This is a genomic window from Geomonas diazotrophica (assembly GCF_018919385.1).
Lineage (GTDB): Bacteria > Desulfobacterota > Desulfuromonadia > Geobacterales > Geobacteraceae > Geomonas > Geomonas diazotrophica.
Window position 1 is genome coordinate 227759 of record NZ_JAHLMF010000002.1, and the last position, 57671, is coordinate 285429.

General features: G+C 62.8%; 43 protein-coding genes, 4 tRNA genes and 1 riboswitch (1 of these 48 cut by a window edge). Of the genes, 37 read left to right on the top strand and 10 right to left on the bottom strand.

Going from position 1 to position 57671, the window contains the following annotated elements; all coding sequences use genetic code 11:
• The first annotated feature begins 434 nt into the window (after positions 1 to 434).
• From KOM00_RS03250 to KOM00_RS03270, 5 genes are all read left to right on the top strand, one after another.
• The gene (locus KOM00_RS03250; protein ID WP_216497400.1) at positions 435 to 1715 is read left to right on the top strand and encodes a nickel-dependent lactate racemase family protein; all 1281 of its coding nucleotides are present in this window, start codon (positions 435 to 437) and stop codon (positions 1713 to 1715) included.
• Positions 1716 to 1784: 69 nt separating this feature from the next.
• The gene (locus KOM00_RS03255; protein ID WP_216497401.1) at positions 1785 to 3161 is read left to right on the top strand and encodes an FAD-binding oxidoreductase; all 1377 of its coding nucleotides are present in this window, start codon (positions 1785 to 1787) and stop codon (positions 3159 to 3161) included.
• Positions 3162 to 3267: 106 nt separating this feature from the next.
• A complete protein-coding gene (locus tag KOM00_RS03260) occupies positions 3268 to 4548 on the top strand; it encodes a (Fe-S)-binding protein (RefSeq protein ID WP_216497402.1) in 1281 nt (426 codons plus the stop codon).
• A gap of 601 nt (positions 4549 to 5149) precedes the next feature.
• On the top strand, positions 5150 to 6874 hold the full coding sequence (locus tag KOM00_RS03265) for an acyl-CoA carboxylase subunit beta (protein ID WP_216497403.1): 1725 nt from the start codon (positions 5150 to 5152) through the stop codon (positions 6872 to 6874).
• Between the two features lie 140 nt (positions 6875 to 7014).
• Positions 7015 to 9915 carry an ATP-binding protein gene (locus KOM00_RS03270; RefSeq protein WP_216497404.1) on the top strand — a complete coding sequence of 967 codons (2901 nt, stop codon included), beginning with the start codon at positions 7015 to 7017 and terminating at the stop codon, positions 9913 to 9915.
• A gap of 99 nt (positions 9916 to 10014) precedes the next feature.
• On the opposite strand, the gene KOM00_RS03275 is transcribed toward KOM00_RS03270, so the two are convergent.
• Complete coding sequence (locus KOM00_RS03275; protein WP_216497405.1) at positions 10015 to 10218, bottom strand: hypothetical protein; 204 nt, start codon at positions 10216 to 10218, stop codon at positions 10015 to 10017.
• A 413-nt stretch (positions 10219 to 10631) separates the two neighbouring features.
• Here KOM00_RS03275 and KOM00_RS03280 point away from each other — a divergent pair, with 413 nt between their 5' ends.
• The 12 genes from KOM00_RS03280 (at position 10632) to KOM00_RS03335 (ending at position 20427) form a co-directional block, all read left to right on the top strand.
• Positions 10632 to 12284 carry an acyl-CoA mutase large subunit family protein gene (locus KOM00_RS03280; RefSeq protein WP_216497406.1) on the top strand — a complete coding sequence of 551 codons (1653 nt, stop codon included), beginning with the start codon at positions 10632 to 10634 and terminating at the stop codon, positions 12282 to 12284.
• Positions 12285 to 12559: 275 nt separating this feature from the next.
• Positions 12560 to 12973, top strand: coding sequence for a methylmalonyl-CoA epimerase (gene mce, locus KOM00_RS03285; RefSeq protein ID WP_216497407.1), 414 nt, complete (start codon positions 12560 to 12562; stop codon positions 12971 to 12973).
• A gap of 343 nt (positions 12974 to 13316) precedes the next feature.
• Positions 13317 to 14666, top strand: coding sequence for a porin (locus KOM00_RS03290; RefSeq protein ID WP_216497408.1), 1350 nt, complete (start codon positions 13317 to 13319; stop codon positions 14664 to 14666).
• Positions 14667 to 14940: 274 nt separating this feature from the next.
• A complete protein-coding gene (locus KOM00_RS03295) occupies positions 14941 to 15216 on the top strand; it encodes a hypothetical protein (protein WP_216497409.1) in 276 nt (91 codons plus the stop codon).
• Between the two features lie 61 nt (positions 15217 to 15277).
• Positions 15278 to 15553, top strand: a complete 276-nt coding sequence (locus KOM00_RS03300) for a hypothetical protein (protein ID WP_216497410.1) — start codon at positions 15278 to 15280, stop codon at positions 15551 to 15553.
• A gap of 181 nt (positions 15554 to 15734) precedes the next feature.
• Positions 15735 to 17213, top strand: a complete 1479-nt coding sequence (locus KOM00_RS03305) for a hypothetical protein (protein ID WP_216497411.1) — start codon at positions 15735 to 15737, stop codon at positions 17211 to 17213.
• 109 nt (positions 17214 to 17322) lie between these two features.
• Positions 17323 to 18645 carry an ATP phosphoribosyltransferase regulatory subunit gene (locus tag KOM00_RS03310; protein WP_216497412.1) on the top strand — a complete coding sequence of 441 codons (1323 nt, stop codon included), beginning with the start codon at positions 17323 to 17325 and terminating at the stop codon, positions 18643 to 18645.
• A complete protein-coding gene (locus KOM00_RS03315; RefSeq protein ID WP_216497413.1) occupies positions 18638 to 19936 on the top strand; it encodes an adenylosuccinate synthase in 1299 nt (432 codons plus the stop codon). The genes KOM00_RS03310 and KOM00_RS03315 overlap by 8 nt, the downstream gene beginning before the upstream one ends.
• A 72-nt stretch (positions 19937 to 20008) precedes the next feature.
• Positions 20009 to 20084: transfer RNA gene (locus KOM00_RS03320), tRNA-Lys, on the top strand.
• A gap of 1 nt (position 20085) precedes the next feature.
• Positions 20086 to 20163 (top strand) — tRNA-Glu (locus KOM00_RS03325).
• A 41-nt stretch (positions 20164 to 20204) separates the two neighbouring features.
• Positions 20205 to 20280, top strand: a tRNA-Lys gene (locus tag KOM00_RS03330).
• A gap of 72 nt (positions 20281 to 20352) precedes the next feature.
• Positions 20353 to 20427, top strand: a tRNA-Glu gene (locus tag KOM00_RS03335).
• Between the two features lie 83 nt (positions 20428 to 20510).
• On the opposite strand, the gene KOM00_RS03340 is transcribed toward KOM00_RS03335, so the two are convergent.
• Complete coding sequence (locus tag KOM00_RS03340; protein WP_216497414.1) at positions 20511 to 20669, bottom strand: hypothetical protein; 159 nt, start codon at positions 20667 to 20669, stop codon at positions 20511 to 20513.
• Positions 20670 to 20838: 169 nt separating this feature from the next.
• On the opposite strand from KOM00_RS03340, the gene KOM00_RS03345 reads away from it, so the two are divergent.
• A complete protein-coding gene (locus KOM00_RS03345) occupies positions 20839 to 22071 on the top strand; it encodes an MFS transporter (protein ID WP_216497415.1) in 1233 nt (410 codons plus the stop codon).
• Positions 22072 to 22078: 7 nt separating this feature from the next.
• On the opposite strand, the gene KOM00_RS03350 is transcribed toward KOM00_RS03345, so the two are convergent.
• On the bottom strand, positions 22079 to 22342 hold the full coding sequence (locus KOM00_RS03350; RefSeq protein WP_268898974.1) for an ATP-binding protein: 264 nt from the start codon (positions 22340 to 22342) through the stop codon (positions 22079 to 22081).
• A gap of 116 nt (positions 22343 to 22458) precedes the next feature.
• Here KOM00_RS03350 and elbB point away from each other — a divergent pair, with 116 nt between their 5' ends.
• Positions 22459 to 23115 carry an isoprenoid biosynthesis glyoxalase ElbB gene (gene elbB, locus KOM00_RS03355; RefSeq protein WP_216497417.1) on the top strand — a complete coding sequence of 219 codons (657 nt, stop codon included), beginning with the start codon at positions 22459 to 22461 and terminating at the stop codon, positions 23113 to 23115.
• Between the two features lie 98 nt (positions 23116 to 23213).
• Positions 23214 to 23801 (top strand): outer membrane beta-barrel protein, encoded by a 588-nt coding sequence (locus tag KOM00_RS03360; protein ID WP_216497418.1) that lies wholly within the window; start codon positions 23214 to 23216, stop codon positions 23799 to 23801.
• 151 nt (positions 23802 to 23952) lie between these two features.
• Here the strand turns inward: KOM00_RS03360 and KOM00_RS03365 are convergent, their stop codons facing one another.
• Positions 23953 to 25632: a radical SAM protein gene (locus KOM00_RS03365; RefSeq protein WP_216497419.1), complete on the bottom strand. Its 1680-nt coding sequence runs from the start codon at positions 25630 to 25632 to the stop codon at positions 23953 to 23955.
• A gap of 237 nt (positions 25633 to 25869) precedes the next feature.
• Between KOM00_RS03365 and KOM00_RS03370 the strand changes: the two genes are divergently transcribed.
• The 13 genes from KOM00_RS03370 (at position 25870) to KOM00_RS03430 (ending at position 40366) form a co-directional block, all read left to right on the top strand.
• Positions 25870 to 26127, top strand: coding sequence for an acyl carrier protein (locus tag KOM00_RS03370; protein ID WP_216497420.1), 258 nt, complete (start codon positions 25870 to 25872; stop codon positions 26125 to 26127).
• Between the two features lie 16 nt (positions 26128 to 26143).
• Positions 26144 to 26794, top strand: a complete 651-nt coding sequence (locus tag KOM00_RS03375) for a GNAT family N-acetyltransferase (RefSeq protein WP_216497421.1) — start codon at positions 26144 to 26146, stop codon at positions 26792 to 26794.
• 26 nt (positions 26795 to 26820) lie between these two features.
• On the top strand, positions 26821 to 27807 hold the full coding sequence (locus tag KOM00_RS03380; protein WP_216497422.1) for an agmatinase family protein: 987 nt from the start codon (positions 26821 to 26823) through the stop codon (positions 27805 to 27807).
• Positions 27808 to 27827: 20 nt separating this feature from the next.
• Entirely contained in the window at positions 27828 to 28484 is a 657-nt protein-coding gene (locus KOM00_RS03385) for a hypothetical protein (protein ID WP_216497423.1), read from the top strand.
• Positions 28485 to 28511: 27 nt separating this feature from the next.
• Positions 28512 to 29660, top strand: a complete 1149-nt coding sequence (locus KOM00_RS03390; RefSeq protein ID WP_216497424.1) for an acyl-CoA dehydrogenase family protein — start codon at positions 28512 to 28514, stop codon at positions 29658 to 29660.
• 20 nt (positions 29661 to 29680) lie between these two features.
• A complete protein-coding gene (locus tag KOM00_RS03395; protein WP_216497425.1) occupies positions 29681 to 31252 on the top strand; it encodes an amino acid adenylation domain-containing protein in 1572 nt (523 codons plus the stop codon).
• A 128-nt stretch (positions 31253 to 31380) separates the two neighbouring features.
• Positions 31381 to 31932 (top strand): hypoxanthine-guanine phosphoribosyltransferase, encoded by a 552-nt coding sequence (locus KOM00_RS03400; protein WP_216497426.1) that lies wholly within the window; start codon positions 31381 to 31383, stop codon positions 31930 to 31932.
• 2 nt (positions 31933 to 31934) lie between these two features.
• Entirely contained in the window at positions 31935 to 33245 is a 1311-nt protein-coding gene (locus KOM00_RS03405) for an NCS2 family permease (protein WP_216497427.1), read from the top strand.
• Between the two features lie 258 nt (positions 33246 to 33503).
• Positions 33504 to 35492, top strand: coding sequence for a methyl-accepting chemotaxis protein (locus KOM00_RS03410; protein ID WP_216497428.1), 1989 nt, complete (start codon positions 33504 to 33506; stop codon positions 35490 to 35492).
• Between the two features lie 302 nt (positions 35493 to 35794).
• Complete coding sequence (locus KOM00_RS03415; RefSeq protein WP_216497429.1) at positions 35795 to 36265, top strand: DUF3015 family protein; 471 nt, start codon at positions 35795 to 35797, stop codon at positions 36263 to 36265.
• Between the two features lie 98 nt (positions 36266 to 36363).
• Positions 36364 to 38271 (top strand): Lnb N-terminal periplasmic domain-containing protein, encoded by a 1908-nt coding sequence (locus KOM00_RS03420; RefSeq protein WP_236026715.1) that lies wholly within the window; start codon positions 36364 to 36366, stop codon positions 38269 to 38271.
• 118 nt (positions 38272 to 38389) lie between these two features.
• Positions 38390 to 38466, top strand: a riboswitch (cyclic di-GMP riboswitch).
• Between the two features lie 77 nt (positions 38467 to 38543).
• On the top strand, positions 38544 to 38750 hold the full coding sequence (locus KOM00_RS03425) for a hypothetical protein (protein ID WP_216497430.1): 207 nt from the start codon (positions 38544 to 38546) through the stop codon (positions 38748 to 38750).
• Positions 38744 to 40366: a hybrid sensor histidine kinase/response regulator gene (locus KOM00_RS03430; RefSeq protein ID WP_216497431.1), complete on the top strand. Its 1623-nt coding sequence runs from the start codon at positions 38744 to 38746 to the stop codon at positions 40364 to 40366. Before KOM00_RS03425 ends, KOM00_RS03430 begins: the two co-directional genes overlap by 7 nt.
• Here KOM00_RS03430 and KOM00_RS03435 read toward each other — a convergent pair.
• A complete protein-coding gene (locus KOM00_RS03435; RefSeq protein ID WP_216497432.1) occupies positions 40363 to 43299 on the bottom strand; it encodes a patatin-like phospholipase family protein in 2937 nt (978 codons plus the stop codon). The two genes, KOM00_RS03430 and KOM00_RS03435, sit on opposite strands and share 4 nt — an antisense overlap.
• 622 nt (positions 43300 to 43921) lie before the next feature.
• Between KOM00_RS03435 and KOM00_RS03440 the strand changes: the two genes are divergently transcribed.
• Positions 43922 to 44536: a hypothetical protein gene (locus KOM00_RS03440; protein WP_236026716.1), complete on the top strand. Its 615-nt coding sequence runs from the start codon at positions 43922 to 43924 to the stop codon at positions 44534 to 44536.
• A 66-nt stretch (positions 44537 to 44602) separates the two neighbouring features.
• Here the strand turns inward: KOM00_RS03440 and KOM00_RS03445 are convergent, their stop codons facing one another.
• The 3 genes from KOM00_RS03445 to KOM00_RS03455 all read right to left on the bottom strand — a co-directional run bounded on the left by KOM00_RS03445 (position 44603) and on the right by KOM00_RS03455 (position 48462).
• Positions 44603 to 45211, bottom strand: coding sequence for a DUF922 domain-containing protein (locus KOM00_RS03445; RefSeq protein ID WP_216497434.1), 609 nt, complete (start codon positions 45209 to 45211; stop codon positions 44603 to 44605).
• Positions 45212 to 45291: 80 nt separating this feature from the next.
• On the bottom strand, positions 45292 to 46593 hold the full coding sequence (locus tag KOM00_RS03450) for an MFS transporter (RefSeq protein ID WP_216497435.1): 1302 nt from the start codon (positions 46591 to 46593) through the stop codon (positions 45292 to 45294).
• A 111-nt stretch (positions 46594 to 46704) separates the two neighbouring features.
• Positions 46705 to 48462, bottom strand: a complete 1758-nt coding sequence (locus KOM00_RS03455; RefSeq protein ID WP_216497436.1) for a flavocytochrome c — start codon at positions 48460 to 48462, stop codon at positions 46705 to 46707.
• Positions 48463 to 48977: 515 nt separating this feature from the next.
• Here KOM00_RS03455 and KOM00_RS03460 point away from each other — a divergent pair.
• Together KOM00_RS03460 and ygiD are read left to right on the top strand one after the other, a co-directional pair.
• Positions 48978 to 49352 (top strand): cupin domain-containing protein, encoded by a 375-nt coding sequence (locus tag KOM00_RS03460; RefSeq protein WP_216497437.1) that lies wholly within the window; start codon positions 48978 to 48980, stop codon positions 49350 to 49352.
• Between the two features lie 121 nt (positions 49353 to 49473).
• Complete coding sequence (gene ygiD, locus KOM00_RS03465; RefSeq protein ID WP_216497438.1) at positions 49474 to 50253, top strand: 4,5-DOPA-extradiol-dioxygenase; 780 nt, start codon at positions 49474 to 49476, stop codon at positions 50251 to 50253.
• Positions 50254 to 50260: 7 nt separating this feature from the next.
• Here ygiD and KOM00_RS03470 read toward each other — a convergent pair whose 3' ends face one another.
• Positions 50261 to 50998, bottom strand: a complete 738-nt coding sequence (locus tag KOM00_RS03470; protein ID WP_216497439.1) for a sulfite exporter TauE/SafE family protein — start codon at positions 50996 to 50998, stop codon at positions 50261 to 50263.
• Positions 50999 to 51154: 156 nt separating this feature from the next.
• Positions 51155 to 53893: a PAS domain S-box protein gene (locus tag KOM00_RS03475; protein WP_216497440.1), complete on the bottom strand. Its 2739-nt coding sequence runs from the start codon at positions 53891 to 53893 to the stop codon at positions 51155 to 51157.
• Positions 53894 to 54179: 286 nt separating this feature from the next.
• Here KOM00_RS03475 and KOM00_RS03480 point away from each other — a divergent pair, with 286 nt between their 5' ends.
• Positions 54180 to 57671, top strand: the 5' portion of a protein-coding gene (locus tag KOM00_RS03480; RefSeq protein WP_216497441.1) for a DUF748 domain-containing protein. Its footprint extends 153 nt past the window's final position; only the first 3492 of its 3645 coding nucleotides appear in the window; the start codon lies at positions 54180 to 54182; its stop codon lies off the right edge, out of view.

The window sequence follows — 57671 nt, forward strand, 5'->3', positions numbered from 1 at the left end:
GGCGTGCCTTCCGAACACAGTCATAAAAACGGGTGATTGTTATCGAAAATACCCCATTTTGTCAATCTAATTCATACCCCAAGCAGGCGTTTCTTAAAATATTTTTATCAAACCGCCGTATACTTCGCTGCGGCCACCCATCCGCCTGCTCCAGCAGCACCTCAAATGTGTCACTGCCAGGCATATTCGTCTCCCTCCAGTTGCGGGAGGGGGTTAGGGGGCCGTTGATGTGCCATGTGGCTATCTCATTGCCGTGCCGCCTTTCCTCGCGTCAAGGGAGCGGGGAGATCAGACAGTCCACCGATGGGGGCGAATAAGCATCGGTCAGCTCCTATCCTTTACCTCTCATCCTTCATGTGAGCATCTAATCCAGTCACATCAATTCCTTAACCGCCGGCTCGATCTGGTAAACAGTTGCGTATCGGAGGTCGAATATGTATCATAACCCGATGCTTGATCTTAAATGTGGCGATCACAGCTATAATGTCCAGCTTGCTCCGGAACGTCTCCTCTCCGTGCTGCGCCCCCGCCCTTTGCAGCGGCAGGGAACGCCGTTCGAGTTGGTCGAGCGCGCACTCGACGGCTGCGGCGCATCCCTGGCGAGCTTTGCCCCCGGCGACCGCGTGGTAATCGTCACCTCCGACGTGACCCGCCCCACCGGGAGCGATGTCTACCTCCCCTTGCTGGTCTCACGGCTCAACTCCATCGGCATCAAGGACCGAAACATCGAGATCGTCATCGCGCTGGGGATCCACCGCAAGCAGACCCCGGCCGAGCACAAGAAAATCGTGGGAGAACTGTACGGCAGGATCAAGGTGACCGACCACGACTGCGACGACCCCGGCGAGCTGGTCTACCTCGGCGACACCCTGCGGGGCGTGCCGGTTGAGGTGAACCGCAGGGTGGCCGATGCGGACCGGGTCATCCTGACCGGCGCAGTCACCTTCCATTACTTCGCTGGCTTTGGCGGCGGCCGCAAGAGCATCCTCCCCGGCGTCTCAAGCCGCCAGAGCTGCATGGCGAGCCATTTCTCCCTGTTGAACCCGGAGGAGGGAAGCGGCAGGCACCCGAAGGCGGTGACCGGGAGCCTGGAGGGGAACCCGGTGCACGAGGCGATGCTGGAGGCGTGCGGCATGGTGGGACCCGACTTCATCCTTAATACGGTCCTCGGTCCGGACAAGCAGATCATCGCCGCCTTTGCCGGCGACTGGCAGACCGCGCACCTGGCGGGGTGCCGCTTCTACAACGACACGTTTTCCGCTCCCATCGCCGAGAAGGGAGACCTGGTCGTGGTGTCCTGCGGGGGCTTCCCCAAGGACATCAACCTGATCCAGGCCCACAAGTCGATGGAGTACGCCAGTCGCGCCCTCAAGCCGGGGGGAGTCATGATCCTCCTCGCCGAGTGCCGCGACGGCTACGGCAACGCCACCTTCTTCAACTGGTTCGGCTATGAAAGCTGCGCGGAGCTCGAATCCGCCCTCAGGAAGCACTACGAGATCAACGGCCAGACGGCCTGGTCCGTAAAGGAGAAAGCGGAGCGCTTCAGGATCATCCTGGTGTCGAAGCTCCCTGCCGAAGAGGTGCGCACCATGGGGATGATTCCGGCGGGCGCGCTCGACGAGGCGCTGGAGCTGGCAGCCCCCATGCTTTCGCAACAGTACCGGGCGTACCTGATCCCCGAAGGGGGGACGGTGCTGCCGGTTATGCAGACCTGATCAAGAAAGCCGCGCCCAACGTCCCCGCCCAGCCTGGGGGAAGAGCAATTGACGAAAGGAAATTATTAGATGCTAGACGCACGCACACTTCAGCAACTCACCGACATCGTCGGAGCCGAAAACATCGCCACCGGAGCGCAGGACCTCATCTGCTACGGCTACGATGCCACCCAGATGGAGTTTCTCCCGGACGCCGTGGTGCACCCGGACAGCCCCGAACAGGTGTCGAGGATCCTCAAGCTCGCCAACCAGGAAAACTTCCCGGTGTTCCCAAGAGGCGCCGGCAGCGGCTTCACCGGCGGGGCCCTCCCCAAGGGGGGAGGCGTGGTGCTGGTGACCACCAGGATGAACCGCATCCTCAGGATTGACACCGACAACCTGGTGGCCGAGGTGGAACCGGGAGTGGTGACCGAGGCCTTCCAGATGGCGGTCGAGAAACTTGGGCTCTTCTACCCCCCCGACCCGGCATCGCTCAAGTTCTCCACCCTGGGGGGGAACGTCGCAGAGTGCGCCGGCGGCCCGCGTGCCGTGAAGTACGGAGTAACCAAGGATTTCGTCATGGGGCTCGAGGTGGTGCTGCCGACCGGCGCCGTCATCCGCACCGGCGGCGAGACGGTGAAGGGTGTGGTCGGTTACGACCTCACCAAGCTTCTGTGCGGCTCCGAGGGAACCCTGGGGATCATCACCAAGATCATCTTCAAGCTCCTCCCCTACCCCGACTCGAAGAAGACCATGCTGACCGTGTTCGACTCCATCGACGGGGCGGCGCGCGCGGTCTCCACCATCATCAAGAACAAGATCATCCCGACCACGCTCGAGTTCATGGACCACGCCACGCTCACCTGCGTCGAACGCCGCTTCAACCTGGGCATGCCGGAAAGCGCCCGGGCGGTGCTGCTGATCGAGGTGGACGGCGACCGCGACCTGATCGAGAAGCAGGCCGGACAGATCCACAAGCTGATCGAGCCGCTGGGACTGGTGCAGTTCCGGGTGGCCAAGGACGCCGCCGAGAGCGAGGAGCTCTGGCGGGTGCGCCGGCTGGTGTCCCCGTCGCTGCGCGACGTGAACCCGGACAAGTTCAACGAGGACATCGTGGTGCCAAGAAGCAAGGTGCCCGACGTGATCAGGCGCATCGAGGTGATCCAGAAGCGCTACGACATCCCCATCGTCAACTTCGGGCATGCCGGCGACGGCAACATCCACGTCAACATCATGATCGACAAGTCGGTGCCGGGTCAGCTGGAGAAGGCGCACGAGGCGATCAAGGAAGTGTTCCAGGCGGCTCTTGACCTTGGCGGCACCATGTCGGGCGAACACGGCGTCGGGCTCGCCAAGCAGCCCTATATCCCCCTGGAGCTGAACGCGGACCAGATAACCGCCATGAAGGCGATCAAGGCCGCGCTGGACCCGAACAACATCCTGAACCCGGGCAAGATGCTGCCGTAAAGGCAATCGACAATTTACAATGGACCATTGACCATGGGGGTCCCATTATCCCCGGACCTCCCATGCGTCCCATAGTTCCCATTGTTCCTAGAAGCGAGAACAAAGCATGACCAAGAAGCAAACCGACCCGCTCGAGCGGGTAGCTCAAGAGATGAAGAAATGCGTGAAGTGCGGCGCCTGCCGCGCCAACTGCCCAGCCTTCGGCACCTTCCAGCGCGAGCCGGCAACGGCGCGCGGCAAGGTGGCCCTGGCCCAGCACCTGATGAAGGGGGACATCACCCTCGACGACGGTACCTACTCGGCCATGTCCAAATGCCTTCTGTGCGGCAGCTGCGTCGACAAGTGCCCGAACCAGGTCCCCACCGACGAGATCGTCATCGCCGCCCGCGAGGCGCTGGCGCAGCGCCGCGGCCTTACCACCTTCCACAAGGCGGTGGCGCAGGTGATCAAGAACCGCAAGCTGATGAACTTCGGGGCGCTGGCCGCAGCCGTACTGGGACCGGTCTTCTTCCGCAAGGTCCCCAGCACCTCGGGCCTCAGGCTCCGGTTCCCGATGCCGTTTCTGGGAGGCAGCCGTCACGTGCCCCAGATCGCCAAGAAGCCCTTTATGAAACGCCATCCCGAAATCATCAAGGGCGAGCCGGGCAAGCCGACCATCGTCTTCTTCGTCGGCTGCATGACCAATTTCGTCTACACCGAGATCGGCGAGGCCACCCTGGCGCTGTTCCGTCACCTGGGCTGCACGGTGATCATCCCGCAGGGACAGCAGTGCTGCGGCCTCCCCGGGATGTCCGGCGGCGACCTGGAGACCGTGCGCGAACTGGCCGAACAGAACCTCGCGGCGATCGAGAAGCACCAGGCGGACTACGTGATGACCGCCTGCGCCACCTGCGGCGGCGCGCTGCACAAGCTCTACCCGCTGGTGATCGGCAAGAGAAACCCGGAGCTCAAGGCCCGGCTCCAGGCGGTGGCGGATAAAACGGTGGATGCGGCGGTGCTTTTGCAGAAGCTTGGGCTCCATCCCGAGGATACCGGCACCGGCCAGCGGATGCGCATCACCTACCACGACCCCTGCCACCACCGGACCGCCGGGATCGCGAAACAGCCGCGCACCCTGCTCACGCAGACCCCGGGGTTGGAACTGGTGGAGATGGAGGGGGCCGACCGCTGCTGCGGGCTTGGGGGCACCTTCAACGTCTACCACTACGAGAGTTCCCTCGACATCAACGCCGGCAAGAGCAAGGCGATCATCGAGACCGGTGCCGACGCCGTCGTCACCGGCTGCCCCGGCTGCATCATGCAGCTCTCCGACGGCTTGAAACAGGCGGGGGATAAAACGAGGGTATTGCATACCGTCGAGCTCCTTGCCCGCAAAATAAGGCGCTGACAGCTAACCGCTGTCAGCCGCCTCCCCCCTCTTTTTTAGCCTCGCTATACAACCCTCCGTAGTTTCGACACTTTAGCCGTATACGCTCTTTTTCTTATTGACAAAAGCCAAGCAAAACCTTATGAAGGGTACGCGCTGAAAAAGTAAAACAATAGTTCGTTTTACTATGCCTCATTAGCCGTCGCGGCGCACCCAGGCCAGGTTAAATCAGCCCGAAACGGTATTTAGTCAAAATGAAATTTCGATACTACTCGATAGGCTAAGGACGATCCTCCTGCCCGGCCAAAAAGCACCTTTCTTTGCGCCACAACCCCTTCAGATTCACTAAATACCCGCAATAGAGCAACATCTCTCCTCCGGGCACCTGGGTCCTGCATCCCCACGGCAACCGGCGGCCGACGCCTCCCTGCCCTCCGCCTTCAGGGAGACTAAAAAAATTCTCCGACGGGGACGCCCCCTTTTGCCGTTCGGAGGTTGACGTTTTCGCTAACTGACCAAAGAGTGCAACACTTTTTTAATATCAACGCCAGGAGGAAGTAGATGAGCTTCACAGCCCCCCCTAAACAGATGCAAAATCCCAACGCCCGGAAGGATGCCAACAATGTCGAATAAAATGATCAAGCCCTCATTGAAGAACCCGTTTGACGTAGCGGAGAAGGTCGAGTTCAACATCCCCGGCGAGATTTCCCGCGCGACGGGCGGCTACGAAGAGGCGATGAAGGAAGGCTACGACCTCATCCAGCGCCCCGTCAAGTCGGTGAGCATCGACCAGATCGAGAAACAGCACTTTAAAAAGCGCATGACCGTATGGGAAAGGATCCGCGTCCTGACCGAGGCCGAGCCCAACATCCTGTTCCAGAACTGGGGCAAGAACCTGGACGGCGCCTCGCTGGTCACCGGCATCCTGAACATCCACGGCCGCGACGTCGCGGTCTACGGCCACGACTTCACCGTGCGCGCCGGCTCCATGGACGCCACCAACGGCAACAAGCTGGCCCGCCTCTTCTACATGGCGGGCGAGAAGGGGATCCCGGTCATCGGCATGAACGACTCCGCGGGCGCCTTCGTCCCGGCCGGCGTGGGTGGCCTTGACGGCTACGCCGAGGCCTTCACCGCGCTCAGGAAGATCTCCGGCGTGGTCCCCTCCATCATGTGCATGTTCGGCTTCAACGCCGGCGGCGGCTCCTACCTGCCGCGCCAGGGGAGCTTCGTGATCCAGCCCAAGGACACCTTCTTCGGCCTCACCGGTCCGGGCGTCGTGAAGAGCGTGCTCGGCGAGGACGTGACCCCCGAGGATCTGGGCGGACCGAAGGTGCACGGGCAGTCCGGCGTCGCCGACCTGACCGTCGAGGACGAGGTCGGGGCCCTTAGGACCGCGATCATGCTCCTCAACTACCTCCCCGACAACAACTCGGTGATGGCACCCTACCAGGAGACCAGCGATCCGCTGGACAGGAAGACCTGGGAGATCAACACCCTGCTCAAAAAGGCGTTCAACTCCCCGACCGGCTTCAACACGCCGTTCGACGTCTCCATCATCATCCAGCAGATCTGCGACCACGGCGACTACTTCGAGCTGCAGCGCGACCGCGCCCGCAACGTGGTCACCGCCTTCGGCCGCCTGGGCGGCAACGTGGTCGGCTTCGTCGCCAACAACTCCGCCGTCGATTCCGGCCAGATCGACTGCGACGCGGCCTACAAGATCGCTCGCTTCAACCGCTTCTGCAACATCTACAACATCCCGATGATCTTCATGGAAGACACCACCGGCTTCCTCCCGGGACGCGAGCAGGAGGCCCGCGGCATCGTCCAGGCAGGGCGCGCCATGCTCGACTCGATCGTCGACATCCGCACCCCGCGCATCCTGTTGATCCTGAGGAACGCCTACGGCGGCGCCTACGCCTCCTACAACAACTACCCGACCGGCGCCGACCTGGTGCTCGCCCTCCCCACCACCCGCCTCGCGGTCATGGGGCCGGCAGGCAAGGAGTTCGTGTACAAGGACGAACTGAGAAAGATCAGAAACGCCGTCATCGAGCGGGTCAAGCGCGGCACCCAGGAGAGGGTCGATGCAGGCGTCAAGCCCGAGCTCGCCAAAATCGATGCCGAGAAGGAAGCTGCCGACTGGCTCAAGGCAGAGGAGGCGCTCCTCAACTCCCGCTACGAGAAGGAACTGATGAACCCGAAAGAGGCGCTCTCCCTGGGCTCCATCTCCTCGCTGGTCATGCCGACCGACCTGAGGAAGGTGCTTGGCGAGAACATCAACTTCTTCCTGCGTCACTACAAACCGGGCCCGATGCAGTCCGTACAAAGGGAGTTCCACTAATGGCGACTACTGATATGGGAATTGGAATCGCGCAGGGGGGGAGCCTTGCTCCCGAGTCGGCAGGATTCGGGCAGGGTGCGCTGGCACGCCAGGGCGCCCGCCCCTCGTCCGCGCTTTATAACGTTACGGAGATGAAAACGATGGCACACACGTCCGAAAAATACACCAAGAACCCGCTGATCCACCGGGACCGCAGGCTTTCCGCGTCCCCGTCCGCATGGGTCCGCTCCTTTGCCTGCGAAGACCTGAAGCCGCTCGTCGTCTGCCGCGGCCCGATCCGTAAGGAAGCGATGGACGTCTACCAGGAGATGGGGATCACCCACTACGGCATCCTCCTCTCAGAGAAGGACTCCATCGTCTATCCGAACGCCCTGGCCCCGGAGCTGCGCACCCTGACCGACTCCACCCGCGTACACCGCGTGCCCGACTACACCGGCGCCAGCAAGGAGGAGCGCGTCGAGCGCATCCACCAGATCATCAGCATCGCGCTGGACAACGGCTACAACGCCATCTTCGCAGGCTACGGCTTCATGGCCGAGGACGACGAGTTCGTCGGCGCCATCGAGAAGGCGGGGCTCAACTTCATCGGCCCCTGCGCCGCCACCCAGACCGGCGCCGGGAAGAAGGACGAGGCGAAAAGGACCGCCCTCTCGGTCAACGTCTCGGTCACCCCCGGTATCGACAACGTCACCGCCCGCACCCTGGTGAAGAAGCACGGCAGCCGCGAGAAGCTCCTGGCGCTGGTCGCCTCCGACGGGCTCGAGTGCGACGCCAAGGTGCTCGCCGACGCGAAGCTCTCCCTGGAGGACCTGGCCGACCACATCCTGTACGCCTCCTACAACAAGGGGATCGACCTCTTCTCCATCGAGGAGCTCTGCGCCCAGGTGGAGGCCGAGTGCGCTGCCATGCTTAAGAAGCACCCGCAGTCCCGCGTCCGCCTGAAGGCCATCGGCGGCGGCGGCGGCAAGGGGCAGCGCCTTTTGGGGGCGGACCTTCTGACCAAGAAGAACGCAACCGACGCCGACATCGCCAAGGCGGCTTCCGAAGCCCCGGGCCTCGTGCGCGAGATCTTGAACGAGGTGAAGGCCAACGGCGTGGGCGACAACAAGAACGTCCTCGTCGAACTCAACATCGAGCAGACCAGGCACAACGAGATCCAGCTTCTGGGCAACGGCGACTGGTGCATCGCCCTGGGGGGCCGCGACTGCTCCCTGCAGATGCACGAGCAGAAGCTCCTCGAGGTGTCGGTGACCCAGGAAGGGCTGATGACCGCCATCGAGGAGGCCAAGATCGCCGGCAGGAAGGCCGAGGTGAAGGCGCTCGAGAGCGACCTGAAGGTCCTTAAGAGGATGGAAGAAGAGTCCGAGCGCTTCGGCAAGGCGGTAGGCCTTGACTCCGCCTCGACCTTCGAGTGCATCGTGGACCGCGACCGCCACTACTTCATGGAGGTCAACACCAGGATCCAGGTGGAGCACCGCGTCACCGAGCTTTGCTACGCGCTCAAGTTCGTGAACCCGGAAGATCCGAACGACTTCTTCGTGGTGGAGAGCCTGGTGGAAGCGATGGCGATCCTCGCCCGCCACAAGAAGCGGGTGCCCAAGCCGCAGCGCTTCGTCCGTTTCAACGCCGCCGTCGAGGCCCGCCTGAACGCAACCGACGCCTCTCTCTCCCCGCACGCGGGGGGGATGATCCGCTACTGGTCCAAGCCGATCGAAGGGGAGATCCGCGACGACCAGGGTATCAGCATGGTGAACCCGGACACCGGCATCTTCATGAAGTACAAGGTCGCCGGCGCCTACGACTCCAACATCGCCCTCCTGCTCACCACCGGTGAAGACAGAAAGACCAGCTACGACAAGATGTCCGAAGTGCTGCGCGCAACCACCCTGCGCGGCTCCGACCTCGCCACCAACCTGGAGTTCCACTACGGCCTGGTCAACTGGTTCCTGGGCAGAAACGTGATGGCCAAGCCGACCACCCGCTTCGTGGTCCCTTACCTCACCCTGGTGGGTACACTCAAGGAAGAGTCCAACAAGCTCGACCCGGTCTACGCCTTCCTGCAGATGAAGAAGCAGTACGCCAAGCGGGTCGCCGAGGCCTACGCAGACCAGCCCGAGGTCCAGGCCAAGGAGTCCAAGAACATGTCCTCGCTCTTGGACCGCAAGGGGACCCTCATCATCCGCCCCATCGAGAGGCTCTTGGGCGACCCGCACCTGCTCTCCGGCTGGCTCTCCATCAACACCAAGAACTTCCGGATCGACAACGGCAAGGTGGTCTGGCTGAGAAACCCGGTAGGCGTCCTGAACGAGACCTACGAGTACCTGCACATGAACCACAGGCCGCACAAGCCGGCCGCGGAGATCATCTGGAGCCACGACAACGAGCTCCTGCAGCAGGCGCTCCGTTTCTCGAGGACCCTGCGCGAGCACTTCGGCCTGGCCCGCGACGAGTACTTCACCCTGAACGAGATCGTCAACAAGGAGGAGCCGCAGGGCGGTTTCGACGCCCACACCTGGCAGGAGATCCGCTCCGCCCACTTCGGCTACGAGGCGGGCCTGGAACTGCTGGGCACGCTGTTCCTGGTCGGGCAGAACACCAAGTTCTGGGACCTGCGCGTCGAGGAGGACCTTGAGATCACCATCCCCGACTACCTCAACGATCCCGAGCTCCAGGCCCGCATGAAGAAGGTCCTGGTCCCGCCGCCGGCAACCAAGGCCGACGAGATCGTCGCCGCCTGCGGCGGCATGTACTACGGCCAGGAAGCCCCGGGCATGCCCCCCTTCGTCGCCGAGGGGATGCACTTCGAAAAAGGGCAGCCGCTGTACATCATCGAGGTCATGAAGATGTTCAACAAGGTGTACGCACCTTTCGCCGGAACCATCGACAAGATCCTGGTCACCTCGGGCGACGGCACCATCGTTTCCAAGGGGCAGCCGCTCTTCAAGGTCACCCCTGACGAGAAGTTCGTGGAAGTCGACGTGAACGCGCTGGAGAAGGAAAAGCGCAACGTGACCTCCGAGTACCTGAAGGCGGTACTCTAGACCAAGACGCAGAAAGGGCTCCGGATGGTGACATCCGGAGCCCTCTGATCATTCGCTGACCCCGCCCACGAGGCCGGGTCAGTTATTTTTTTCGAGCGCCTAGGCCGCAGCGAAGCAGATGTTGTCGGAGGAGAGGGCCTCCAGGAAGGAGTCGGCCAGCGGATCCTTCACGATGGCCATCATGCCGTGGTTGACGGACCAGGTGGTGCCGCAGGTGGGGCATTCCTTGAGGTCTTCGTTAAAGGCACCGGAGCGAAGGTCCATCGCGTTTTGTTCGTCGTTCTTACATACCGGGCATTGCATCTGGGTTCTCCTCTTGCCCCCTGCGGGGCGCTCATGTTTTTTTGTCGTCCTGAAATATATGGGCGCGGCAGTTGTTTTACAAGGGAAAAGTTCCAAAAACAGTTGATAAAACATTATGTTATATACGGTTTGCCTGTTTTGCATGACAAATCGTCATTTTACGTTTTTGACGAAAATAAAACACCGCAAAGCGGGCCGCCGCGGCAGCCCCGATGCAACCATTTGAATTTTAACGAGTCTCTGAATTTAGATCGCCATTATAAAAATAAAACACGCCGGGGCGCTGCCGGGCAGCAAAGACGCACTCGGCCGTTAAAAAAAAATAATTCCATTTACCGTAAAGATAGCGTAAACAAAAGACGTCTTTGAAACCCCAGCCGGATCACCATACTTTGTACCGCCAGGAGAGCAACATGAGCATTTCTGAAAAGAAACAGGCATGGCAGGCAACCGTTGAGAAGAGCATGGCCAAGGCCCCCGAGCGCAGGAGTTCGTTCAAAAACAGCTCCGACATGGAACTGGAGCGCTGCTACGCCCCGCAGTTCGACTACCCGGGCTACGAGGAGAACCTCGGCTTCCCCGGTCAGTTCCCCTTCACCCGAGGGGTGCAGCCGACCATGTACCGCGGCAGGTTCTGGACCATGCGCCAGTACGCGGGTTTCGGTAACGCCGCCGAATCCAACGAGCGCTACAAGTACCTGCTTTCCGCCGGGCAGACCGGCCTCTCCATCGCCTTCGACCTCCCCACCCAGATGGGGTACGACTCCGACGCGTCCATGAGCCGCGGCGAGGTGGGCAAGGTAGGGGTCGCCATCGACTCGCTCGCCGACATGGAAGTCCTCTTCGACGGCATCCCGCTGGACAAGGTCTCCACCTCGATGACCATCAACTCCACCGCCTCGATCCTGCTCGCCATGTACATCGCGGTGGCCGAGAAGCAGGGGGTGACCCCGGACAAGATCTCCGGCACCATCCAAAACGACATCCTCAAGGAGTACATGGCCCGCGGCACTTACATCTACCCTCCGAAGGAGTCGATGCGGATCATCACCGACATCTTCGCCTACTGCAAGGACAACGTCCCCAAGTGGAACACGATCTCCATCTCCGGCTACCACATCCGCGAGGCGGGCTCTTCGGCGGTGCAGGAAGTGGCCTTCACCCTGGCCGACGGCATCGCCTACGTCGAGGCGGCGGTGAAGGCGGGTCTTGACGTGGACGAGTTCGCGCCGCGCCTGGCCTTCTTCTTCAACGCCCACAACAACCTCCTGGAGGAGGTGGCGAAGTTCCGCGCCGCCCGCCGCATGTGGGCGCGCATCATGCGCGAGCGCTTCAAGGCGAAGGACCCGCGCTCCCAGATGCTCCGTTTCCACACCCAGACCGCCGGCTGCACCCTCACCGCCCAGCAGCCCGACAACAACATCATGCGCGTCACGCTCCAGGCGCTGGCCGCCGTTCTCGGTGGCACCCAGTCGCTGCACACCAACTCCAGGGACGAAGCGCTGGCGCTCCCCACCGAAGAGTCGGTGCGGATCGCGCTCCGCACCCAGCAGGTCATCGCCTACGAGTCCGGCGTCGCCGACTCCATCGACCCGCTGGCCGGCTCCTTCCTCGTCGAGTCCCTTACCGACCAGATCGAGCAGCAGGCCATGGCCTACATCGAAAAGATCGACTCGCTGGGTGGCGCGGTCGAGGCGATCTCCCGGGGCTTCCAGCAGAAGGAGATCCAGGATTCCGCCTACTCCTACCAGCGCTCCATCGAGAAGGACGAGACCATCATCGTCGGCGTGAACAAGTTCACGGTCGAGGAAGGTGCTCCGCAGGGGCTCCTGAAGGTGACCGACGAGGTCGAGGTGAAGCAGAAGCAAGCCCTCGCCGCGATGAAGGCGAAGCGCGACGGGGCCCAGGTGGAGAAGACCCTCAAGGCGCTGGAAGAGGCCGCCAAGGGGAGCGGCAACCTGATGCCGTACATCCTGGACGCGGTGAAGAGCTACGCGACCCTGGGCGAAATCGCTAACGTGATGCGCGGCGTCTTCGGCGTGCACAGGGAGACCGTGGTTCTTTAACATCGGCGTGGACAAGTTCCTGCCGGGACGGTGCAGATCGTTCCGGCAGGAACAACAACATTCAAAGGTTCTCCCGTTTCACCCGCAGCCTTGTTTCTGTCACAGCTCATCATCTTGCCGCAATACATCCTCTCCATGCAGTCACAAGTCTTTTTTTCGATCTGACACGGGCCTGTAACGAAACTTTTTCGTGCCTGTGACTTGCTTTTCCGAAATTATTCGATATCATCTACCACCGTCAGATACGCTCTGAGGAACATTCAAGGAAACAACACATGCTCACCAAGATAAATCATTTAGGCGTAGCCGTTACCTCAATAGAAGAAGCACTCCCCTTCTATCGCGACACACTCGGGATGAAATTCTCAGGGATCGAAGAGGTCCCCAGCCAGTTAGTCAAAGTGGCATTCTTGTCCATCGGGGAATCGAAAATAGAACTCCTGGAGCCGACCTCAACCGAAAGCCCCGTTGCGAAATTCCTGGAAAAGAACGGCCCGGGCGTGCACCACGTGGCTTACGGGGTGAAGGACATAGACGCCACCATCGCCAGGCTGATCGCCGGCGGCACCCGCATGATCGATACCAGTGCAAGGACCGGGGCGCACGGCGCGCGCATCGCCTTTTTGCACCCCAAGAGCAGCAACGGTGTCCTCACCGAACTGTGTGAAGCGCACGACGGCAGCCACTGAGATATAGAGCTTCTTATATCTAATGAGTGAAGTTTTTTTCTGTTGACATTTGTTTGAAAAATAATATAGTGGCCTCAGTTTTATATAACAGCGGTTTGCTCATTGGGATAGGCTGTACTGGCTGATCTGCGTGACCTTCTACGCAAATGTCGAGGAGATAATCATTGCTGACTCAAAACAGCCCGAGGACCACACACGAGAGCTCTTGACTCCACCCTGCTCATTAACAGCGGTTGACTTAAGAGCTCTTTCTTTATAACCGGACTGCACCTTCGCCGTAGGGCGAATTGACAGTAGAGCAGGAACTTCAATCACGTTGTAAAAACAAACCAGGAGGTAGACGATGAGCTTTCAAAAGAAACTGCTTGCATTTGCAGCCGTCAGCGCTCTGAGCGCAGCAACCGCCGTTCCGGCAATGGCGCTGGAGAACGAGTTCCACGGTATGTTCAAATTCATGGGCTACCAGACCAACGCCCTCGCCGGCGGCGACACCAAGGACATCCTCCGCAAAGACGCGCACTCCGGCTTCTTCGCTGAGCAGCGTGCCCGCATCATGTACATCGCCAAGGCCAACGACAACCTGAAGCTGGTCACCCACTTCGAACTCGACACCCGTTTCGGCGGCATCGCCTCCAACCACAACGGGACCGCAGGCTACAAAGGGACCACCGGCAACGACTCCGGTAACCTCGACGCCGACCAGCTGACCCTCGAGACGAAGAACATCTACCTTGACTTCAACGAGCCGGCCACCGGCGCGAACTTCAAGGTCGGTCTGCAGCCCTGGGCCGATGCCTACGGTAGCCTCTTCCTGCTGGCCGACATGACCGGCGCCATCGGCACCAAGAAGGTTGACGCGTTCACCGGCCAGCTCGGCTGGTTCCGCTTCGACGACAACACCCTGGCCAACGACATCACCGGCCCGGGGCAGTTCACCGCGGACCTGATCGTCGCCGACGGCAAGTTCGCCGTCAGCAAGGACATCACCGTAGGCGCCACCTACTACAACATCCAGAACGACACCGGCCTCGCAGCCACCGCTCCGTACGAGCTGCTGCACATGGTCGGCGTCAACGCCGACGTCAACGTCGGCCCGGCCAACATCAAGCCTTTCGCAGCCTACCAGTGGGGCGAGAAGAACTCGGCCACCGACATCAGCGCCTACCTGCTTGGTGCAGTCGGCAAGGTCAAGGCTGGCCCCGGCGCGGTTAACTTCTCCGGCTTCTACCTCTCCGGCGACAAAGGCGGCACCAACAACAACGCCTTCCAGGCCGTCACCGCGGGTACCACCTACTTCAACCCGGCTAACATGTGGCTGCTGATCCGTCCGAACCAGGCGGTCAACACCTCCACCTCCCTCACCGGCAACGACATCAGCGTCGGCGGCCGCGGCGCCATCGGCGTATTCGCCGGCTACGACGGGGCCATGGGCAAGACCTTCTACAACGCCAACGTTGGCTACATGAGGACTGCAGAAGCCCGCGGCGCCGAGAAGAAGTCCCTCGGTACCGAGGTCAACGCACAGATCGGCTACAAGATCTACGACAACCTGACCGCCAGCGCTGCTGCAGCCTACGTCTTCCTCGGCGACGCCATGAACGGCAAAGGCACCGACAGGATCGCAACCTACGCGCAGACTGCAGACGCAGACAATCCGTACCTGGTCAACCTTCAGCTGAGCTACGCATTCTAAGAAAACCTGTCGTTTGACGGCAGGAGCAGACACAGAAGGACCGGCAAGCCGGAGGGGCGACTCTCCGGCTTGTCTTTTTCTGCGTCATCCATGCCTTTGCCCCGCCTTTTGACCTCTTTGACAGCAATCCAGCCCCTGTTCCGCAACCGGTCTTTAGGCCGCTCAGCCAGTACCACGCCTCTTTGGCAGATATTTTCGGTGTCGTGTTGACAAGCAGACCTTCTATGGTTCAATCATTACGTTTCTCTAATAAATTCCCAAAAGGAGCTAACGTATGAGAAAGATGGCACTGATGCTGGCCGCAGGCCTTTTTATGCTGTCTTCGGTACCGGCGTACGCCCAGATGGCGGCAGACCAGAAGGACGAGTGCCTGCTGGCGTCGAAAAACTGCATGAACCAGGTCGACGACATCCAGCAACGCATCCGCAAGCTGAACAGGGAGATCGAAAAGGGAACCAGGGTCTACACCCCGCAGGAGCTGAAAAAGTTGCAGGACAAGCTGAAGGAAGCCGACGATATCCTGCGCAACCTGGAAAGGCCTGACAGCTAGAGGTCAATGCGTACCGGAGACAAACTCCCGAAAAGAGAGCTTTGCCAGAAAGGAGCACACCATGAAAAGGGCGATCATGTTGGTGACGGCGGCTTTACTGATGACGACGAGCACGGGCGTTTTTGCCGAGCAGACCCAGGCCGACAGGAACGAGTGCCTGCTCTTGTCCCGGAACTGCAAGGACCAGGTCGACGACATTTACACGCGGATGCAGCGTCTGGAAAGGGAGATCCAGAAGGGAACCAGGGTCTATACGCCCAAGGAGCTGCGGCAGCTGCAGGAGAAACTCGCCGAGACGCAGGAAATGCTGAAGGACATGGAAAAACCGGGGCGCTGACGATACATGACACCTCGAAGAGCCGGAGAAAGAGGCGGGCCACAGGCCCGCTTTTTTTATTGCCGCACGACTTGGGAAACTGCACTGAAAGCGCCTCCGCGGGGGCGTGAAACCGTTTGACTAATGAGTACTGCTCTGCGATAATTCGGCGTCTTAAATCCCCTCAAAAGCGGAGCAATCAATGAAAAGATCACTCGTTGCCATCCTGATTATCGTTGGCACGCTGCTGGCAGCCGCTGCAGCCTCAGCCTCCACCATCCGCGCCTATATCGCCGAATTCACCGTCTCCCCCACCGACAACGGCAACCTGAAAAACACGCTGCAGCGCCTTCTGGCGACGCGCCTAGCCGGCGACGGCATCGTGACCGTCGACACCCCCGCCGAGGCGGACGTCATCGTCTCCGGGAGCTATACCACGCTCGGCAAGATGTTCAGCCTGGACGCCATCGCCAAAAGCACCGGCGGCAAACAGCTCTCTACCGCCTTCGAGCAGGGCGAGAGCATGGACGCCCTCATCCCCGCCGTGGGCAAGATCTCCGGAAAACTCAAGGGTGACCTCGCGAAGCAGTTCCAGGCCACCGCACCGGCGCTCCCCGCAGCGCCCGTAGAGGTTCCCTCCAAGGCTCCGCGTGCCGAAATCGAGCGCCCGGCAGCCGCCCAGGAGATGGTCAAGGCCCCCTCTTCCGAGATCGTGCACAATGAGGCTACCCCCGGCTGGATCAGCCAGCGTCTTTCGGGCGTGTACAGCGGTGTCGCCACCTGGGGGACCAAGGAGTTCGTGGCCGCCGATGACAAGGGGATCCACCTGTACCGTCCCGGCGCCAAGCTCGACCTGGTCACCGAGGTCATCCTTCCCGACCGTATGAAGATACTGGCACTCGACGCCATGGGACCGGAAGCAAGCGGGCGGGTACTGGTGTTCGTCACCATCATGGACCGCGAAAACATCTCCTCCCGGATCTACGCCCTGCAAAACGACGTGTTCAAGCTGGTCGCAGAGGACGTCCCCTACATGTTCCGCACCATCGCCCCCTACGGCGGTTCGAAGAAGCTCTACGCCCAGCAGATGGGGCGCACCGACGACTTCTACGGCGACGTGTACGAGGCGAGCATCGTCGACAAGGGGGTGAAACTCAGCAACCCGATCAAAATGCCTCGCTTCGCCAACATCTTCAACTTCAACCAGTTCCGCGACCAGTCCGGCAAGAGCTACCTGACCACCTTCAGCGACAGCGGCTACCTCCTGGTCTACTCCGACACCGGCGAAGAACTCTGGAGAAGCTCCGACAAGTTCGGCGGCTCCGAGACCTACTTCCAGCGCAGGGACTGGGAGAACGAGAGGACCAACATGACCCCGTTCCGCACCCGGTTCCTCGACCAGCGCATCACCGTCACCGAAAAGGGGGAGATCCTGGTGCCGCAGAATTCCGGCTTCTTCGTGCTGGGCAACCTGCGCTCCTACTCCAAGTACTCCGTGGTCAACTTCGTGTGGAACGGCTCCTCTCTCGAGGAGAAGTGGCGCACCAAACAGAGCCAGAACTACCTTGCCGACTACTCCTATAACCCCGCCAGCAAGGAGCTGATCCTCCTCGAAGTAGCCCAGAAGGGAACCTTCGGCGGCAAGGGGGGGAGCGTGGTGCGGCTGCTCGGTATCGAATAGCCAAAAGGCGGGGGGAATGTCTTGACTTCCCCCCGCCATACTGTTACGATTCCTCGTTTTTTGCCACCTTTTGCCGGACTGCCGGTACTCCCGGACGTTAGGACGACCCGTGACCAACCCCGCATGCATTGAAGCGCCCCTCCCCAAAGGGGTAAGCGATTTTCTCCCGGAAACTGCCGATAAGATCACCTTCATCGCCGACAGCATCCACCGAGTCTTCGAGCTCTGGGGCTTCAGGCGCATGATCACCCCGCTGCTCGAGTTCGAGGACGTGCTGGCTCTGGGGATGGGTGACGAGCTGCGCAGCAAGACCTTCCGCTTCGACGACCGCCAGACCGGGAGGCTTTTGGCCATCCCGCCGGACATCACCCCGCAGGTGGCGCGCATCGTCGCCACGAGGATGCACTCGCTCCCCCTGCCCCACCGCATCTATTATTCGGGACGCGTGCTCAGGCAGGCCCAGATGCAATCCGGCAGAAGCCGCGAGATCTTCCAGTCCGGCGTCGAATTGATCGGCCTGAACTCTCCCGAGGCAGATGCCGAGATGGTCGCCATGGCGGTCGAGGTGCTCAAGAACCTCGGCTTCACTGGCTTCAAGATCGACCTCGGCCAGGTGGATTTCTACCGCGGCATCATGGACGCCTCCGGGCTCTCCCCCGCGGTGCAAAGACAGCTGCAGGAGGCGATCAGCAAGAAGGAAGTCACCGCAGTGCGCTCGATCCTGGAGGCTGCCGGCGCTCCCGACAGCGTCAAGGAAGAGATCGCGCTGCTCCCGAGGCTCTACGGCGGCCGCGAGGTGCTCAAGGAAGCGGCCCGCATCGCCGGCAACGAGCGCTCGCGCCGGGCGCTGGAGAACATCACCCAGGTGGTCGAGATCCTCGACATCTACGGCGTCGCCGACCACCTCACCATCGACCTGGGGGAGATCCGCGGGCTCGACTACCACACCGGCATCACCTTCGAGGGATTCGTTCCCGGCATCGGAGAGGCGGTCTGCAGCGGCGGACGCTACGACGACCTGACCGCCAAGTACGGCTACCCGGCGCACGCCACCGGGTTCGCCTTCAACATCCTGGCGCTTTTGGCCAGCATGGCCAAGCGGCCGGAGGTCGAGGCATCCAGCAGCCGCGACTTCCTGGTCTTCAACAGAAAAGACGAACGCCGCGAGGCGCTGGAAGTAGCCCAGAAACTGAGAAGCCTCGGTTTCACCTGCGCCAGGGACATCATCAAGCGCGACTTCGAGAGCTCGCTTGAGTACGCCAAGAAGATGGACATCCGGATGCTCTTGGTGATCGGCGCCGAGGAGTGCGCGGCCGACCAGCTCTACCTGGTCAGGGTCGCCGACCGTCGCGCCATCGCCGTCGGCAAACAGGAGTTGTTCGATAAAGGTCTCGATTTGAAATTCGATCTGCAAGGGGAAAATCATGGCTAACGTCGTTGTAATTGGTGCCCAGTGGGGCGATGAGGGCAAAGGCAAGGTCGTCGACATCTATACGGAATACGCCGACGACGTGGTACGTTACCAGGGGGGGAACAACGCCGGGCACACGCTGGTGGTCGGGGACGAAAAGGTCATCCTGCACCTGATCCCGTCCGGCATCCTGCACGAAGGGAAGCGCTGCGTGATCGGCAACGGCGTCGTGCTCGACCCGGAAGTCTTCATCATGGAGATCACCCGCCTCAAGAGCAACGGGTACTTGAAAGATGACGGCATGCTGCTCCTCTCCGAGGCGCTGCACATCATCATGCCGTACCACAAGCGGATCGACATCGCCCGCGAGAGGAACTCCGGCGCCAAGAAGATCGGCACCACCGGCCGCGGCATCGGACCCGCCTACGAGGACAAGATCGGCCGCCGCGGCATCCGCCTGATGGACCTTTTGGACGAGAAGGCCTTCACCCGCAAGGTGAAGGAGGTGCTCGACGAGAAGAACCTGATCCTCACCCAGCTGTTGGGCGACCAGCCCTTCACCTTCGAGGAGATCTACAACGAGTACATGGGGTACGCCGAAGTGCTGAGGAAGTACGCGGCGGACACCTCGCTCATCCTGCACAAGGACATCAAGGCGGGCAAGAGCCTCCTCTTCGAGGGCGCCCAGGGAACCCTCCTCGACGTCGACCACGGCACCTACCCGTACGTGACCTCCTCCTCCACCTGCTCCGGCGGCGCCTGCACCGGAAGCGGCGTCTCCCCGAGGGAGATCCACGAGGTGATCGGCATCTCCAAGGCCTACGCCACCCGCGTGGGGAGTGGCCCGTTCCCGACCGAGCTTTTGGACGAGACCGGCGAGGCGCTGCGCCAGGCCGGCCGCGAGTTCGGCTCCACCACCGGCCGTCCGCGCCGCTGCGGCTGGTTCGACGCGCTGGTGGCCCGCTACGCCGTGCGCGTGAACGGCCTCTCCGGCATCGCCATCACCAAGCTCGACGTCCTCACCGGCCTGGACACCATCAAGGTCTGCACCGGCTACAAGTACAACGACCAGATCCTGGACGAGATCCCGGCGAGCCTCGAGGTGATGGAGCAGTGCACCCCGGTGTACGAGGAACTCCCCGGCTGGACCGAGGACATCACCGGCGCGAAGAGCATGGCCGAGCTCCCGAAGAACGCCCAGGACTACGTGGCGCGCGTGGAAGCGCTCTCCGGCGCCCCGGTGGTGCTGGTCTCCGTGGGCCCGCGCCGCAGCGAAACCATCGTGCTCAGGAACCCGTTCGAGCGGGCCTGATTTTTTAATAAAAAGTGTTGACTGTCAGAAATCGATTTGCTATAAGGTTGTTCTTGCTTCGCTGCACTGTTTGAGCCGCTAGCTCAGTTGGTAGAGCACCTGACTTTTAATCAGGTGGTCGTTGGTTCGATCCCAACGCGGCTCACCACGTCCCCATCGTCTAGCCCGGCCCAGGACACCGCCCTTTCACGGCGGCGACGCCGGTTCAAATCCGGCTGGGGACGCCACTCAAACAAACAGCGCTTGTGCCTCGGCACAAAGCTTAAGCGAGCCGCTAGCTCAGTTGGTAGAGCACCTGACTTTTAATCAGGTGGTCGTTGGTTCGATCCCAACGCGGCTCACCACCCTATTTTTACTGTCGCATGACTGGGCCTTGCGACAGCCCCCAACCCTGATGGGACGGGATGCAACAATTCGGTCCCATCGTCTAGTGGTTAGGACACCGGCCTTTCACGTCGGTAACAGGGGTTCAAGTCCCCTTGGGATCACCATCACGGAAAAGGCCGCTTCCCCTCGGGGAGGCGGCCTTTTCTCGTTCCTGCCGGCCTTCTTCGCTATTTCGTTCTCGCCCACCTCAGTCGTTCTTTCTTCCCGGCCAGACCTTCATGCAGTAGGGACACTCCTGCACCTGGTACGGCACCGTGTCGCGCAGCTGCTCCTGCTCGTACGCAGCCTGGCACCCCTTGGCTACCGGATAGGTGTGGATGGTATTCTGCTTGATGAAGTAAAGCATGACCTTCCTCCTTTGTCTGCAACAGGATTTCCGGTGAATCCGCGCCACCACTTGAAGATTAGGGTAAAGAACCCTGTTGTCAACAGTGGCAAAGTCATTTACAAGAGTTGTGCTAACGAGATATTGTCACGCGCCCGGCGCATTGCCAGTAACAAACCGGATTCCTTCTATGACATCCACCGTTGAGACGGCAGACTTCCGGCAATCAGTGTTGAGGCACCAGCCGTTCCGGCTGTTCTGGCTGGCGCGGGTCTGCTCTTCGGTCGCGCTGCAGATGCAGGCGGTCGCCGTGGGATGGCAGATCTACGCGCTGACCGGCTCCGTCTTCTACCTGGGGCTGGTCGGTCTTGCCCAGTTCTTCCCCATGTTCCTGCTGACGCTGGCGGTCGGTCACGTCGCCGACCGCTACGACAGAAGGCGCATCGCCGGCACCTGCCAGGTCCTGGAAGGGATGGCGCTCGTACTGCTCGCCCTCGGCTCCTACGGCGGCTGGCTCGACAAGAACGGGATCCTGGCCGTCGTCTTCGCGGCCGGAGCCCTGCGCGCCTTCGAAGGCCCGACCATGCTGGCGCTGGTACCGTGGCTGGTGCCGCAGGAGCTGATACCGCGCGCCTCGGCCTGGTCCGCCTCGGCCAACCAGACCGCCAGCATCGCCGGCCCCGCCCTGGGAGGGCTTCTCTACGCCCTCGGCCCCACCACGGTCTACACCAGCGCCGCCGTCCTCTTTTTCGCGGCGAGCCTGCTCCTCTCCCGCATCCGCCTCGACCGCGCGCCCGCCAAGCGCGAGCCCGCCACGGTCCGCTCCCTCTTCGCCGGGATCGCCTTCATCAGGAGCCGCCAGGAGATCCTGGGCGCCATCTCGCTCGACCTCTTCGCCGTGCTCCTTGGCGGCGCCACAGCACTCCTGCCGGTCTTCGCGCGGGACATCCTGCACACCGGCCCCCTGGGCCTGGGGATGTTGCGGGCGGCTCCCGCCATGGGGGCGCTGGGGGTGTCGCTCTTGCTGGCCCGCCGACCGCTGCGGCAGCGGGTCGGGCGCACCATGTTCCTGAGCGTCTTCCTGTTCGGGGTCGCCACTGTTGTCTTCGGCATCTCCACTTCGTTCCCGATCTCGATGGCCGCCCTCATGGTCCTTGGCGCGGCCGACATCGTGAGCGTGGTGATTCGCGCCTCGCTGGTGCAGATCGAAACGCCCGACGAGATGCGTGGCAGGGTGAGCGCGGTGAACTCCATGTTCATCGGCACCTCCAACCAGCTGGGGGAATTCGAATCCGGGGTCACCGCGGCCCTCTTCGGCACCGTTCCGGCGGTCTTGATCGGCGGCGTCGGCACCATGGTCGTGGTGCTCTTGTGGATGCGGCTCTTCCCGAGGCTGCTGCAGGTGGACAAGCTGGGGGAATGAGGCGGGTTCAGGAAATGGCCCGTACCGGGCAGGCGGTGAGGCAGGCAAGGCAGCCGTCGCATTCCCGCGGCTTCACCAGGACGGCGTGCTTTCGATAAGCGACGACCTCGAGGGTAAGCAGGCGGCCCGGGCAGGCGGCAACACAGCGACCGCAGCCGGTGCATCGGGCGACTTCTATTTCCGGTTTTCTATTCTCTGTCATAGCATTGGGCGCTGCTGTCACTGCAGCGGGGTGAGTGGCAGTTGCTGGGGTCACGACTGGCCTGCTCATGGTGACGTTCTGACGCAGACGTTCTATTAACCTCCGCTAAAACCGCTTGCAGAGAGCGGACATCCCGCTTAGAATATCGCAATTGATCGGCAAACTACAAGACAGGAGGCATCTGCATGAAAAAGATAGGCGTTATACTTTCTGGCTGCGGCGTCCGTGACGGAAGCGAGATACACGAGGCGGTGCTGACCCTGCTTGCCATCGACAACAACGGCGCCAAGGCCGTCTGCCTTGCCCCCGACATCGAACTTGACGAGGTGAACCACCTGACCATGCAGGACACCGGGGCCAAGAGGAAGGTGCTGGTGGAGGCGGCCCGCATCGCGCGCGGCGAGATCGCCGACGTGAAGAGCGCAAGGGCGGAAGAGCTGGACGCCATCGTCCTCCCCGGCGGGTTCGGAGCGGCCAAGAACCTTTGCAGCTTCGCGTTCGAGGGGGCCAAGGGGAGCGTGCAGCCGGACGTGCTCAAGCTGATCCGCGACATGGCCGCTGCCAAGAAGCCGATCTGCGCGATCTGCATCGCACCGGCCGTGATCGCCCTCGCCCTGGGCAAGGACCTGGCCCCCAAGCTGACCATCGGCAACGACACGGGCACCGCCCAGGCCATCAACGCCACCGGCAGCAGCCACGTGGAGTGCCCGGCCACCGAATGCGTCGTGGACCGCGACAACCTGATCGTCTCGACCCCCGCCTACATGCTGGCAGGAGGCATCGCCGAGGCGGCCAAGGGGATCGAGAAGGCGATCAAGGCCACCCTGGAGCTGATCAGGTAGCGCGCCCCCTCCCACCCAAGCTTCATTAGGGCTTGAACAGCGGGACGTTTTAACTTAATATGCCGCTGTTTCATGAACGCTTTTTGGGAGGGAAATAAATGCGTAAAACCTTACTGCTCTGCGCGGCGGCGCTGCTCCTGGCAGCCCCCCTGGCAGGGAACGCCTCTGCGGAGGATCTCAGGGGCAGGATAGCACTCAGCGGCAAGATCGGGGTGAGCAACCCGGCGGAATCCGAGGTCGACACCGTTAACGGCAGGATGGTCGTTTCCACCGACGCCGGGCTTACCGGCAGCCTCGGCTTCCTGTTCGGCATCGACGACAACGTCGCCATGGAGATGGAGGTGAGCCGCACCACCTTCGACGCTTCCAGCTTCGGTGACGCCGTCGTGACCGACGTCTCCATCGGCGCCCAGTACCGCTTCCCGGGGAGGCAGCACGTGGTCCCCTACGTCGGGGCGGGCATCGACGTGCTGATCAACGACCTGGACAAGAAGTACACCAACACCACCGTCGGCGCCCACGTCAGCGGCGGTCTCGACTGTTTCATGAACCGCCAGGTGGCCCTGAACCTCGAGGTAAAAGGGGTAGAGGCCTTCAAGGCCGATGTCGACGGCCCCAACGGGACCGGCAAGTTCGATCCCTCCGCCCTCTCCTTCACGGTCGGCGCGAGGTTCTTCTTCAACTAACCCCATGCGAAAGCAGGATCGATTTCCCGCCCTTCCCCTCTCCCACAGGGAGAGGGGTCAGGGGTGAGGGCGTAGCCACGAAGTGAGTCCTCGCTCCACGGCCGTCTCCATCTCCCTCACCCCGCCCCTCCCCCAAAGGGAGAGGGAGGTATTACCCGCCAACGTTTTCGCCCAGCGCCTTCCGGTACTCCCGCCGCAACCTTTCGACATCCCCTCCGTCGATGAAGTCCCACGGGAGGAGCTCCTCCGGCGCGATCTCCCGGTTCACCAGCGCCTCGGCATCGAGCTCCCACCCTCGAAGCGCTTCCTTCCAGCTCCCCAGCCGATCCGCCAGCACCATAAGCTCTGCCAGCCTGCGGTCGCCGCGTGACAAGAGCGCCTGCTGGAACGCCTCGCGCGGGCTTTCCATCTGCAGCTTCAGGTTGGAAAGCCGCCCCAGCTCCTTCTGCAGGAACTTCCATTTCTTCTCCAGCGACTTGACCGGTTCCATGGCGCACCACTGGAATGGGGTGAACGGCTTTGGGATGAAAGGGTTCACCGAAAGCTGGATCTCTCCCAGGCGCCGGTTCTCCTTGGCCGCCGCCAGCACCCGCTCCCGGATCTTTTGCACCAGCGCCACCAGCTCCTCCAGGTCCTCCCCGGTCTCGGTCGGCAGGCCGATGATGAAGTACAGCTTCAGGTTCAGGATGTCGTGGCTCACCAGCATGTCGCAGGCGGCCAGTATCTGCTCCTCGTCGATCCCCTTCTTGACCAGGTCCCGCAGCCGCTGCGATCCCCCCTCGGGCGCGAGCGCCACCGATTTCTGGCCGCTCGCCTTCAGCGCCTCGATCATGCGCCCGTCCAGGTGGTCGATGCGGAAGGAGGAGACCGAAAACCTCCCTCCGGCCGCGACGATGTCGCAGCAGAGCTCGCCGATGCCGGCGTAGTCGGAAACAGCCGCCGCCACCAGCCCGACCTTCCTTCCCTGGGCCACCCCCTCGAGCACCTCCTGGCGCACCAGTTCAGGCGACCGGGTCCGGTAGGGAAGGTAGATGAACCCGGCGGCGCAGAAGCGGCAGGCACGGGGGCAGCCGCGGGAGATCTCGACCAGGTGCATCCCCGAGAACTCGGTGGCGTCCGTGTGAATCTCGGTGACGGTCGGGCGGCTGTCGGGATCGGGGTCCCAGACGCGGCGCACCCGGGGAGGAGCGCCGGGGGAGGGTCTGAAGGCGACCTGCCGCACCCCTTCATACTCCGGCTGGTAGAGCGAGGGGACGTAGATCCCGGGAAGCTGTGCCGCCTCGCGGAGCAGCTCCTCCCGCGACGGCGCCCCCCGCTTCAGCAACTCCAGCAAGGGAGGGAGGGTCGGCTCCGCCTCGCCGATGCAGACCAGGTCGAGAAACGGGGCGACCGGCTCGGGGTTCAGAAAGAGCGCGGCTCCGCCGGCCACAACCAGCGGCTGCAGCGGGGAGCGTTGCGCCGCATAGGGTTCGATGCCGGCCAACCGGAAGATGGTGGGAAGGTTAAGGTAATCGCTTTCAAAGGAGATGGAAAAGGCGATCAGGTCGAACGAGGAAAGCGGGCGCTGACTCTCCAGCGACAGGAGCGTCCCCCGTGTCCTCTGCAGTTCCTCGAGCTCGTCACGGTCCGGCAGGTAGGCGCGATCGCAGCTGACCTCCGGCTGCGCGTTCAGCATGCCGTAGACGGCCTGGAAGCCGAGGTTGCTCATGGCGGAGTGATAGCGGTTAGGGTAGACCAGGCAGCAGGAGAGTCTTCCGCCGCTTTTGCCGCGCCCGGGGCCGCTCTCGCCGGCCAGAAGGGTCCGTTTTCTTTCGATGATCTTCCACGACATTGCGCCAAAGTAGCATCTTTGGTCATCCCTTTGGAACAAAAAAGAAGCCGGCGGGAGTGCCCTTGACAGCCAACCGGGCAAATGTACACTAGGGTGCGTGCCAAAGATTACAATTTTGTCATTATACCCAACCAACCATTCATCGCCGCGGCGGAGCCAGCCTTGGACAAGGCTCAAGCAGTCCGCTCCTGCGCCGATAGTGCCGGCGTTCCGCCACCCTTGATTCAGGAGGATGAGATGACCGATTACACCGATACCATCAGGTCGTTCATAGAAAACGAGATGGCTGCCCCCGGTACCAAAGTCACCCTCTCCCCTTCCGACTCCCTCATAGACAAGGGGATTGTAGATTCCCTCGGGGTGCAAAGACTGATCGCGTACCTGGAAAAGGAATTCGGCGTGCAAATCGCGGACACGGAAATCGTTCCGGAGCATTTCGAGACCATATCGGCGGTGGCGGAGTTCATCAACTTCAAGCTGGGCGCCAAGGGATAGCCGGCCCGGAGGAACCATGCTTCAGTACTGCAAGATGAGGCTGGTGCAGGCCCGTGAGATGTTGCTGGTCGCCGGGTGGCGCACCCTGCTGAGGGACATCGTGTATCTGAACCGGGTAGCGGTGCCGGTGGAAATCCCGCTCGACTCCCTCCGCCCGGTGACGGATTTCACCCGTCCCCCCGACGAAGCCGTCTTGGAACTGAGCGCGGAACTCCTCGGGGAACGGCGCCTGGTGTACCGGTTCCGGAGCAGGTACCTGAAGGCGCTCACCTACCTCGGCAAGGGGTACCGCGGTTTCGCCCTGGTAAAGGGGAACACCGTGGCGGGAGACATCTGGTGCGCCGACCACCGGCAAGGGGGGCGCGGCTGCAACCATCCCGACGAGCGGTGGTTGGGGATCGAGTGCCGCCCCGGGGAGGCCTACACCTTCGACATGTTCGTCGATCCGGCGCACCGCGGGGGGAACCTGGCAGCGGCACTGCAAAACGGCGCGCTGCACCTGCTGAAAAAGCGGGGGATCACCAAGGCCTACGGTTTCTTCTGGGCCGACAACGTCCCGGCGCTCTGGGTGCACCGGACCCTGCGATGGCGTGAACTGCAGCGAGTCAGGGCGACCCGCCTGCTGCTGTCGAGGAAGCTGCACGTAACCTGCCACGGTGCAGCCTAGGGCGCGCCACGCGCAAAGGAGCCACCATGAACAGCAAAGAGATCCCGATGGTGCCCAACAGAAAAGCGTCCCTCCCCAGGGTGTACGGGGATACCCCCTCCTTCCTCGGGGTCCCGGTGATCGATGCCCGCAACCTCCCCGCCGGCTGCGACGTCATCGTGGCGGGTGTCCCCTGGGAGGGGACGGTGACCTGGGGCTCCTTCAGCAGTTGCGAGCTCGCACCGCGCAGCATCAGGCACGCCTCGGCGCGCTACGGGGGCTTCCTCCCCGAGTACGAGATCGACCTGTTCGACCACCTGCAGTTGGGGGACATGGGTGACATCCCGGTCAACCCGAACGACCCCGCCGAGACCATGGCCAACGTGCACAAGGCGATGCTGGAGGTGTACCGCAGCCAAAGCATCCCCTTCGTGCTGGGGGGCGACCATTCCTTCACCCCCGAAATAGTGAGGGCGCTCGGCGAGGCGGGCGAAGGCGAGATCGGCGTGATCCACTTCGACGCCCACCTCGACAACGCCAAGTCCTTCGGTGCCGACATGTTCCCGCGCTGCGGCCCGTTGCATCGCATCGTGCAGCTTCCCCGGGTGCGCAAGGAGAGCATCGTCCACTTGGGGATCAGGGGGCCACGTAACTCTCCGGCACAGTACGAGTATGCCCGCAGCATGGGTGCGCGCATCTTCACCACCAAGGAGATCCGGGAACGGGGGATGGTGGCGGTCACCGAAGAGGCGATAGCGATCGCCCACCAAAAGACAAAGCATGTCTTCGTGACCATCTGCAGCGACTGCATCGACGCCGGGTACAACCCGGGGGGCCCCGCCGACTTCAACGGGCTCCTTCCCACCGAGCTGCTCCCCGCGCTGCAGACCATCGGGTGCTCGGGCATCGACGGGCTCGATTTCGTCGAGGTCTACCCGGGGCAGGACCCTCAGGGGTACTCCTCGCACCTGGCCGCCTGGGCCATGATCTACGCCCTCTCGGGGGTGGCGCAGCGCAAGAGGGACCAGGGGTGACCGTGCGGGAGGAGAACGACATGTTCAGGGACCTCCAGGACTTCTGGCATTTCTCCAGGCCTTACCGCCTGTTCCAGCGCGTGGCCGGCCTGAGCCACGACCTGCTGGACCGGGACCACGACCTGTCGCCGCCGGCCCGCAAAGCCATGGAACAGCTGAACCGGAAACGGGTTGCCTGCCAGCTCAGGATAGCCGCCCTCGATCTTCCCTCCTACGCCCGGTGCGACAGATGTCAGGGTGCCTGCTGCAGGGAGCCGGCCGAACGTTACTTCACCGCCATCGATTACTGGCTGCGGCGCCATACCGGCTCCAGGGTCGCCGCGTACGCCGGACAGGGCGCCCCCCCGTTGGCGGCATACCTGCGGATACGGCTGGGCGCGGCATGGCGGCGGCTCGAACCGGCGCCCCCTGACGAGTCCGCGGCACAAACTCCCGCGGTCCGCTGCGCTCATCTCGGCCCGCGGGGATGCCTCCTTCCCCATGCGGAACGCCCCCTGAGGTGCCTGATCTATGCCTGCGGGGAACTGAAAAGCTCGCTGGACGAGCAGGCGCGGAAGCGCTATATCGCGGCGATTAAGGAACTGCAGCAGATCTCTATCGGCACATTCAACGTGCTGAAGCAGGAGGCGGGTCTCCCTTCCCACTACGGCATCGCCTCCCTCCTTTTCACACTGTGAGGCCGCTGCCGGCCCCGCGAGGCGCACATGGACGCAACCACCTTCACAGCCGAACAGGATAAGTTCAGGGAGATGGCGATGGAATTCGCCCGGCGCGACCTGAACCCGGGGGCCAAGGAGCGGGAAAAGCTGGGGAAATTCTTCGAGGAGGGATGGCGCAAGTGCGCCGAGTTCGGCATCCCCGGCATCACCATGCCCGAGGAGTACGGCGGGCTCGGCCTCGACACCATGACCGCCGTCGCCACCATGGAGGGGCTCGGCTATGCCTGCCGTGACAGCGGCCTCCTCTTCTCCCTCAACTCCCATATCTGGACCTGCGAATCCCCCATCAACCGTTTCGGGACGCCGGGGCAGAGACGGCGGTACCTCCCCGGGCTCATTTCAGGAGAGCTCAAGGGGGGGCACGCCATGACCGAGCCGGAGGCTGGTTCGGACGCCTTCAGCATGCGCTGCCGGGCCGAGAAGCGTGGGGACCGCTACCTGCTCAACGGCTCCAAAACCTTCATCACCAACGCGCCGATCGCCGACCTCCTGCTGGTCTTCGCGGTGACCGACGGCAGCAAGGGGTTCGCCGGGATCTCCGCCTTCATCGTGGAGAAGGGGTTCCCCGGGTTTTCCGCGGGACGCCCCCTCGAGACCATGGGGCTCAGGACCTGCCCCCTGGGGGAGGTCTTCCTGGAGGATTGCGAGGTCCCCGAGGAGAACCGGCTCGGTGCGGAGGGGAGCGGCGCCGCCATCTTCAATTCGGAGATGGAGTGGGAGCGAAGCTGCCTGTTCGCGGCCCACCTGGGGGCCATGGAAAAGATCCTCGAGGAGTGCGTGGAGTACGCCCGGCAACGGCACCAGTTCGGCCGTGCGATCGGGAAATGCCAGTCGGTCTCGCACAAGATAGCCGACATGAAGCTGCGCACCGAGCTTTCCCGCCTCATGCTGCACCGCGTGGCCGGGTTGAAGAGCGCCGGCCGGCGGGCCCCCTTGGAGTCGGCCATGGCCAAGCTCTTCATCAGCGAGAGCTACGTGCAAAACGCCGGCGACGCCCTGCAGATACACGGAGCCTACGGCTACTCGACCGAGTTCGACTTCGAGCGCAACCTGCGCGACGCCATCGCAGGGAAGATCTACTCGGGCACCTCCGAGATCCAGAGGAACATCATCGCCAGCTTCCTGGGGCTCTAGAGCCCGAGAGGAGGGACGCCATGTACCTGCTGCAGCAGCTTTTGACCCAAAGCGCGGCGGCCTTCCCGCAACGGCAGGCGGTGCTCTTCAAGGACCGGGCACTCTCGTATCGGGAGTTGGAGGAGACGAGCAACCGGCTGGCGGCGCTGCTTATGGCCCACGGCGTCAGGCGCGGCGACCGGGTGGGCATCCTCTTGAACAAGTCGATCGAGTGCATCGTGGCCCTGTTCGCCATCCTCAAGGCAGGCGGAATCTACGTGCCGCTCGACCCCGCCTCCCCCGCGCCGCGCCTTTGCTCCATCATCAACCATTGCGGCATCAGGCTCGCCATCGCCTCTGCGCAGCAGCTGGAGCGGCTGCTTTCTGAGACCGATCAAGGGTTGAGGCTGGAAAAGGCGGTAGTGACCGCCCCCACCGGCGGAATCCCAGGGGTGGAGGTGATCGACTGGAAAAACCTGGAGCGGCAGACGGGCACCCCCCTTCGCCCCCAGGTCTGCGGCGCCTCCCCCGCCTACATCCTGCACACCTCCGGCTCCACCGGCTCCCCCAAGGGGGTGGTCATCTCCCACCTGAACGCCCTCACCTTCGTCAACATGGCCACCGAGTTCTTCGCCATAGGGGGCGGGGACCGCATCGCGAACCACGCGCCGCTGCACTTCGACCTCTCCATCTTCGACATCTTCTGCGCCATGAGGGGGGGCGCCACGGTGGTGCTGGTACCGGAGGCGCTCTCCGCGTTCCCGGTGCGCCTCGCCGAGTTCCTGCATCGCGAGGAGATCACGGTATGGAACTCGGTGGCGTCGGTGCTGACCAAGCTCGCCGACCAGGGGGCCCTGGACCGGCTCACCCTCCCGAAACTCCGCCTGGTGCATTTCTCGGGCGATCTCATGCCGGTCAAGTACCTGAAGGTCCTGAAACGCTTCATGCCCGCCGCCTCCTTCTACAACATCTACGGCCAGACCGAGGCCAACTCCTCCCTCTTTTTCCGGGTGCCGGATGAACTCCCCCAGGACGCCTGGAAGATACCGATCGGGACCCCCTTCCCAAACTTCGAGGTGTTCGCCATCGACGAGGCGGGAGAGCTGGTGACCGAGCCGGGGCGCGAGGGGGAGCTGCACATCTTGAGCGCCACGGTGGCGCTTGGATACTGGAACGATCCCGTACGCACCGCCGCCCACTTCACCCCCGACCCCCGCAACCCCTCCAGTCACGCCAGGGTCTACCGGACCGGCGACGTGGTGCGCCTGGACGGCGATGGAAACTTCGTCTTCGCCGGGCGCAAGGACCACATGGTGAAGAGCAAGGGCTTCCGGGTGGAGCTGGACGAGATCGAGGTCGTCCTCAACAGCCACCCCGAAATCAGGCAGGCGGCGGTGATCGCCATTCCGGACGAGCTCACCGGCAGCCGCATCGTAGCCTACGTCTCCCACGTCGAGGGTGCCGTCCCGGAAGCGGCCGAGCTCCTCGGACTGTGCGGTGCCCACCTCCCCAAGTACATGATTCCCGAAAGGATTATCTGCCGCCCGGCTCTCCCGGTCACCTCCAACAGCAAGATCGACCGCAAGGCCCTGGAGCGCGAATTCACCCCCTGACCCCGCCTCAATCCCCCCCGGCACCCGTATACGGGAAACCCCAACTAATGAAAGTTCAATTAGTTGTTTTTACTGCACAAATCTGCTATGGTTCGGCGGCTTTAAACAAATGTTCCGAAGGAGCGGAAATGGTACTCAAGGACATGGAGGACATTCGCCAGAAAGCGGATTGTCTGAGGTCGGAGCAGGAAGTCGAGGAGGCGCTGTCACGCATGGCGCAGGAAATCGCGGAGCGCCTGGCGGGGAGTAACCCGATCGCGTACTGCATCATGAACGGCGGGCTGTTCGTGACCGGCAAACTGGTGGACAAGCTCCCCTTTGCCCTCGAGCTGGATTACCTCCATGCCACCCGTTACGGCGCGGAGATGTTCGGCGGCAACCTGCTCTGGAAGGTGAAACCGGAACGCTCCCTGAAGGGACGCACGGTGCTGCTCATCGACGACATCCTCGACGAGGGGGTGACGCTGGCCGAGATCACCAAGTTCTGCCGGGAGGAAGGTGCGGCCGAGGTGTACACCGCCGTCCTGGTCGACAAGATCCATGACCGAAAGGCCCCCGGCGCCAAGGCCGACTTCGTCGGGCTCGAGGTCGAAGACCGCTTCCTGTTCGGCTGCGGCATGGACATCGCAGGATACTGGCGCAATCTGCCCGCACTCTACGCAATGAAGGAGCAAAACTAGCAATGACCTCCCGTATAGCCACTTACTTCCAGTTCCAACGCTACGGCACCAGCATGAAGCGCGAGATCATCGCCGGTCTCACCACCTTCCTCACCATGGCGTACATCATCATCGTCAATCCGGCCATCCTCGAGAACGCCGGCATCCCGCGCGGCCCCTCCACCACCGCCACCATCATCGCCGCCGTGTTCGGCACCGTGCTCATGGCCTTCTTCGCCAACCGCCCCTTCGCCATCGCCCCCTACATGAGCGAGAACGCTTTCATCGCCTTCGTCGTGGTCAAGGTGATGGGGTACACCTGGCAGACCGCCCTGGCCGCCGTCTTCTTCGCGGGGGTCATCTTCACCCTGCTCACCCTGTTCAAGGTCAGGAGCTGGCTTGCCGAGTCCATCCCGCTGTCGCTCAAGTGCGCCTTCGCCACCGGCATCGGCCTGTTCCTCACCTTCATCGGCCTCAACGAAACCGGCATCGTCGTCCTGGGCGTTCCGGGCGCGCCGGTGAAACTTGGCGACCTGTCCCACCCCTCCGTGCTCCTGGCCGTCTTCGGTCTGCTCTTTACCGTGGTGCTCATCTCCCGCAAGGTGCTCGGCTCCATGATGATCGGCATCGTGGTCACCACCATCGCCTCCATCATCCTGAAGGTGACCCCGCTGCCGCAATCCTTCGTCAGCATGCCGCCGGACATCACCCCGATCCTGTTCAAGCTCGACTTCGCCGGCGCCCTCACCCCCGGCTTCTTCCCGATCATCCTGACCATCTTCATCATGGCCTTCCTCGACACCGTCGGGACGCTCCTCGGCCTCTCCATGCGCGCCGACCTGCTGGATGAGAACGGCAACCTCCCGGAGATCGAGAAGCCAATGCTGGCCGACGCCCTTGCCACCGTCGCCGCGCCGCTGCTCGGCACCACCACCACCGGCGCCTACATCGAGTCCGCCGCCGGCATCGAGGAAGGGGGCCGCACCGGCTTCACCGCCCTCGTAACCGCATTCTTCTTCCTGCTGGCTCTCTTCTTCGCCCCCCTCTTCACCATCGTCCCGGCGCACGCCTACGGCATCGCCCTGATCGTGATCGGGTCGTACATGATCAGCCCGCTCGCGAAGATCGACTTCGACGACTTCACCGAACTGATCCCGGCCTTCCTGACCGTGGTGCTCATGATCTTCACCTACAACATCGGTGTGGGCATGACCGCGGGCTTCATCGCCTACCCGCTGATGAAGGGCGCCACCGGCCGCATCAAGGAGATGAAGGGGGGGATGTGGGTCCTCGCCCTGCTGTCTCTCTCCTACTTCCTGTTCGGCGCGAAGTAAGCGCAGCTCCGGTCGCCCATCTGCAATCAAGCCGCTGCATCGTAAGGTGCAGCGGCTTTTTACGTTTCCCCTCCGGCGCGCCCTGCGCCGGGCCTCCCCCTTTCCGGCACATTTTCCCCTAAAGTTCTCAGCCGGGCGGCCGATAAAATGAAAACGAATGTCAAAGGCAGGCAAAGACACTGTCATAAGGCGCCGCCAGTCGCGCCTCAGACGCGGGGATAGAGGCTGGAAGAGCCCGTGCCAAGAAAGGGAACGATCATGCTGCAGAATCTGAGAATCCGCACCAAGCTGATGCTGATGATGGCCGTCCCGGTGCTCGGGATGGTCGTGTTTTCCATTTACAACGCATCCAAGGACTACGCCGCCCTGCAGGGGCTCGTCCAGACCCAGAAACTGACCACCCTGGCGGTGCAGGTCGGCGAACTCTCGCACCAGATCCAGAAAGAGCGCGGCTACACCTCCGGCTACCTCAACGCCAAGGGGGGCAAATTCAAGGAGGAACTGGCCGGCCAGCGGGCCAAGGTGGACCGGGAGATCCAGTCGGTCGCCTCCTTCCTGGAGAAGAACGGGGCATCCGTCGCGTTGGTGAAGGCAAGCCTCGACGCCGCGGGAAACGCCATCGGGAGGCTCAAGGAAACCCGCTCCGGCATCGACACCCTTCAGGTCACCGGCGGAGAAGCCTACACCTTCTACACCGGGCTGATCAACTCGTACATGGACGTGGTGGCTGCCGTTGCCACCACCAGCGGGAAGCGCGAGGTGATGCGCCAGGCGACCGCCTACTACAGCTTCGTGAAGGCCAAGGAGGAGACCGGTAAGGAGCGGGCGACCTTGAACGCCGTCCTCGCTGCGGACGTCCTTGACCAGGAGAGGCTGCAGCGGACCATGACCATCCTGGCGGCACAGCAGGACTACCTCGACCTGTTCCGCAAGTTCGCCTCGCCGCAGGCGGTCGCCGCCTACGAGGAGAAAGCGAAGGCGCCGGTCTTCGGCAAGGTCGAGGAGATCAGGGGAGCGGTGCTCTCCAAGGGGCTGTCGGGGCACTTCGGCATTCCGGCGGAGAACTGGTTCCCGGTGATCACGGAGAAGATCGACACCATGAAGCAGGTCGAGGACGTGCTCACCAAGGAGATCCTGGCGACCGCCGGGGGCTTGGCCCACGACGCCCGGCTCACCCTGATCCTCAGCCTGGTCCTTGCCGCCGCCGCGAGCCTCGGCACCTGCCTCCTCGGCGTCGTCATCTCTCTCGGCATCACCCGGCCGCTCTCCCGCATGCTCGTCATGCTCAAGGACATCGCCGAGGGGGAAGGGGACCTTACCAAGCGGCTCGAAGTGGGGCGCAAGGACGAGCTGGGCGAGGTAAGCACCTGGTTCAACCGCTTCATAGAAAACGTGCACGGCATCGTCTCGCAGCTGTCCCGGAACACGGGCCAGCTTTCCGTCTCCTGCCAGCAACTGAGCGCGACCGCGGTGCAGATAGCCACCGCCGCCGAGGAGGTGGCCGCGCAGTCGGGGACGGTCGCCACGGCGAGCGAGGAGATGAGCGCCACCTCGAACGACATCTCCAGCAACTGCTCGCAGGCGGCCGAGTCATCCAACCGTGCCAGTGACACCGCCCGCGGCGGGGCCCAGGTGGTGCAGCAGACCCTGGTCGGCATGCAAAAAATCGCCGAGCGGGTGAAGGAGTCTGCCCAGACGGTGCAGAACCTAGGCGCCCGCTCCGACGAGATCGGCGCGATCGTCGGGACCATCGAAGACATCGCCGATCAAACCAACCTCCTCGCCCTGAACGCGGCCATAGAGGCGGCCCGGGCCGGAGAGCAGGGGCGCGGCTTCGCGGTGGTTGCGGACGAGGTCCGCGCGCTGGCGGAACGGACCACGCGGGCGACCAAGGAGATCGGCGCCATGATAAAGGCGATCCAGAAAGACACCAGCGGCGCCGTGGGGAGCATGACCCTCGGGGTGCAGGAGGTCGAAAGCGGCATGGAAAGCTCGCGCCGCTCGGGCGAAGCGCTCGATGACATACTGAACGCCATCAACGAGCTCACCTCCCAGATCCACCAGATCGCCACCGCGGCGGAGCAGCAGACGGCGGTGACCGGCGAGATCACCGCGAACATCGGCACCATTACGGAGGTGGTCTCCGAGACGGCGGGAGGCGCCCACGAGACGGCCGACGCGGCGACCCACATGTCGGCCCTCGCCTCTGAACTGCAACAGATCGTGGGGCGCTTCAAACTGGCATAGCCGGCAGCGCGCAAGGATGGGAAACATCGCGACACGCCCCCTGCTTGAGAAACCGAAACACCCGGCAAGATCTAGCCAAAATACCCGTTTAAAAACCGATCAGAGCGCCTCCCCTTTCAAGGGGAGGCGCTCTTTCTCGAGCGTTGTTCGCCGCGCCCGACCTCAAGGAGGAGGCATCGAGAGTGATGCCGAAATTCCGGGAGCATTCCGACTTCCGGCAGATCTTTTTCCGCGTTGCGGTTGACAGTGACGACGCAGGCCATATACTAGGGTGAAAATTTCCTTAAAAAAGGAGAACAACCATGAAAAAGTTACTGATCGCATTCGCACTCACTCTTTTGACTTCCGCTTCCGCCTTCGCCGCCGGCCAGGCCCACACCAACGTAGGTTGCGGCCTCGGCACCATGCTGTGGGAAAACAAGGCTGACGGCTCAATCCTGTTCCAGGTGCTGCAGTCCACCACCAACGGCACTTCGGGCACCCAGACCTTCGGCATCAGCTCCGGCACCTCCGAGTGCCAGCAGCCCGGCAAGATCGCACAGAACGAGAAACTGAACCAGTTCGTGCGCGCCAACATGGACAACCTGGCCAAGGACATCGCAATGGGCAAAGGCGAGACACTGGACACCTTCGTCGAGATGATGGGCGTCCCCTCCACCCAGAGCGATGCCTACAAAACCAAACTGCAGGCCAACTTCAACAAGATCTTCACCTCCGACAAGATCGTGATGGCTGAAGTGATCGACAACGTCGTGACTGTAACCAACAACTGATTTTTGACGGGAAGTATGCTACAAGGGTGCACAGCGAGAGTTGTGCACCCTTTTTAATGTCCGGAGCATCCCTCCACCAACCTGTGATGAGCACTGGAATGAACATGCCCCTGCTGCGCCGCACCCTCTGTACCCTGATGCTGCTCACCCTCCCCCTCCCCTGCCTGCCGGCGGCTGCCGGGGACCCGGCCTACCGCGACCAACTCGTCAAGGAGGCCCAGGACAGACGCCTGTGGGAGCGGCGCCCCTGGCAGATCCTGCTGCACTACAAGAAGACGCTCACCGGCGGCACGATAAGCCGCATTTCCGACGCCAACTTCTTCCTCTCCCCCACCGGCAGGACCGATCCGGCAGCCGAGCTTTCCGCGACCGTCGCCGCCTTTTTCGGGCCGGAGGCGCCGGACGGGGAACACCCGATCTGCCGCTTCCCGGCGCGCCTGGCCTGGCTCAGCGAGGAGCTCTCCATCGACCCGGCCCGGCTCCCGGCGGCCGTCTGTTCGGAACAGCAGGAGCAGATCAGGACCATCGACGCGCGCTCCGCGGTGCTCGTGTTCCCGGTGGGACACATCAACAGCCCGGCCTCCATGTTCGGGCACACCCTGATCAGGATCGACGGCCCGAGCAAGAGCAACCTGATCTCCTATGCCGTGAATTACGCGGCCGACGCCACCGACGCCAACGGATTTCTCTACGCCTTCAAGGGGCTCAGCGGGCTGTACAAGGGTTACTACTCACTGATGCCCTACTATCAGAAGGTGAAGGAGTACAGCGATCTCGAGCACAGGGACATGTGGGAGTACCGCCTGAAGCTCTCCAAAGAAGAGGTGGACAGGTTGCTGCTGCACGCGCTGGAACTGCAGCGGATCGCCTCGGACTACTATTTCCTGGACGAGAACTGCTCCTACAACCTGCTGTTCCTGATCGAGGCGGCGCGTCCCACGCTGCATCTCTCGGACCGCACCGGCCTGCTGGTCCACCCCACCAACACCATCGAGATCGCCCAGCAAAGCGGCATCCTCGAGGAGGCTGTTTACCGTCCCTCCCAGGGGGCGCGCATCGTCAAGATCGCTTCGCTGCTCGACGAGCAAGGGCAGCAGAGCGCCCTGGAGCTCGCCCAGGGGAAGCGCCCACCGCACAGCATCGAAACGGCGGCCGGGACGGAACAGGAAAAGCGGGAGGTGCTGGACCTCGCCGCGGAGTTGGTGCAGTTGCGTCTCGCCCGCAAGGAGCTGGAGCAGGACGCCTACACCAAGCTTTACCTGAAGATCCTGGCCGAGCGGAGCGCCCTCGGCACGGGGAGCGAGGCGGCCTACGCCGTTTTGCCCCCCGCCCCTCCCGACGCCGGGCATCACACCTCCAAGGTCGGACTGGGAGGGGGGGTGCGCCGCGGAGAGTGGTACGCGGCCGTGCAGCTGCAACCCGAATTCCATGCCCTGCTCGACCCGGACCAGGGCTACCTCAAAGGCGCGCAGATCAAGTTCTTCGACACCCTGCTCGATTACGTGCCGGAGACGGGGCGCCCTGGGCTGCGCGCCCTGCATCTGCTGGACATCCTCTCCACGGCCCCCAGGGATCGCTTCTTCAAGCCCTATTCCTGGAAGGTCGCGGCAGGCTGGGACACCGAGGTGATGAAGGACGGCAGGGATTCCCTGGTCTTCAGGCTGAACAGCGGGGGGGGCGTCGCCGGCAGGTCCCCCTTCGGGGGCATCCTCTACGGCCTCGCCGAATTGGCCGTCGAAGGCGGCAGGCACCTGCGCGGGACGGCGGCCGCGGCACCCGGGATGAGCTTTGGCACCGTGGAGCAGGTCAGGGATTGGTGGAAGATGCACCTGGAAGGCTCCGCCTTCTTCTACGTCATCGGAGATGACCGGGTCTCTCTCAAGGCGACGCTGGCACAGAACTTCCGGTTGGCACAGCAACAGAGTCTGAGCCTTGGCCTGAGCTTCGCCGATGTCTCAGGGCACGGCGTTTCTGAGCAAAGCCTGTTGTGGAACTTCTATTTCTGACAAATCTTGTCTTTTAGTGATTCAACTCACAAGGTTTACCCAGTCGGCAGGCGCCATTTCGTTGACTTCACCCTTGGCAACGAGCATAATTATCGAAAATCAAATACATCAACAAGATACACGATAATACTCAACCATCCGCGAGGATGGGGCGGAAAGCCTATTGGGTCTCTCGGAGACAGCCGGGTTGCCGAAATATCATTCGATATTCTGCCCCGGCTTTTTTGCGTCCGGTGCGGATGATGGAATGCAAAACGGAGGAGAGATAGGCCATGCATCGCTTGCTCTTCGGTTCCGTAACGGCCTCCCCCCCACTCGCCGGGTGGCGCCACATCACGGGGGCCCCCATGAAACCAGAGCTTGGCTGCGACAGCCTGCGCATCCCGCTGCAACCCGGCATGCACCTGCAACGCAGCGGCCGGAAAGACCGACCGCTCTTTGAAGGTATGGTTCCCGCCCTGGGGGTAACGGCATGTTAGTCGACGGCGATTTAACCACGCAGTTTCTCTACGAGGCTCTCAGCCGCGGCAAACGGGAATGGGAACTCACCTTCGACGCCGTTCCTGACCTCATTTTCATCACCGACACCCAGCACACCATCACCCGCGCCAACCGCGCCATGGCCGACCGCCTCGGCTTGCGCCCGTCCCAGATCCCCGGCCGCAAATGCTACGAGCTCTTCCACGAGATCGGCAACGTTCCCGGCACCTGCCCCTTCTTGAAACTGCTGGAGGAGGGGGAGGCGGCTAACGTGGAGATGGAAGAACAGCACCTGGGGGGCTTCTTCGAGATCTCGGTCTCGCCCCTGTACAACGAGTTCGGCGAGATCACCGCCTGCGTCCACGTGGCCCGCGACGTCACGGAACGGAAGAAGGCGGAGGAGTACCGGCTCGCGCTGGAACAGCAACTGCAACAGACCCAGAGGCTGGAGAGCCTGGGGGTGCTTTCCGGCGGCATCGCCCACGATTTCAACAACATCCTGACCATCATCCTCGGGCACTGCGCCATGGCCCGCACAGCGCAGCCCGAAGAGGTGCAAAAGCACCTGGAGCAGATCGAACAGGCGGGAAACCGCGCCGCCGACCTGTGCCGGCAGATGCTCAACTATGCCGGCAAAAGCCCGCTGCTACAGACGGAGATAGACCTCGACGTCCAGGTACGCGAGGTGGTCAGCATGCTCCAGCCCGGCTTCAAGAAGAAGGTCTCCCTAAGGTACCAGCTTGAGCCGGGAGTCCCGCTTATCAAGGGGGACCAGGGGCAGGTGCAGCAGATCATCATGAATCTCGTCGTCAACGCGGTGGAGGCGATCGGCGACCGGAAAGGGACGGTAGCCATCTCCCTGGCCCGGCACACCGTCCCCCCCGGTCAGGCCGGCCACGACGTCTTCGGCAACGCCATCGCCCCGGGTTCCTACGTCTGCCTGGAGGTCAGCGACGACGGCTGCGGCATGAGCGAGGAAACACGTCAGCGAATCTTCGAGCCCTTCTTCAGCACCAAGTTCACCGGGCGCGGCCTGGGCATGTCCGCCACCATGGGGATCATCAGGAGCCACAACGGTGCGCTGCAGCTTTCCAGCGTGCTCGGGGAAGGATCGAGTTTCAGGATCTTCTTCCCCACCCCACCTGCCGCCTGCCCGCGGGTGGAGGCGGAACTCGCCCCCGAGCCGCCGCGCCAATCCCGTGACTGGCTGGAAGGGACCGTCCTGCTGGTTGACGACGAACCGGAACTGCGCCTGGTCGGCACCGTCTTGTTGAACGGGCTTGGTTTGAGCGTCATCACGGCCTGCAACGGCCGGGAAGCCTTGGAGATCTACGACGAGCGCTCCGGAGAGATCGACCTGGTCCTGATGGACCTGACCATGCCCGAAATGGACGGCGTCGAAGCCTACCAGGAATTGCGCAGGAAGACCGCTTCGCTTCCCATCCTCTTCTGCAGCGGCTACGGCAAGAAGGAGGTCTCTCCCTTCATCGACAGGGATCCGCACGCCGCATTCCTCGCCAAGCCCTACAACAGCGAGCAGATGCGCAACATGCTCCGCAAGCTCAAGGAGGCCGCGGCAGGTTCCGGCACCGACCAGGCCGATTACCCGGTCTAGCTGTGACGCTGATCCAGCTCTTTGAGCGCGCGCCGGTGCAGCCTGCCGGCGCGGCTGAAGCATTCCTCCAGTTCAAGGAACCCCCCTCCGGTCAGTTGCAGCACCGAGTGCAGCCCGAGCTTTCGATAGCTCTCGAACTGGGCCTCGTCGAACCACTGGTCCGCAGTCGGCTCATGCGGGAACTCGGCGTGCACCCTGCCGTAATTGAGCAGGTCCGCCGACTCGTCGCCAGTCAGCACCGGCTTCAGGTACAGCACGCACCCCTCGTCCGCCTCCTCCTCCCCGCAGCAGCCATAACGTACGGTGCCCACCGCGAAATGGAGTTTTTTCGCCCGCACTGCCGCCAGATCGATGTCGATCTCCACGCCGAAATCGGCCCTCACCTTGCGCACCGCGTTCCCCAGGTCCTCGAATCTCCCATCGCAGTCGCAGCCCGCGTCGCAGACCACCATGTAGCGGCACCTCCTGCGCACCATCTCGTAGAGCCCGAGGTTTTCGAAGTGACCACCGTCGGAGAGGTAGATGTCCTTGCCGTCCTCGCGGGTGAACCCGAAGGTCTCCTTCAAGAGCGGGATCAGGGCCAGCCCCGGCGAGGCCTTGCGCCAGGCGCCGTGCATCCCCGTGCCGGGGTTCCCCAGCCACCACCCGAGCCTCACGTTGAAAAACGCCATCACGAAGGTGACCAGCGATGAGGAATGGTACCCCATGTTCGGGCTGGCAGCGGCCCCCGAGATCGCCATGGCGGTCCCCAGGGTGGTCGGGTGGGCGGTACGGGGTACCCATCCGGCTCCGTAGGAAGCCATGTCGCGGTACCCTCCGGGCTTGACCCCCTTGGCGCGGTCGTCGGAACTCAGGTCGCTCCCCGCGAAAAGGGGGGTCATGGTGAAGGAGGCCGCCTTTCGCTGCTGCCAGGCCAACCTCTTCCCCTTGACCAGGTTCCAGGCCATGTTCACGACGTGGAAGGGACGGGTGCCGAGTTCCACCATGGCGCGGTCGTCGTTCCTGTCGAAGCCGGTGAAGGGGTTGGGGCACCTTTCCTCCTTGCGGCGGGAGGCCCCGAGGTAGCACCGGACCAGGCGGTTGCGATACATGGCGTGCATCGAGAAGCTGTTGATGTTCACCATCAAGGCCATAAGCAACCAGATGGATGCGGTCGCGGCAGCAAGCCAAAGCAGGCAGGCCACCTGGGTGTTGGCCAAAAGGTAGAGGTGGGTCAGGAAGCCGACGCCCAGCGGCACATCCGAGGGTATCCCCCCCCGCCCCGGCGACCAGGGGAGCTCTCCCCACCAGAGCAGGCAGGTGGCGGCAAGCGATACGGCCTGCACCAGGAACAGGAGGAACAATACTGCCGCGGCCGCAGGAAGCTGGGTGCGAACCCTGTCCATGGAGATGCCGGGGCGCAGGGCGGGGGTGGCCGCGTTCTTCCCCATCAAGGCAGCCGCGATGCCCGCACCGCCCCCCAGCAGGGCGTAGAGCTTCTTCCAGAGCCCGTGCGATTCGGGGAGGATGAGCCATGGCCCGTAGACAACCAGGGCCAGCAGGGCAGCCCAGGCCAGCCCCGCCATGATGGTCACGCCGCCGGCGCGTCCCCACCATTCCCGGTCCTGGTCCCCCGTGAAACGAGAAAGAAGCGCCACCAGCAGCGTGCCGGTCAACAGGTAGTCCGTCAGCACCAGGGGAACAGAGAGAACGGCGAAGAGCAGTTCGGGATACGCGACCCTGGTCAGGAGGACCGGCAGGAGCCTCGTGGCTGCGACCCAGCCGAGGGCACCGGCGACGGCACCGGTCAGGGCCGCACAGACGAAGAAGACGGCAGCCGGCAGCAGGGGACGGGAGACCTTTTTGGTCCAGAGCCAGAGGTGCCCGGCCACCCACCCACCCAGATGGACCGAGATCGCGAACCCGATAAAAACCGTGACATCCGGATAGGTAGCGTCCGTGGCGAGATAGCTGCAGCCCCAATAGGACGGTAGAGCAACCGCCATGAGCAGCAGGGGAACCAGGAAGAAGGCGATGAAGTATCCCTTATCCAGTTTTCCGTCCCCTATGCTGGGGAGATCTATCACCGTGTAGGCGATGGGCAGGATGCCGACGCACACCCCGCCCCAGAGCAGCCACTCTCCCCCCCCGGTCTCCATCCCTTGGCCGGAAACCAGGAGCACCAGCAACCTCGGCAGCAGCAGGAAGGTGAACAACATCGGTATCAGCACCAGCCAGTTCAAAAGCAGGTTCCTCAGATAGGTCCCGATGATGCTCCAGGTGTCGACGCTGAACATCCCGACGCGGGGGGTGAGGTAGTTGCTGTAATCACGCAGGAAACGGACCTGGTAAGGTTCCCGGCGCCGGGATTCCTCCGTCTGCTGCGCCAGCACCCGGGTCACCTTGTCCAGCCTGTCCTTCGCGGTCCCGGTCTCCCTGGAAATCCAGGAACTGAGCCAACTGCCGATGTACCCGCCTCCCGAGACGGTCGAGAGATAGTCAACCTTGCCCAGGAGCCCGCATCTCGCCAACCCCTGGAGCACGCCCAGGTTGAAGGTGGCGCTCCGGATGCCGCCGCCGGAGAGGCAGAGGGCGGTCAGCCGTGCCGCGTGCAGTTGCGGTATCACCCGGCGCAGCCTGCTTTCCTTGTCTTCCTCAGCGGGAAGTGCACTCTGCCCCGCATCTCCTTCCTCCCCCCTGCTCTCCCGGATGGCTGCCAGTTCGCGCAGCAAAACCTCGGGGAGTTCGTAATACTCCCGGTCGCTGCCCGGCTCCAATTCGACGGAGTCCCTGCGCAGGAACCCCTCCTTCTCTAAATAACCGACCTTGAGCCACTCGCCGGCGAGTTCGAGCACCGCGACCTCGGCGCCTGCGGGTATCACCTTGCGAGGGTAAGCGAGGACGTTGCGCGGACCGCTGCGAAGATAGACTCGACAAAGCGTGGTTGCTTTCATGCAGTTCCCCCCCGGCCAACGCACATTGGAATCAACATTACAACACTCTAATGCATCGAGGTAGGGTACAAGTTCTTTGGCCACTGTCAAGCCGCCCCCCTTCACTCACAGCTCCCACGCCGCGTGTCGCGTCGGCTCCCGCACCGAAACCATATGGTGTCAGTAGAGGCAATCCTCCCTTGCCGCCCCGAGATCTCTCATGGCCAGAACCTGGAGAGGAGCGCCGCTTTTTTGTGCAACGCACCCGGCGGACGCGGGGCATGCCCATTCAAAAAAACAACAATTACGGATCCTTACGCAAAAGCCACGAGAGACGAAAAATTGACTTTTTTTAATCATGTATGTTAAGTTGAAATCAGCAGCACGAATTGTATACAAACCAAATGGGGCACCGCAGGGGCCATGGGGCTCTTCTGCGAACCAAGGCAGGCGGTGCCTCCCGGCAGGTTTTACCGGGAACGGAGGTCCGATTATGAGAACAGTGAGAAGGTTGCTATTCACCGCTATCGCCGCAGTGGGCATGATGGGCATGACCACCGGCATGGGCTATGCTGCCGACACAGGAGTTCAAACGAGCAAGACCCATAAAATGACTCACAAAGCAGGGGCGCACAAAGCCGGCATGGCCCACAAAAAAACCTCCCACAGGAGCGGGACCGTCTCCGGTTCCTCCGGTGGCGGTAGCGTACAGAGCTACAGCGGCACCACGCTCCCGAGCGGAGCGGGGGCAAGGAGCACGGTGCGGCAGGACTTCTCGGTTGAGCGGCTGGGACCTGAAACGGGTGGCAGCATGGGCACCGGCGCGGGCGGAACGGTAGGCGGCGGTACCTACTACAACCAGGGGACCAGGGGGACAGGAGGCACCACGGACCGCGGTGCAGGCGGCACGTTAAATCCGGGGGCCGGCGGCAGCTACTTGGAACAGGGGACGAGGGGAACTGGCAACACCCTTGACCGCGGTCCCAGCGGCATTCTGAACCAGGGGACCGGCGGCACCATGGACCGCGGCACCGGCGGGACGCTCAACCAGGGAACCGGCGGCAGCTACTACGACCAGGGGACCAGGGGGACGACCGGTACAGGTAACATAGGGACCGGTAACATGGGGACCGGTAACATGGGGACCGGAGGTACGGGCACTATGGGCACCGGCACCGGCGGCACCACGGGTACCGGCACCGGTGGCACCGGCGGCTCGACAGGCACCGGAACAGGCACCGGCGGCAGTGGCAGGTAGAACGGAGTAAAAGTGAAGCAAAGCGGCAGGAGAAGGGGTTATGGGCAGGGGCCTGTGGCCCCTTCTTTATTGCGGAGCGGCCGCCAGGACAGCGCCTTGCGTCTCGCCGTGCCTGGTGTCGTGATCGTACTCGATCTGGACCTCTTTCAGCATCCGGAATTTCTCTGCGGTGCGCTTGCCGATCTCCGCGGCCAGTTCCTCTTCACTGGCGAAGCTCGGCAGGGTACCGAACATCTCGTTCACCTCGGAAGCAGCCTTTACCGCCAAGTCCTTGTGACCGAACTCGTGACGCTGCAGATGGACCAGGTAGTTGCTCCAGACGCCGGCCAGTTCGGGGGCGCAGGTCGCCTGGCTCAGACGGGGCATGTTGTAGAGGATGTCGACGCGGGTGGCGGCGGACTTCACCGAGTAGCGCCCGTTTTGACAGGTAACGTCGTACTTGAAGTGGATGTCCCAGTTGGTCATGGCAGAGTAGACTTTGCCGTCGTTCCACCTGGTTCCGTTGACCCTGATCTGCTCTACCAGATCGTCCAGGGTTTTGCCGCTGATGTCATAGAAGCGGTAACCTTCTCGAACCTTCAGTTCGCAGGAAGCCGTATCGGAAGCAAACAGGGGGGAAGAACTGGCCAGAAAGAGCAGGGCGATCCCTGCGCCGGCAATTAGGCGGTGCATCATGCAGATACGGACTCCTGAAGTCGGGATGGCAAACGTAAAGCAACCATACCTCATCGGGCATCGGCGAGGAGTGACCCATGTCACAAACTGCGCGGAATCGGGCCTTTATCAGTCCCGCCTCCTACGCTACCGGACAACGTCCCGCTCCAAAGAGAGTCGCGCTCGGCAGGGACCGGCGACGGACCGTTCGGGCGAGCCCCGACCTGCAGCAGTGAGAGACCGGCGACGCAGAGCGCGGAGGTGAGCGTGAGTGCAGAGGCGACGCCGAGCTTGGCGGCGCCCCCCCCCACGAGGGCGCTCCCAACGGGCGCCATCCCCAGAAGGGTCAACGTGTACACGCCCATCACCCTGCCCCGCAAACGGTCCGGGCAGGCCTGCTGCAACGCCCTGTTCACCCGGGCCAGGAACACCACCACAGCCCCCCCTGCGACGGCCAGGGCCGCCAGGGAAAGGAGGAAATCCGCCGAACGCGAGAAGAGCAGCAAGGCCAAGGCGAAGAGGACCCCGGCCCCGGCGGAGTCGGGCCGGGGGGGTCCGTCCCAACAGGCAAGGCCAAGGGCGGCGAGGAGCGAACCGCAGCCAAGAGACGCGGACATAAGGCCCAGCCCCTGCGGCCCGGAGCGGAACGTCTCCGCGAAGACCGGCAGCAGCGGCACGAAGGGGATGGCGAAGAGGCTTACCAGGAGCACGGACAGGAGGAGTTGGCGGACTTCCCGTTGGGTGACCACGAAGCGGAGCCCTTCGCGCAACTCGGTTACCGCGAGGGCCTGGGAGCGGAGCGGATGCGCCGGCTCCCGGCACGGGAGGCGCATCAGGAGCAGGGTGATGATGCCGACCAGGTAGCTTAGGGCGTTGAGGAAAAAGCAGGGGGCGGCGCCGAAGGCGGCGATGATGCAACCGGCGGCCGCCGGCCCGAAGAGGCGGGTGGCGTTGAAGAAAACGGCGTTGACGGCTACTGCCTGCCCAAGGCGCGCGCGGGGTACCAACTCAGAAAGGAGCGCCTGGCGGGCCGGGACCTCGAAGGCGTTCAGCCCCCCCTGGCAAAAGGCGAGGAACATGATCGCCGCTGTGCTCGCCTCGCCGCGCACGGCCAAGACACCGAGGAAGAGGGGCGGGATCAGGGAGCCCCCCTGGGTGATCACAAGGAGGGCCCGCTTGTCGAAGCGGTCGGCAGCCACGCCCCCCGGCACACTGAACAGCAGCACCGGAAGGGAGAGCATGATGGCGGCAAGGGCCAGTTGAGCCGGTGATTTGGTGAGCGACCAGACCAGCCATCCCTGGGCCACGGACTGCATCACGCTCCCCAGCCAGGAAATGCCCTGTCCGATCAAGAAGATACGGTAATTGTCGTCGCGCATCAATGTGAAGCTAGAGTTGAACATGCCCGCCTCGTGCCTGGCTTGCCCCCCCACCCCTGGAGCGGAGCAGGCAAGGGCAAACGGTGAGGAGACGCCGCGGGGCGTCTCCTCGGTGGATCCGGTTAAGATGCGGTGCTACGGACCGGTGGTCTTGGCCAGCTTGGCCGCGTTCTCGCCGGCTATGCGGCCGAAGGTAATGGTCTGCGAGATGGAGTTCCCCCCCAGGCGGTTCTTGCCGTGGACGCCGCCGGTTCCCTCGCCGGCTGCAAACAGGCCGGAGATGGCCTTGCCGTCCTTGGCCAGCACCTCGCTGGCGGTGGTGATCTTCAGGCCGCCCATGGTGTAATGTACGCCCGGTTTCACCTCGATGGCGTAGTACTTGGCGGTGCGCAGGGCGCGCGGCAGGTCGGGGCGCTTGAACTCCGCGTCGTTCTTCTCGTCGACCCCCTTGTTGTAGGAGGCGACGGTCGCTTCCAGGGCATCGGCCGGGACCTTGATCGCCGCGGCGAGCTCCTTCAGCGTGCCCCCCTGCTGCACCAGGTTCAGATGGAAGTAGCCGTCGATCTGCTTCAGGCTCTTGCGGATGCCGTCGTCGAAGACGAGGTACGCCGACTGCCCCTTCTGCGCCAGGATGGCGGCGGAGGCCTTGTCGCGGGTGGTTAGTTCGTTCACGAAACGCTTTCCTTCGTGGTTCACCAGGATGGCGCCGTTGCCACGCACCGCCTCCGTGATCAGGGTACGGCTGCCCGCGGCCACGGTCGGGTGGATCTGGATCTCCTTCATGTCCTTCAGGTCAGCGCCCACGGCGGTGCCGAGATCGATGCCGTCCCCGGTAGCGCCCGGCTGGTTCGAAGTGGTCATCCCCTTGTACTCGGGACGGTAGTAGGCGACGCGCTCGGGGTTGGCCGAGAAGCCGCCGGCCGCGATGATCACCGCCTTGGCGTTGATGGTGTACTCGCCGCTGTGCTTGCCCGCGACGCGAACGCCGGTCACGCGTCCCTTCTTGTCCTCCAGGATCTTCACGACCTTGCTGTTGACGCGTATGTCGATGTTGCGCTGGGCCGCGTTCCTGCGCAGCACCTCGGTGATGTGAGCCCCTACGGCGGCGCCCCCCTTGGGACGGTGGGTCCTGTTGACGCTGGCGCCCCCCATGCGGCCCACGTCGCTCAAGTCGGCGCCGAGACCGGTGAGCCAGGCGACCGAAGAGGCGGAATTCCTGGCCAGCACCATGGCGAGAGCCGGATCGTTCAGGTCGCCGCCGCCGGTCATGGTGTCCTTGTACATCAGGTCGACCGAATCGGCGATCCCCTTCTCCTTCTGAAAGGTGGTCCCGGCCGCGTTCATCCCGCCGGCGGCGAGCATGCTGTTGCCGCCGGTAATCGGCTGTTTCTCGATGATGACCACCTTGGCGCCGGCATCATGGGCGGTGATGGCCGCGGTGAAGCCGGCAGCGCCGGCCCCGATGACGACAACGTCGACCTTTTCGGCGCGTTTCCTGGATTTGGCGGCCGGAGCGGCCTTGGACGGCGTCGCGCCCCCTCCCGCGATTTTCATGTCGAAAGGATGGCAGCTCAGGCAGTAGGCCCAGGATGCGGTGTGGCCGTGGTGGCAGGCGGTACAGTTGATGTCACCCAGGTGCGACTTGTGGGGATTCACCTCCTCCTGGGACTTCTTCCCCATCTCTGCCAGCGTTCCGTGGCAACCCACGCAGTTTTTGTTGACCCCCTTCTCGCTGTCGTCGACGCGGATCTTCTTGCCGCTGCCGTGGCAGTCGGCGCAGGTCGCCTTCCCTTCGTGCAGCTTCGCCAGCGGTTCCGAACCACCCGCCCACAGGACGGTGGCGGACACCAGCACCAGCAATGCCGCCATCACAATGCCTATCCTCGAACTCATCATCTTTCTCCTTTCTTGTTGTCTCGGGTGGTGACCCGTGGTCTGCTCCACGGATATCCGTCACAGGAGCGGCCGATGATGCCCCCCTCTGCGACCTACTCCCGGGAGCACGAGTGATGCCAATACCGGTGCAACAGGCCAAGGTATCGAATTAATGATAACTTTAGCCCGGGGGGCGTGAAAAACAACGAAAGCGCGCGATAACCGCAGGTTATGGCAGGCAGAGTCCTCATCAAGAAAGTGGCCGTGGTTTCAACGGGTTAGCTGTAAAGATAACTCCAGGTTATGGTTATAACCTGCGGCTATACCCCTTGTTCTGACACGGGTTTGGCAGAATGCGGAGCTGTTTTGGAAGGAAGGGCTTCGAAAAGCATGACAGGAGAAGACCGACAGCACGAACAGAGGGGTGACAGTCGGAAGAGGCATCGGCACAAGAGACACCGGCGGAATTGACCCCGGGACAGTGCCAGTACTACAATCATTTAGTAGCATAAGCGTCTCGAAAGGAGTCAGCTATGAGAGTCATATCGGGCGACAAAGCAGAGGTGAAAAACTTCGCGGCTCCATACGAAGTGAGGGAGTTTCCCAACGGGAAGGTGGAACTTATCATGATAGGCGGGGCGCTGGTGGGCAAAGCGACCTTCCTCCCCGGCTGGCGCTGGTCGACATCGGTGCAGCCCCTGGTGCACACCAAAAGCTGCGAAGCCCCGCATTTCCAGTACCACGTTTCCGGGTGGCTCCACGTGGTGATGGATGACGGTAGCCAGTTCGATTGCGGACCGGGCGACGTGTCGCTTTTGCCGATGGGGCACGATGCCTGGGTCGTCGGTGACGAACCGGCCGTGGTGGTCGACTTCCAGGGCATGATAGATTACGCCAAGGCGGGCTAAGCGGCAGAGCAGCGTATAGATGGGGCGCCACGGAAGAGGCGCCCCGTTTTCGTGGAGGCGGTTGCGTCCCGGCGCCGGCACTGGTACAACTGTTTGATATCTTTCAAGCAAGGAGCCTGACATGCCCTCAAGAATGCCTGCCCTCTTTCTCGGACATGGAAACCCGATGAACGCGCTGGCCAGCAACGACTACACCGAAGGGTGGCGCAGCCTCGGGCGCAGCATCCCCCGCCCCAAGGCGGTCCTCTGCGTCTCCGCCCACTGGTACCTCCCCGGCACCGCAGTCACCGTCAACGAAAGGCCCCGCACCATCCACGACTTCGGAGGCTTCCCCCCGGAACTCTACCGCGTGCACTACCCGGCACCGGGCGCCCCGGAGCTGGCCCGGCGCCTGCAGCGGCTGCTCTCCCCCCTGGACGTGCAAGGGGACGACACCTGGGGGCTCGACCACGGCACCTGGGCCGTGCTGTGCCACCTCTATCCGGACGCCGACATACCGGTGCTGCAACTGCGCATCGACGAGACGCAGCCGGCACAGTTCCACTACGACCTGGGCAGGAAGCTCGCCCCGCTGCGCGAGGAGGGGATCCTCATCGTGGGGAGCGGCAACCTGGTGCACAACCTGCACACCTATGCCTGGGGGAGGCACCTCCCCGACCCCTACGACTGGGCGGTCCGCTTCGAAACAAAGGCGAGGGAGTTGATGCTGGCCGGGGACCACGCGCCCCTGGTGGCCTACGAAACGCTCGGCGAAGATGCCCGGCTCTCGATACCAACCCCGGACCACTACCTGCCGCTGCTCTACGTACTGGCGACCGGTCAGGAGGGAGAGAGCATCGCCTTCCCCGTCGAGGGGGTCGACGGCGGCTCCATCTCGATGCTGGCGGTCCGGGTGGGGTAGCCCCCCATCACAGCCCGAGCGCCAGCTTGAGCCCCAGGATCCCTCCGAGCAGCACGAACAGCCCGCGCACCCAGTCGTGCCCCTTGTGCCGCCCGATTCTCGAACCGAGGTAGGCGCCGGCGACCGACCCGAGGGTGGAAGGGAGCATCAACCGGGCTTCGGCAAGCCCGGCCGAGCTGTAGATCGCGACGGCAAAACAGTTCCAGAAAAAGGCCAGCAGGTAATAGCACCCCAGCGAGGCGACCAGGGTCTGGCCGCGCCCCTTGGCGAGGAGCAGCGAAGTGAAGAGCCCGTTGCCGGACCCGAAGAAGGATTCATAGACGCCAAGGGGGAAGGCGAGCAGGGAAGTCACGCGGCGCGACAGCGCAGGTTCGGTCTCGCTGCGCCCCAGCGCGGGGTTCAGCGCCACCATGACCACCAGGGAGAGTATGATGCCGCCGATGACGCGTTGCAGCAGGCGGGGATCGACGCCGCGCACGATCACGGTCCCGGCATAGGCGCCGGCCAGACCGCAGAAGATCATGCCCCGGATGAGGGGCCAGTCGACCCGGCGCCCCTTGAGGTAGTTGCGGGCGGCGAGTAGGGTCCAGGCCGCTCCGTTCAACTGGTTCGACGCGATGGCCACCGGCAGCGGGAACCCGAGCGCCAGCCATACCGGGGTGGTGAGCATGGCGGAACCCGCGCCGCTCATGGAGCTTAGCAGCGAAGCGAGAAAAGCCACCGGCAGTACGATCAAGAAGTCCATCGCCCCCCCAAAAACGCCGCTTCCTTGTACCCCAATTCCTCCCCTGGCAGGAACTGGAGCGCGAGGGCGCCGACGTTCCCGCCTTCATCCTGGTTGACGACAAGGGAAACGATCTCTACAAGAAGATCACGGCGAAGGGGAAGACGGCATGCCCCGTCAAACCTGTTCCAGCACCTCGCGCAGCTTGGCCGCCAGCACGGGGAGCGAAAAGGGCTTCTGGATGAAGAAGAGCCCGTCATCGATGACGCCGTGGTGGGCGATGATGTCGGCGGTATAGCCGGACATGAACAGGCACTTAAGGCGTGGATGCCCCTTGGTCACCGCGCCCGCCAGGTCCCGGCCGTTCATCTCGGGCATCACCACGTCCGTCATCAAGAGGTCGATGGAGCCCGGCCCCCTCTGCGCCAGGCGGATCGCCTCGCTGGGCGACCCCGCCGTCAGGACCACGTAACCAAGGCTCTCCAACAGCATGGTGGTCATCTGCAAAATGGCCGGTTCGTCCTCCACCAGCAGGATCGTCTCCCGACCGCGCGGCAGTTCCTGCACCTCCTCCTGCGTTGTCCCGGCTTCATCAGCACCGGAATGCCTCGGTATGTGGATGGTGAAGGTCGCCCCCTGCCCCGGCTCGCTGACGACGTTGACGAAACCCTTGTTCTGGGTGACGATGCCGTAGATGGTGGCGAGGCCGAGCCCGGTCCCGGCGCCCACCCCCTTGGTGGTGAAGAACGGTTCGAAGATATGGCTCAACGTTTCCCTGTCCATCCCCTCCCCGTCATCGCTTACCGAGATCCAGACGTACTCTCCGTGAGCTGCTTCGGGGCGGTGCAGCCGGTAGCTGTCATCGACGCTGACGATGCCGGTCCTGATGGTGATGTTGCCGACGCTGGCGATGGCGTCACGGGCGTTGACGCAGAGGTTGGCCATGATCTGGTCGATCTGGGACCGGTCCATCTTTACCGGCCAGATCTTGCTTCCCGGTTGCCAGCAGAGATGGATCTCCTCGCCGATCAGCCGCTGCAGCATCTTCAACATCCCCGCGATGGTCTCGTTCAGGTCCAGCACCTGGGGCTTGATGGCCTGCTTGCGGGCAAAGGCCAGCAACTGTCGGGTGAGATCGGCTGACCGTTCCGCCGCCTTGTAGATCTCCTGCAGGTGAAGGTGGATCGGCTCCCCCTGCGCGGTATCCATGAGCCCCAGGCCGGCATGCCCGATGATCACCCCCAGCATGTTGTTGAAATCATGGGCCACGCCCCCCGCCAGCCGCCCGATCGACTCCATCCTCTGGGCCTGTTGCAGCTGGTTCTCGAGGGTCACCCGTTCCTCCTCGGACCACTTGCGCATCAGCGCCGCACCCACGTACGCCGCGATCCCCTCCAGGTGCTGCAACGACTCAGGCGTGAAGCGGTCCTTTTGATGATCGTTGCACTGGATCAGGCCGACGATCTTGTCCTTGTAGCGGATGGGGACCAGTGCCATGGAGGCGTACTTGCGGTGCATGCAGACGTTGCGCGGATTGTGGCGCGGATCCTGGGCGGGGGGGACCCCCAGGAGCAGAGACGAGTCGTTGGTCCAGAAGCTCCCCCCCGGGGTGACGTTGGGATGCCCCTGCGGTACCTGCCCCGAGATCACCAAGCCGCAGGTGCATTCCAGGCGCACCTTGCCGTCCTGGTCCCTGCAGAGCCCGCCATCCGCCGAACGCTCCACCAGCGTATTTTCCAGTTCGAGCATCGCCTGCGGAAATCCCGACTGGGACCAATAGGGGTAGTCCTCCCCCTCCTGCAGGCGAATCCCCACCGCGGCAAGATCGAGCTTCACCTTGAGCAGGTCGATGACGCGCTGCACCGCCCCCTTCAGGTCTCCCGGCTCGTTCAGGACCTGCAGCACCTCCCTGCTCACCTCTCTACGCGTCTCCGACAGCTTGCGTTCGGTAATGTCCTGGTCCATCCCCCGGTACCCCAGGAAGTTGCCGTGCCCGTCGAAGTACGGTACGCCGCTGGTCTCCAGCACCACCAGCCGACCGTCCTTGTGCCGGTTGCTGTTTTCCAGCCTGTGAAACGACTCCCGCCTGGAGCTGATCCCGGCGAAGATGGCCCCGATGCGGGACGCTTCCTCCTCGGGCATGAGGTCGAAAGGTGTTTTGCCGATCACCTCCTCCGGTGCGTAGCCGAGCAGTTCCTTTACCTGCGGGCTGGCAAAGGTGTAACAGGCGTTGGTGTCGACCTCCCAGATCCAGTTATGCGACGACTCGATCAGGTTTAGGTGACGCGTTTCCTTTTCCTGCAGCCCCCGGTGCATCCTCTCGAAGTAGATGAGGATCATGCCGATGGCGATGCCGGTGGCAAGGACGCTGCCGATGAGAAACCCCCAGGGGGCGAACCATTCTATGGGGCGCAGCAGCGGGTAGTCTGCCTGGTGGATCCCCCAGGCGATAAAGAGCCAGCCGACCACTCGGCTGGCGGTCTCGCCCTGCTCGGCATGCTTCAACACCTGGATGCCGATGTGGATGTAGGTGAAGGCCAGGAAGGCGAAGATGGGGATGATGGTGTACAGGGTCGACATTCCCGCCGACACCGTGCCGACGGCCCACAGGGCCAGCAGAGTGCCGGTGCTGGCGAACCCACGCCGGGGGGGGCTGCCGATGAAATTCCTGGTGCCCGCCAGCAGGATGACCGCGCTGGCGATGATGCAGAGGTAGTTGATTTCCTTGAAAACCAGGTTGGCAGGCCAGAGGACCGTGAGGATGAGAAACAGGTACCTGCAGACGTGTACTCCCCACGCGAATGCCCACAGTTTCAGGAAGCGCTCTTTGTAGCGGGAGTAGAGGTAGACATTAACCAGCGCCAGTACCGTCACCGAACTGGCAGTCGCTATCGCTGCAATGATTATCCAAGGCATCCACTACCTCTAACAAGCACTTCGAATCGGTCAGATCTACACGCTCTTGCAGCCTTCAAACAGTCGAATTAAGATACTAGCCAAATAAATGTGAATTACCACCCTTTTGTTTCAGCCCGCAAGAGTTTTTAAAGATAGTTTATGGTATTAGACTAAACTTGGCTTCGCATGGCTGTATCGGCGACCTCACCATACAGAGCGACAATGCGCAAATGTAGGATGCACTTTATCACAAAAGTGCTAAGTTATAGTAAGCGGAACGACAACCAGACCATCGAGGTTTCCCTTGCCAAAGATCAGAAGATACGCCGTCATTTCAATAGCAGTAATTGCCGTCCTGGCTCTTTTCATTGCAACGATACTGCCCATCATCGTAAAAAATAAGGCGGTAGCGGCGATCGAGGATGCTACTGGGCGCGCGGCACGGATCGGCTCGGTCAGCATCAACCCGCTCACCCTGCACGTTGCGGTCAGGGACTTCGCCGTTGCCGAAAAGACGGGCCCGCCCCTGATCGCCTTCCGCGCGCTGGAGGCAACGGTCGCGCCGGCATCGATCTTCAAAAGGACGCTGATCCTCTCGGAACTCACCCTCGACACCCCGACCATCAACCTGGTGCGCACGGCCCCGAACCGCTTCAACTTCAGCGACATAATCGAGCGGCAACCCAAGGAAAAGCAGACCGAAAAAAAAGAACCGACGCGCTTTTCCCTCAACAACATCACCATCAAGAACGGGTCCATGGACTTTGACGACCGCATCGTCGACGGCGGCAGGAAACACAGCGTCCGCAGCCTCAACGTCGCGATACCGTTCATAAGCAACAGCCCGTATCTCGCCGAGAAGTACGTCGATCCGCGCGTTTCCGCGGTTATCAACGGCGCGCCCTTCAATTTCGCGGGAAAGCTGAAACCGCTCAGCAAGTCCTTGGAAACCTCTGTCCACATCGGACTAAAAGAGCTGAGCCTGCCCCAATACGTAGCCTACTCCCCCGTCAAGCCCCCCGTCGACCTCACCTCTGGGAAACTGACCGTCGATCTTGACCTCGCCTATCGCATCTCAGCCGACAAAAAACCGGAGCTGACCCTGAAGGGGGTGACCAGGGTCGATGGCGTCGCCGTCGATCTTCCGGGGGGGAAACCGTTGTTGCGCCTCCCCTTGCTGGAAGTAAAGGCGGCCAAACTGGAGGCGCTGGCCAGAAACTTCCAGTTCGAGTCCATCAGTGCCAGCGGCCTTGAGCTCTTCGTCGAGCGCAACCAGCGCGGGGAGTGGATGTACTCGCGGCTCATCCCCCCGGCCAAGAAACAGGAGGAACCGAAGAAGGCGACCGAGGCCGAGCAGAAGACGGTGCTCCTCGTCCCCTCTTTCTCCTTAAGCAAGGCGACCGTCCACTTCCGTGATGATCTGCCGAAGGGGGGCTTCAAGACCACGGTCTCGGACATCGAGCTCTCGGCGAGAAACGTCAGCACCGTGCCGGGAACGGCGGCTAGCTACCAGCTCTCGCTGAAACCCGACGACGGGGCAACGCTGAAAACGGAAGGGAAGTTTTCCGCCGCGCCGCTCAGCGTCACCTCGTCGCTCCAGCTTGCCGGGCTCAGACTCCAGCGCGCCTGGCCTTACCTGAGCCAGTACCTGACCGCGCCGGTGCAAGGCACCGTCGGATTGGCCGCGGAGGTCGGCTACAGCGAGTCCTCCGGCGTGACCCTTCAGAAAGGGAACCTCACGGTTGCCGGTCTTGCCGCCCGCTACGGCAGCAAGGAAGGCTTCGACCTCGCCGTTCTGCAGGTGAAGGACGCCTCCTTCGGACAGAGCGACAACCGCCTGGAGATCGGCGAGATCCGCCTGTCCCAGGGGAGCATGTCCCTGTCGAAAGAGGCCGACGGCAAGTTGTCACTCCTCTCATTGTTTGCCGACCAACCGGCTGCAAAGGCGCCCGCGCAAGCCTCGTCCCCCGTAGCAGCCTCACCGCGAAAAGGGACCTCGTCCCCCGTAGCTGGTTCACCGCGAAGGGGGACCTACGTCTTAAAGCAGCTCCAGCTGGAGAAGCTCAACTTCGCCTTCACCGACAAGACCTTCGAGGAGCCGCCGCGCTTCACCCTGCGCAACACGAACCTGACCCTCTCGAACCTGCAGGGGCCGAAGTTCGCGCCGGCGCCCCTGCGCTTCTCCGCGACCTACGGCAAGGGGGCCGCCCTCAAGTTGAACGGCACGGTTACCCCCGCTCCATTCCGCTACCGGGGGAACGTCGGCATCGCCCGGCTCCCCATCGCCGATTTCGAGCCGTATTTCCCCGACAGCTTCAATTTTTCCGTGATCGGAGGCTCACTCGACACCACGCTGAACCTTGACCTCGCGTTGAAGGACGGCAAGGCCAAGGGGAGCTTCCGGGGGAACGCGGGTGTGCGCGACTTCCACAGCATCGACGCCGTCGGCGATCAGGACCTCCTGAAATGGGAGAGCCTGCAGTTCGACGAGTTCCAGGGCAACTTCGATCCCTTCGTGCTGAACATCCGCGAGGTCGCGCTCAACGACGTCTACTCCCGCATCATCATCAGGAGGGACGGGACGCTGAACCTTCAAGACATGGTGAAGAAGGAGCCGGCCGCGCCTCCTGCCCCCCTCCCGGCAACGGTCCAGGCTCCCGCGCCAGCCGGTGTGAAACCGGCACCGGCAGCCGCCACTGTTGCCGCAGCGCAGGCGCCCGCAGCACAGGCGCCCGCAGCACAGCGGCAGGTCTCCGTCGGCAGCGTCACCATCCAGAACGGAACCCTGGCCTTCACGGACAACCACCTGCCCCAGACCTTCAACAGCACCTTCTACAACCTGGGCGGGCGGGTCAGCGGGCTTAGCTCCGAGGAATCGAAGTTCGCGGACGTCGACCTGCGCGGCAACCTGGAAAACCACTCGCCGATGCAGATCACGGGGAGGCTCAACCCGCTGCGGGACGACCTCTTCGTCGACCTCAAGGTCTCCTTCCGCGACATCGAGCTCTCCCCGGTGACACCGTACTCCGGCACCTATCTCGGGTACGCCATCGACAAGGGAAAGCTGTTCCTCGATCTCAAGTACCTCATCGAGAGAAAGCAGCTCACCTCGGAAAACAAGGTGTTCATCGATCAGTTCACCTTCGGCAAGAAAGTGGACAGCAGCCAGGCCACCAGCCTCCCGGTGAGGCTCGCCGTCGCCCTTTTGAAGGACCGCAACGGGGAGATCCATCTCGACCTGCCGGTCACTGGGCGCACCGACGATCCGCAGTTCAGCATCTGGGGCCTGATCGGTCAGGTGCTGAAGAACCTGCTGGTGAAGGCGGCCACGTCCCCCTTTGCCCTGCTCTCGTCGCTTGGCGGCAGCGGCCAGGATTTCAGCGTCATCAACTTCCAGCCCGGCTCCAGCGAACTGCCGGCGGACGAAGAAAAGAAGCTGACCCAGTTGGCCAAGGTCGTCGCCGACCGCCCGGGGCTCAAGCTCGAGATCAAGGGATTCGTGGATAAGGGGAAAGATCCGGAGGGGTATCGCCAGGAGCTCTTGACCCGCAAGGTGAAGAACGAGAAGTTCCTGCACCTGGTCAAGGAGCAGCAGACCAAGGAAGGGGAGAGCAGCGAGAACGTGCAGCTCTCCGCGGAAGAATATTCGAAATACCTGAAGGCGGTCTACAAGAAGGAGAAGTTTCCCAAGCCGCGCAACGCCCTGGGCATGGTGAAGGACCTCCCCGACAACGAGATGAAGAAGCTGATCGTCGCCAACACGGTGGTCGGGGAGAACGAATTGCAGTCGCTGGCG

What these genes read in the sequence shown, in the direction of transcription:
- KOM00_RS03250 (WP_216497400.1), top strand. Translation starts at nt 435, where the DNA reads ATGTATCATAACCCGATGCTTGATCTTAAATGTGGCGATCACAGCTAT.
- KOM00_RS03255 (WP_216497401.1), top strand. Translation starts at nt 1,785, where the DNA reads ATGCTAGACGCACGCACACTTCAGCAACTCACCGACATCGTCGGAGCC.
- KOM00_RS03260 (WP_216497402.1), top strand. Translation starts at nt 3,268, where the DNA reads ATGACCAAGAAGCAAACCGACCCGCTCGAGCGGGTAGCTCAAGAGATG.
- KOM00_RS03265 (WP_216497403.1), top strand. Translation starts at nt 5,150, where the DNA reads ATGTCGAATAAAATGATCAAGCCCTCATTGAAGAACCCGTTTGACGTA.
- KOM00_RS03270 (WP_216497404.1), top strand. Translation starts at nt 7,015, where the DNA reads ATGGCACACACGTCCGAAAAATACACCAAGAACCCGCTGATCCACCGG.
- KOM00_RS03275 (WP_216497405.1), bottom strand. Translation starts at nt 10,218, where the DNA reads ATGCAATGCCCGGTATGTAAGAACGACGAACAAAACGCGATGGACCTT.
- KOM00_RS03280 (WP_216497406.1), top strand. Translation starts at nt 10,632, where the DNA reads ATGAGCATTTCTGAAAAGAAACAGGCATGGCAGGCAACCGTTGAGAAG.
- mce (WP_216497407.1), top strand. Translation starts at nt 12,560, where the DNA reads ATGCTCACCAAGATAAATCATTTAGGCGTAGCCGTTACCTCAATAGAA.
- KOM00_RS03290 (WP_216497408.1), top strand. Translation starts at nt 13,317, where the DNA reads ATGAGCTTTCAAAAGAAACTGCTTGCATTTGCAGCCGTCAGCGCTCTG.
- KOM00_RS03295 (WP_216497409.1), top strand. Translation starts at nt 14,941, where the DNA reads ATGAGAAAGATGGCACTGATGCTGGCCGCAGGCCTTTTTATGCTGTCT.
- KOM00_RS03300 (WP_216497410.1), top strand. Translation starts at nt 15,278, where the DNA reads ATGAAAAGGGCGATCATGTTGGTGACGGCGGCTTTACTGATGACGACG.
- KOM00_RS03305 (WP_216497411.1), top strand. Translation starts at nt 15,735, where the DNA reads ATGAAAAGATCACTCGTTGCCATCCTGATTATCGTTGGCACGCTGCTG.
- KOM00_RS03315 (WP_216497413.1), top strand. Translation starts at nt 18,638, where the DNA reads ATGGCTAACGTCGTTGTAATTGGTGCCCAGTGGGGCGATGAGGGCAAA.
- KOM00_RS03340 (WP_216497414.1), bottom strand. Translation starts at nt 20,669, where the DNA reads ATGCTTTACTTCATCAAGCAGAATACCATCCACACCTATCCGGTAGCC.
- KOM00_RS03345 (WP_216497415.1), top strand. Translation starts at nt 20,839, where the DNA reads ATGACATCCACCGTTGAGACGGCAGACTTCCGGCAATCAGTGTTGAGG.
- KOM00_RS03350 (WP_268898974.1), bottom strand. Translation starts at nt 22,342, where the DNA reads ATGAGCAGGCCAGTCGTGACCCCAGCAACTGCCACTCACCCCGCTGCA.
- elbB (WP_216497417.1), top strand. Translation starts at nt 22,459, where the DNA reads ATGAAAAAGATAGGCGTTATACTTTCTGGCTGCGGCGTCCGTGACGGA.
- KOM00_RS03360 (WP_216497418.1), top strand. Translation starts at nt 23,214, where the DNA reads ATGCGTAAAACCTTACTGCTCTGCGCGGCGGCGCTGCTCCTGGCAGCC.
- KOM00_RS03365 (WP_216497419.1), bottom strand. Translation starts at nt 25,632, where the DNA reads ATGTCGTGGAAGATCATCGAAAGAAAACGGACCCTTCTGGCCGGCGAG.
- KOM00_RS03370 (WP_216497420.1), top strand. Translation starts at nt 25,870, where the DNA reads ATGACCGATTACACCGATACCATCAGGTCGTTCATAGAAAACGAGATG.
- KOM00_RS03375 (WP_216497421.1), top strand. Translation starts at nt 26,144, where the DNA reads ATGCTTCAGTACTGCAAGATGAGGCTGGTGCAGGCCCGTGAGATGTTG.
- KOM00_RS03380 (WP_216497422.1), top strand. Translation starts at nt 26,821, where the DNA reads ATGAACAGCAAAGAGATCCCGATGGTGCCCAACAGAAAAGCGTCCCTC.
- KOM00_RS03385 (WP_216497423.1), top strand. Translation starts at nt 27,828, where the DNA reads ATGTTCAGGGACCTCCAGGACTTCTGGCATTTCTCCAGGCCTTACCGC.
- KOM00_RS03390 (WP_216497424.1), top strand. Translation starts at nt 28,512, where the DNA reads ATGGACGCAACCACCTTCACAGCCGAACAGGATAAGTTCAGGGAGATG.
- KOM00_RS03395 (WP_216497425.1), top strand. Translation starts at nt 29,681, where the DNA reads ATGTACCTGCTGCAGCAGCTTTTGACCCAAAGCGCGGCGGCCTTCCCG.
- KOM00_RS03400 (WP_216497426.1), top strand. Translation starts at nt 31,381, where the DNA reads ATGGTACTCAAGGACATGGAGGACATTCGCCAGAAAGCGGATTGTCTG.
- KOM00_RS03405 (WP_216497427.1), top strand. Translation starts at nt 31,935, where the DNA reads ATGACCTCCCGTATAGCCACTTACTTCCAGTTCCAACGCTACGGCACC.
- KOM00_RS03410 (WP_216497428.1), top strand. Translation starts at nt 33,504, where the DNA reads ATGCTGCAGAATCTGAGAATCCGCACCAAGCTGATGCTGATGATGGCC.
- KOM00_RS03415 (WP_216497429.1), top strand. Translation starts at nt 35,795, where the DNA reads ATGAAAAAGTTACTGATCGCATTCGCACTCACTCTTTTGACTTCCGCT.
- KOM00_RS03420 (WP_236026715.1), top strand. Translation starts at nt 36,364, where the DNA reads ATGAACATGCCCCTGCTGCGCCGCACCCTCTGTACCCTGATGCTGCTC.
- KOM00_RS03425 (WP_216497430.1), top strand. Translation starts at nt 38,544, where the DNA reads ATGCATCGCTTGCTCTTCGGTTCCGTAACGGCCTCCCCCCCACTCGCC.
- KOM00_RS03430 (WP_216497431.1), top strand. Translation starts at nt 38,744, where the DNA reads ATGTTAGTCGACGGCGATTTAACCACGCAGTTTCTCTACGAGGCTCTC.
- KOM00_RS03435 (WP_216497432.1), bottom strand. Translation starts at nt 43,299, where the DNA reads ATGAAAGCAACCACGCTTTGTCGAGTCTATCTTCGCAGCGGTCCGCGC.
- KOM00_RS03440 (WP_236026716.1), top strand. Translation starts at nt 43,922, where the DNA reads ATGGCCCACAAAAAAACCTCCCACAGGAGCGGGACCGTCTCCGGTTCC.
- KOM00_RS03445 (WP_216497434.1), bottom strand. Translation starts at nt 45,211, where the DNA reads ATGATGCACCGCCTAATTGCCGGCGCAGGGATCGCCCTGCTCTTTCTG.
- KOM00_RS03450 (WP_216497435.1), bottom strand. Translation starts at nt 46,593, where the DNA reads ATGTTCAACTCTAGCTTCACATTGATGCGCGACGACAATTACCGTATC.
- KOM00_RS03455 (WP_216497436.1), bottom strand. Translation starts at nt 48,462, where the DNA reads ATGAGTTCGAGGATAGGCATTGTGATGGCGGCATTGCTGGTGCTGGTG.
- KOM00_RS03460 (WP_216497437.1), top strand. Translation starts at nt 48,978, where the DNA reads ATGAGAGTCATATCGGGCGACAAAGCAGAGGTGAAAAACTTCGCGGCT.
- ygiD (WP_216497438.1), top strand. Translation starts at nt 49,474, where the DNA reads ATGCCCTCAAGAATGCCTGCCCTCTTTCTCGGACATGGAAACCCGATG.
- KOM00_RS03470 (WP_216497439.1), bottom strand. Translation starts at nt 50,998, where the DNA reads ATGGACTTCTTGATCGTACTGCCGGTGGCTTTTCTCGCTTCGCTGCTA.
- KOM00_RS03475 (WP_216497440.1), bottom strand. Translation starts at nt 53,893, where the DNA reads ATGCCTTGGATAATCATTGCAGCGATAGCGACTGCCAGTTCGGTGACG.